The 55,178-nt window shown below is 71.3% G+C and carries 51 protein-coding genes and 1 pseudogene (1 of these 52 running past the window's edge); 22 read left to right on the forward strand and 30 right to left on the reverse strand.

What is annotated here, in order from left to right; all coding sequences use genetic code 11:
* The 4 genes from CGR01S_RS01735 to CGR01S_RS01750 all read right to left on the reverse strand — a co-directional run.
* Positions 1–1,163: methyl-accepting chemotaxis protein (locus CGR01S_RS01735; protein WP_042422297.1), on the reverse strand; the 1,163-nt coding region annotated here is incomplete at its 3' end.
* Positions 1,164–1,240: 77 nt separating this feature from the next.
* Entirely contained in the window at positions 1,241–2,464 is a 1,224-nt protein-coding gene (locus CGR01S_RS01740) for an SAM-dependent methyltransferase (protein WP_042421808.1), read from the reverse strand.
* Positions 2,465–2,504: 40 nt separating this feature from the next.
* A complete protein-coding gene (locus CGR01S_RS01745; RefSeq protein WP_042421809.1) occupies positions 2,505–3,326 on the reverse strand; it encodes a DUF1365 domain-containing protein in 822 nt (273 codons plus the stop codon).
* The gene (locus CGR01S_RS01750) at positions 3,323–4,627 is read right to left on the reverse strand and encodes an NAD(P)/FAD-dependent oxidoreductase (protein WP_042421812.1); all 1,305 of its coding nucleotides are present in this window, start codon (positions 4,625–4,627) and stop codon (positions 3,323–3,325) included. The genes CGR01S_RS01745 and CGR01S_RS01750 overlap by 4 nt, the downstream gene beginning before the upstream one ends.
* Positions 4,628–4,805: 178 nt before the next feature.
* Here CGR01S_RS01750 and CGR01S_RS01755 point away from each other — a divergent pair, with 178 nt between their 5' ends.
* From CGR01S_RS01755 to CGR01S_RS01780, 7 genes and pseudogenes are all read left to right on the forward strand, one after another.
* Positions 4,806–5,804 (forward strand): MerR family transcriptional regulator, encoded by a 999-nt coding sequence (locus tag CGR01S_RS01755; RefSeq protein WP_042421813.1) that lies wholly within the window; start codon positions 4,806–4,808, stop codon positions 5,802–5,804.
* Positions 5,801–6,856, forward strand: a complete 1,056-nt coding sequence (locus CGR01S_RS01760; protein WP_042422299.1) for an NAD(P)/FAD-dependent oxidoreductase — start codon at positions 5,801–5,803, stop codon at positions 6,854–6,856. The genes CGR01S_RS01755 and CGR01S_RS01760 overlap by 4 nt, the downstream gene beginning before the upstream one ends.
* Before the next feature lie 21 nt (positions 6,857–6,877).
* Positions 6,878–8,422: an FAD-binding domain-containing protein gene (locus tag CGR01S_RS01765; protein WP_042421815.1), complete on the forward strand. Its 1,545-nt coding sequence runs from the start codon at positions 6,878–6,880 to the stop codon at positions 8,420–8,422.
* A 3-nt stretch (positions 8,423–8,425) separates the two neighbouring features.
* Positions 8,426–8,587, forward strand: coding sequence for a DUF2256 domain-containing protein (locus CGR01S_RS16275; RefSeq protein WP_084690517.1), 162 nt, complete (start codon positions 8,426–8,428; stop codon positions 8,585–8,587).
* Positions 8,584–10,125, forward strand: a pseudogene (locus CGR01S_RS01770) (cryptochrome/photolyase family protein). The gene CGR01S_RS16275 and the pseudogene CGR01S_RS01770 overlap by 4 nt, the downstream one beginning before the upstream one ends.
* 23 nt (positions 10,126–10,148) lie before the next feature.
* Entirely contained in the window at positions 10,149–10,649 is a 501-nt protein-coding gene (locus CGR01S_RS01775; RefSeq protein WP_042421818.1) for an SDR family NAD(P)-dependent oxidoreductase, read from the forward strand.
* 43 nt (positions 10,650–10,692) lie between these two features.
* Positions 10,693–11,595, forward strand: coding sequence for a TIGR01777 family oxidoreductase (locus tag CGR01S_RS01780; protein WP_042421820.1), 903 nt, complete (start codon positions 10,693–10,695; stop codon positions 11,593–11,595).
* Positions 11,596–11,617: 22 nt separating this feature from the next.
* Here the strand turns inward: CGR01S_RS01780 and CGR01S_RS01785 are convergent, their stop codons facing one another.
* The 4 genes from CGR01S_RS01785 to CGR01S_RS01800 all read right to left on the reverse strand — a co-directional run bounded on the left by CGR01S_RS01785 (position 11,618) and on the right by CGR01S_RS01800 (position 15,187).
* Positions 11,618–12,217: an ABC-type transport auxiliary lipoprotein family protein gene (locus tag CGR01S_RS01785; protein ID WP_245616737.1), complete on the reverse strand. Its 600-nt coding sequence runs from the start codon at positions 12,215–12,217 to the stop codon at positions 11,618–11,620.
* A 62-nt stretch (positions 12,218–12,279) separates the two neighbouring features.
* A complete protein-coding gene (locus CGR01S_RS01790; RefSeq protein ID WP_042421824.1) occupies positions 12,280–13,266 on the reverse strand; it encodes an MlaD family protein in 987 nt (328 codons plus the stop codon).
* Positions 13,266–14,060, reverse strand: a complete 795-nt coding sequence (locus CGR01S_RS01795) for an ABC transporter ATP-binding protein (RefSeq protein WP_042421826.1) — start codon at positions 14,058–14,060, stop codon at positions 13,266–13,268. Before CGR01S_RS01795 ends, CGR01S_RS01790 begins: the two co-directional genes overlap by 1 nt.
* 2 nt (positions 14,061–14,062) lie before the next feature.
* Positions 14,063–15,187: an MlaE family ABC transporter permease gene (locus tag CGR01S_RS01800; protein ID WP_042421828.1), complete on the reverse strand. Its 1,125-nt coding sequence runs from the start codon at positions 15,185–15,187 to the stop codon at positions 14,063–14,065.
* A 191-nt stretch (positions 15,188–15,378) separates the two neighbouring features.
* Here CGR01S_RS01800 and CGR01S_RS01805 point away from each other — a divergent pair, with 191 nt between their 5' ends.
* The 7 genes from CGR01S_RS01805 to CGR01S_RS01835 all read left to right on the forward strand — a co-directional run bounded on the left by CGR01S_RS01805 (position 15,379) and on the right by CGR01S_RS01835 (position 22,834).
* Positions 15,379–17,055: a GMC family oxidoreductase gene (locus CGR01S_RS01805; RefSeq protein WP_042421830.1), complete on the forward strand. Its 1,677-nt coding sequence runs from the start codon at positions 15,379–15,381 to the stop codon at positions 17,053–17,055.
* Positions 17,056–17,282: 227 nt separating this feature from the next.
* Positions 17,283–18,041, forward strand: a complete 759-nt coding sequence (locus CGR01S_RS01810; RefSeq protein ID WP_042421831.1) for a sulfite exporter TauE/SafE family protein — start codon at positions 17,283–17,285, stop codon at positions 18,039–18,041.
* Between the two features lie 174 nt (positions 18,042–18,215).
* Positions 18,216–18,977 (forward strand): ABC transporter substrate-binding protein, encoded by a 762-nt coding sequence (locus CGR01S_RS01815; RefSeq protein ID WP_042421833.1) that lies wholly within the window; start codon positions 18,216–18,218, stop codon positions 18,975–18,977.
* A 39-nt stretch (positions 18,978–19,016) separates the two neighbouring features.
* Positions 19,017–19,799: an amino acid ABC transporter permease gene (locus tag CGR01S_RS01820; RefSeq protein ID WP_042421835.1), complete on the forward strand. Its 783-nt coding sequence runs from the start codon at positions 19,017–19,019 to the stop codon at positions 19,797–19,799.
* Positions 19,796–20,545 carry an amino acid ABC transporter ATP-binding protein gene (locus CGR01S_RS01825; protein ID WP_042421838.1) on the forward strand — a complete coding sequence of 250 codons (750 nt, stop codon included), beginning with the start codon at positions 19,796–19,798 and terminating at the stop codon, positions 20,543–20,545. The genes CGR01S_RS01820 and CGR01S_RS01825 overlap by 4 nt, the downstream gene beginning before the upstream one ends.
* Before the next feature lie 51 nt (positions 20,546–20,596).
* A complete protein-coding gene (locus CGR01S_RS01830) occupies positions 20,597–21,883 on the forward strand; it encodes a DcaP family trimeric outer membrane transporter (protein WP_042421841.1) in 1,287 nt (428 codons plus the stop codon).
* 63 nt (positions 21,884–21,946) lie between these two features.
* Positions 21,947–22,834: a DMT family transporter gene (locus tag CGR01S_RS01835; RefSeq protein ID WP_042421843.1), complete on the forward strand. Its 888-nt coding sequence runs from the start codon at positions 21,947–21,949 to the stop codon at positions 22,832–22,834.
* On the opposite strand, the gene mrdA is transcribed toward CGR01S_RS01835, so the two are convergent.
* The 4 genes from mrdA to CGR01S_RS01855 all read right to left on the reverse strand — a co-directional run bounded on the left by mrdA (position 22,835) and on the right by CGR01S_RS01855 (position 27,371).
* Positions 22,835–24,775, reverse strand: a complete 1,941-nt coding sequence (mrdA, locus tag CGR01S_RS01840; protein ID WP_042421845.1) for a penicillin-binding protein 2 — start codon at positions 24,773–24,775, stop codon at positions 22,835–22,837.
* Positions 24,776–24,803: 28 nt separating this feature from the next.
* Positions 24,804–25,319, reverse strand: coding sequence for a rod shape-determining protein MreD (gene mreD, locus CGR01S_RS01845; RefSeq protein ID WP_042421847.1), 516 nt, complete (start codon positions 25,317–25,319; stop codon positions 24,804–24,806).
* Entirely contained in the window at positions 25,316–26,239 is a 924-nt protein-coding gene (gene mreC / locus CGR01S_RS01850; RefSeq protein WP_042421849.1) for a rod shape-determining protein MreC, read from the reverse strand. Before mreC ends, mreD begins: the two co-directional genes overlap by 4 nt.
* Before the next feature lie 88 nt (positions 26,240–26,327).
* Positions 26,328–27,371: a rod shape-determining protein gene (locus CGR01S_RS01855; protein ID WP_042421851.1), complete on the reverse strand. Its 1,044-nt coding sequence runs from the start codon at positions 27,369–27,371 to the stop codon at positions 26,328–26,330.
* Positions 27,372–27,613: 242 nt separating this feature from the next.
* Between CGR01S_RS01855 and gatC the strand changes: the two genes are divergently transcribed.
* The 3 genes from gatC (at position 27,614) to gatB (ending at position 30,998) form a co-directional block, all read left to right on the forward strand.
* Complete coding sequence (gene gatC / locus CGR01S_RS01860; RefSeq protein ID WP_042421852.1) at positions 27,614–27,913, forward strand: Asp-tRNA(Asn)/Glu-tRNA(Gln) amidotransferase subunit GatC; 300 nt, start codon at positions 27,614–27,616, stop codon at positions 27,911–27,913.
* Between the two features lie 10 nt (positions 27,914–27,923).
* Positions 27,924–29,420: an Asp-tRNA(Asn)/Glu-tRNA(Gln) amidotransferase subunit GatA gene (gatA, locus tag CGR01S_RS01865; protein WP_042421855.1), complete on the forward strand. Its 1,497-nt coding sequence runs from the start codon at positions 27,924–27,926 to the stop codon at positions 29,418–29,420.
* Positions 29,421–29,534: 114 nt separating this feature from the next.
* Positions 29,535–30,998, forward strand: a complete 1,464-nt coding sequence (gene gatB / locus CGR01S_RS01870) for an Asp-tRNA(Asn)/Glu-tRNA(Gln) amidotransferase subunit GatB (protein WP_042421857.1) — start codon at positions 29,535–29,537, stop codon at positions 30,996–30,998.
* A gap of 51 nt (positions 30,999–31,049) precedes the next feature.
* On the opposite strand, the gene CGR01S_RS01875 is transcribed toward gatB, so the two are convergent.
* The 5 genes from CGR01S_RS01875 to CGR01S_RS01895 form a co-directional block, all read right to left on the reverse strand.
* On the reverse strand, positions 31,050–31,751 hold the full coding sequence (locus tag CGR01S_RS01875; RefSeq protein ID WP_439644716.1) for a DUF4124 domain-containing protein: 702 nt from the start codon (positions 31,749–31,751) through the stop codon (positions 31,050–31,052).
* An 8-nt stretch (positions 31,752–31,759) separates the two neighbouring features.
* Positions 31,760–32,449 (reverse strand): orotate phosphoribosyltransferase, encoded by a 690-nt coding sequence (pyrE, locus tag CGR01S_RS01880; RefSeq protein ID WP_042421859.1) that lies wholly within the window; start codon positions 32,447–32,449, stop codon positions 31,760–31,762.
* Positions 32,450–32,530: 81 nt separating this feature from the next.
* The gene (gene rsmA / locus CGR01S_RS01885; RefSeq protein WP_042421860.1) at positions 32,531–33,289 is read right to left on the reverse strand and encodes a 16S rRNA (adenine(1518)-N(6)/adenine(1519)-N(6))-dimethyltransferase RsmA; all 759 of its coding nucleotides are present in this window, start codon (positions 33,287–33,289) and stop codon (positions 32,531–32,533) included.
* Positions 33,286–34,677: a peptidylprolyl isomerase gene (locus CGR01S_RS01890; RefSeq protein WP_042421861.1), complete on the reverse strand. Its 1,392-nt coding sequence runs from the start codon at positions 34,675–34,677 to the stop codon at positions 33,286–33,288. The genes rsmA and CGR01S_RS01890 overlap by 4 nt, the downstream gene beginning before the upstream one ends.
* A 13-nt stretch (positions 34,678–34,690) precedes the next feature.
* A complete protein-coding gene (locus tag CGR01S_RS01895; protein WP_042421862.1) occupies positions 34,691–37,096 on the reverse strand; it encodes an LPS-assembly protein LptD in 2,406 nt (801 codons plus the stop codon).
* 78 nt (positions 37,097–37,174) lie between these two features.
* Between CGR01S_RS01895 and CGR01S_RS01900 the strand changes: the two genes are divergently transcribed.
* Together CGR01S_RS01900 and CGR01S_RS01905 are read left to right on the forward strand one after the other, a co-directional pair.
* On the forward strand, positions 37,175–38,293 hold the full coding sequence (locus CGR01S_RS01900; RefSeq protein WP_042421863.1) for an aminoglycoside phosphotransferase family protein: 1,119 nt from the start codon (positions 37,175–37,177) through the stop codon (positions 38,291–38,293).
* Positions 38,294–38,358: 65 nt separating this feature from the next.
* Positions 38,359–39,084, forward strand: coding sequence for a 16S rRNA (uracil(1498)-N(3))-methyltransferase (locus tag CGR01S_RS01905; RefSeq protein WP_042421866.1), 726 nt, complete (start codon positions 38,359–38,361; stop codon positions 39,082–39,084).
* 3 nt (positions 39,085–39,087) lie between these two features.
* Here the strand turns inward: CGR01S_RS01905 and CGR01S_RS01910 are convergent, their stop codons facing one another.
* The 9 genes from CGR01S_RS01910 to CGR01S_RS01950 form a co-directional block, all read right to left on the reverse strand.
* Positions 39,088–39,405: an antibiotic biosynthesis monooxygenase family protein gene (locus CGR01S_RS01910; RefSeq protein WP_042421868.1), complete on the reverse strand. Its 318-nt coding sequence runs from the start codon at positions 39,403–39,405 to the stop codon at positions 39,088–39,090.
* 1 nt (position 39,406) lies between these two features.
* Entirely contained in the window at positions 39,407–39,973 is a 567-nt protein-coding gene (locus tag CGR01S_RS01915) for a DUF3617 domain-containing protein (protein ID WP_042421869.1), read from the reverse strand.
* A 67-nt stretch (positions 39,974–40,040) separates the two neighbouring features.
* Complete coding sequence (locus CGR01S_RS01920; RefSeq protein WP_042421870.1) at positions 40,041–41,177, reverse strand: NAD(P)/FAD-dependent oxidoreductase; 1,137 nt, start codon at positions 41,175–41,177, stop codon at positions 40,041–40,043.
* Positions 41,174–41,791 carry a class I SAM-dependent methyltransferase gene (locus tag CGR01S_RS01925; protein WP_042421871.1) on the reverse strand — a complete coding sequence of 206 codons (618 nt, stop codon included), beginning with the start codon at positions 41,789–41,791 and terminating at the stop codon, positions 41,174–41,176. The genes CGR01S_RS01920 and CGR01S_RS01925 overlap by 4 nt, the downstream gene beginning before the upstream one ends.
* Before the next feature lie 80 nt (positions 41,792–41,871).
* Positions 41,872–43,149 (reverse strand): NAD(P)/FAD-dependent oxidoreductase, encoded by a 1,278-nt coding sequence (locus tag CGR01S_RS01930; RefSeq protein WP_042421872.1) that lies wholly within the window; start codon positions 43,147–43,149, stop codon positions 41,872–41,874.
* A gap of 52 nt (positions 43,150–43,201) precedes the next feature.
* Positions 43,202–44,581, reverse strand: coding sequence for a TolC family protein (locus CGR01S_RS01935; RefSeq protein ID WP_042421873.1), 1,380 nt, complete (start codon positions 44,579–44,581; stop codon positions 43,202–43,204).
* A gap of 78 nt (positions 44,582–44,659) precedes the next feature.
* Complete coding sequence (locus CGR01S_RS01940) at positions 44,660–45,022, reverse strand: carboxymuconolactone decarboxylase family protein (RefSeq protein ID WP_042421874.1); 363 nt, start codon at positions 45,020–45,022, stop codon at positions 44,660–44,662.
* 60 nt (positions 45,023–45,082) lie between these two features.
* The gene (locus CGR01S_RS01945) at positions 45,083–48,322 is read right to left on the reverse strand and encodes an efflux RND transporter permease subunit (protein ID WP_042421875.1); all 3,240 of its coding nucleotides are present in this window, start codon (positions 48,320–48,322) and stop codon (positions 45,083–45,085) included.
* Positions 48,323–48,332: 10 nt separating this feature from the next.
* On the reverse strand, positions 48,333–49,373 hold the full coding sequence (locus CGR01S_RS01950) for an efflux RND transporter periplasmic adaptor subunit (protein ID WP_042421876.1): 1,041 nt from the start codon (positions 49,371–49,373) through the stop codon (positions 48,333–48,335).
* Positions 49,374–49,530: 157 nt separating this feature from the next.
* Between CGR01S_RS01950 and CGR01S_RS01955 the strand changes: the two genes are divergently transcribed.
* Positions 49,531–49,827 carry an ArsR/SmtB family transcription factor gene (locus tag CGR01S_RS01955; protein ID WP_369345545.1) on the forward strand — a complete coding sequence of 99 codons (297 nt, stop codon included), beginning with the start codon at positions 49,531–49,533 and terminating at the stop codon, positions 49,825–49,827.
* Positions 49,828–49,890: 63 nt separating this feature from the next.
* Complete coding sequence (gene corA, locus CGR01S_RS01960; RefSeq protein WP_042421877.1) at positions 49,891–50,856, forward strand: magnesium/cobalt transporter CorA; 966 nt, start codon at positions 49,891–49,893, stop codon at positions 50,854–50,856.
* 55 nt (positions 50,857–50,911) lie between these two features.
* On the opposite strand, the gene CGR01S_RS01965 is transcribed toward corA, so the two are convergent.
* Positions 50,912–51,337, reverse strand: coding sequence for a hypothetical protein (locus CGR01S_RS01965; RefSeq protein WP_042421878.1), 426 nt, complete (start codon positions 51,335–51,337; stop codon positions 50,912–50,914).
* 159 nt (positions 51,338–51,496) lie between these two features.
* On the opposite strand from CGR01S_RS01965, the gene CGR01S_RS01970 reads away from it, so the two are divergent.
* Positions 51,497–52,651: a GGDEF domain-containing protein gene (locus tag CGR01S_RS01970; protein WP_052382472.1), complete on the forward strand. Its 1,155-nt coding sequence runs from the start codon at positions 51,497–51,499 to the stop codon at positions 52,649–52,651.
* Between the two features lie 30 nt (positions 52,652–52,681).
* Here CGR01S_RS01970 and CGR01S_RS01975 read toward each other — a convergent pair whose 3' ends face one another.
* The 3 genes from CGR01S_RS01975 to CGR01S_RS01985 all read right to left on the reverse strand — a co-directional run.
* Complete coding sequence (locus CGR01S_RS01975; RefSeq protein ID WP_245616738.1) at positions 52,682–53,407, reverse strand: ProQ/FINO family protein; 726 nt, start codon at positions 53,405–53,407, stop codon at positions 52,682–52,684.
* Positions 53,408–53,625: 218 nt separating this feature from the next.
* Complete coding sequence (gene glcF, locus CGR01S_RS01980) at positions 53,626–54,849, reverse strand: glycolate oxidase subunit GlcF (RefSeq protein ID WP_042421880.1); 1,224 nt, start codon at positions 54,847–54,849, stop codon at positions 53,626–53,628.
* A gap of 21 nt (positions 54,850–54,870) precedes the next feature.
* Positions 54,871–55,178, reverse strand: the final stretch of a protein-coding gene (locus CGR01S_RS01985; RefSeq protein WP_042421881.1) for a YoaK family protein. The gene runs 499 nt beyond the window's last position; the window shows 308 of its 807 coding nt (coding positions 500–807); its start codon lies off the right edge, out of view; the stop codon is at positions 54,871–54,873.

Here is a 55,178-nt window from a genome sequence, read left to right on the forward strand (position 1 = left end):
GCTTCCACGGCGGCATTGAGCGCCAGGATATTGGTCTGGAAGGCGATGGTGTCGATCACGCCGATGATGTCGGCCATCTTGCGGCTGCTGGCGGTGATCTCGTCCATGGTGCTGACCACCTGGGCCACCACGGCGCCGCCCTTGTGCGCGGCCTCGCTGGCCGAGGCGGCCAGTTGCGTCGCCTGGCGCGCCGAGTCGGCGTTGTGCCTGACCGAAGCGGTCATCTGCTCCATGGACGCCGACGCCTGCTGCAGGTTGGAGGCCTGCTCCTCCGTGCGCTGCAACAGCCCGGCGTTGCCGCCGGCGATTTCTTCAGAGCCCACGGTGACCGCGTTCGAGGCCTGGCGCACCTGGCCCACCACACGGGCCAGGCTGGCCTGCATGGCCCCCAGCGAGGCCAGCACACTGCCGGGCTGGGCCTGGGCGGCGCCCGCGACGGGTTGCAGGTTGCCCTGCGCCACGAGGCTGGCCACATCGGCCAGCGCTGCGGGCTCGGCACCGAGCTGGCGCACGATGCTGCGCGCCACGCTCCAGGCCACCGCGGCGCTGAGCACCAGGGCCAGCACCAGCGCCGTGAACATCACGCCCAGAAAGCTGTCCGCCTCGGTCATCGCCGCCTGGTTGGTCTTCTGGATGCGCGCTTCCTTGAAGTCGATGAGCTTGTTGATCGCCGCCAGCCACTGCACGTACTGCGGCTTGGCCTGCTGCCACAGGGTGGCCGCGGCGGCGGCATTGCCTGCCTGCACCTGATCGATGATGGACTGCGTGGTGGCCACGGCCCGGCTCTCAATGGCGCGGATGTCGGCATACAACTGGCCCAGGGCGGGGTCGGCATCGGGCCGGGTGATGAGCTTTTCCAGCGGGGCGGCCGACTGCGCATAGAAATCGGCCAGCGCGGCGATGGTGGCGATCTCCTTGTCGCGCTCGGCCGGCGTGGGGCTGAGCACCACGTCGCGCACGGCGATCGAGCGGTCATGCGCCGAACCGCGGAAGTTGATCGCGTAGCGCTGCACCTGCACGTGGATATCGCTGTTGGCGCGCAGCGCGCGGTCGATGCGGTTGACCTTGACCAGGGCGATGCCGGTCAGCGCGACCAGGAGTGCCAGGATCAGTCCAAACCCCGCGTACAAGCGGGCGGCAACAGTCATACGGGAGAAAAACATGGTGGGGTCCTAGGGCGGCGAATGGGATGGGGTGGGGGCCTGACAGGCGGGATACCGGGAGCGCGCTGGCCGGCGCCTCAGTCCTTGACCAGCGTGTACTGCACGACGTCGATGCTCCTGGTGTCGAAGGCCGCTTCGCAATAGGCCAGGTAGAACTCCCAGGTGCGCTGGAAGGCGGGGTCGAAGCCCTGGGCCTGCACCTGGGCGCGCTGCTCGGCAAACTGCCGGTGCCAGCGGCGCAGGGTCTCGGCGTAGTCGGCGCCGAAGGCGAATTCCTCGGCCACGCGCAGGCCCGCCTGCCCGGCCGCGGCGCGAAAGCGCGCCGGGCTGGGCAGGCAGCCGCCCGGGAAGATGTACTGCTGGATGAAGTCCGTGCCGCGCACGTAGCGCTCGAACAGCGTGTCGTGGATCACGATGCTCTGCACGCAGGCGCGGCCGCCGCGCTTGAGCAGGCGTGCCAGCGCGCCGAAGTAGTCCGGCCAGTAGTCCTGGCCCACGGCCTCGACCATCTCGATGGAGCAGATGGCGTCGAAGGGCGCGTCCTGGATGTCGCGGTAGTCCTGCAGGCGCAGGTCCACCCGCGGCGCCAGCCCGGCGGCCTGCATGCGTGCGCGGCCCCAGGCGAGCTGTTCGGTGGACAGGGTCACGCCCGTCACCTGCGCCTGGAACTCACCGGCCGCCATCTCGGCCAGGGCGCCCCAGCCGCAGCCGATTTCCAGCACGCGGTGGCCGCGCTGCACACCCGCGCTGTGCAGCGCACGGCGCAGCTTGGCGTTCTGCGCCTGGGTCAGGTCGCCGGCCAGGTCGCCCTGGAACCAGGCGCTGGAGTAATTCATGCTCGGGTCCAGCCAGAGCGCGTAGAAGGCGTTGCCCAGGTCGTAGTGCGCGTGGATGTTGCGCCGGCTGCCCGCGCGCGTGTTGCGGTGCAGCAGGTGGCGCAGGCGGTAGGCCAGGCGCCCCCACCAGCGGCCATACACCAGCGACTCCAGCGCGTCGCGGTTGCCCATGAGCAGGCGCAGCAGGTCGGCCAGGTGCGGCGTGCTCCAGTCCTGGGCGATGTAACCCTCGGCCAGGCCGATGTCGCCCGAGCGCAGCACGGCGCCGAAGACGCGCCAGTCGTGCACGCGCATGCTGGCGTGGGGCTGGCCGCCCTGGCCCAGTTGCAGGACGCATCCGTCGGGCAGCTCCAGGTGCAGGGTGCCGTAGTGCAGGCGCTGCAGCAGGTGCAGCGCGCTGCGCGCCACGGCGGGCATGCCGGCGCTCGGGCGCAGCGGGGTGGGTGTCGCAGTGGTGGTGTTCATGGTCTGAGGCCTTGGGTGCAGGAGCGGATCAGGACGGGAATCACAGCGGCGGGCGCGCGCGCGAGACGGGCCGCGCCGGCGGCTGCGGCTTGGTGTGGAAGGGCGCGCGCTTGAGCCACAGCAGCAGCGCATGCCAGTGGATGCGGGCGATGACGCCCAGCGTCAGCAGCGGGTAGTGCCACAGGGCGCGGCGGCGGCTGGCGGCGTCCAGCGGCTGCAGGCGGCCGGCCACGCCCGTGAGCACCAACGGGCCCTGGGCGTCGTGGTAGTCGATGCGCACGCGCGTGGACTGCAGGCCCTGCGCGCCGCTGCGCCGGAACTCGAAGCGGTAGCCGCCTTCGACCGGGCAGAAGGGCGAGACGTGGAATACCTTGTGCGCCTGCAGCTCCTGGCCGTAGCGCGGCTGGTCCAGCACATAGGCATGGCGCTCGCCAAAGGTGTTGTTCACCTCGGCGACGATGGCGCGCAGGCTGCCGTCGGGCCGGTGGCAGTACCAGAAGCTCACCGGCTTGAAGCTGTAGCCCAGCACGCGCGGGTAGCAGTGCAGCCAGACCTCGCCCAGCGCGTCGGTGATGCCCTCGGCCAGCAGCAGCTCGTCCAGCCAGGCCAGGGCGCCGCCCTGCTGCGGGCCGCGCCCGTCGCCGTGGTCGGCGTCGCGAAAGGCCAGCGCCCCCGCACGGTTGAGCGCCAGCACGCCCGCGGCCTGGGGCTGCGCGCGCAGCGTGCGCATGGGCAGCAGCAGGAAGAAGGTCGGCACGATGAAGCGGTGGCGGCGCGGGCGCAGGCGCGTGTGCCACACATGGCCGAAGCCGATGTGCGGCACGGGGCCCCGGGGGGCGCTGGCGCCTGCGCCGGGGTTCATGCGGCCTCCCGGCGGCGCAGCTGGGCCAGCAGCAGATCGGCGGCGCGGTAGCCGGACTGCAGGCCGTCCTCGTGGAAGCCGTAGCCCGTCCAGGCGCCGGCAAACCAGGTGCGCTGCACGCCCTGCAACTGCGGCACGCGGCCCTGCGCGGTCAGGGCGCCGAGGTCGAACACCGGGTGCTCGTAGTCGAACTCGGCCAGCACCTGCGCCGGGTCGATGGGGCGCGCGGGGTTGAGCGACACCAGCACAGGCTGGGCGAAAGGCAGGGGCTGCAGGCGGTTGAGCCAGTAGTGCAGGCACACGCGCGCGGCCTCCTGCGCGCCCTGGGCGGCGCGCTCGTAGTTCCACGCGGCCCAGGCGCTGCGGCGGCGCGGCAGCACGCGGGCATCGGTGTGCAGCACGGCGCGATTGGGTTGGTAGCGGATGGCGCCCAGCACCTGCTGCTCGGCCGCCGTGGGCCGGGCCAGCAGGCGCAGGGCCTGGTCGCTGTGCACGGCCAGCACCACGGCGTCGAAGCGCTCGCTCTGGTTGGCCGTCTGCACGCGCACGCCCGCGGCGTCGCGCTCGATGCGCTGCACCGGCACGGCCAGGCGCGCGTCCAGCCCGCGCAGCAGCTTGTCGACGTACTGGCGCGCGCCCCCGGCCACGGTATGCCACTGCGGCCGGTCCTGCACCTGGATCAGGCCATGGTTGTGGCAGAAGCGCACCATGGTGGCGACCGGAAAGCGCAGCATCTGGTCCGTGGGACAGCTCCAGATGCAGCCCAGCATGGGCAGGAAATACCAGTCGCGGAACGCGGCGCCAAAGCCGTGCGCGTCCAGGAACTCGCCCAGCGGCTGCTGCAGCGCAGCCTCGGCGCCGCTCTCGGCCAGCGCGGTGCACAGGCGGTTGAAGCGCAGCAGCTCGCGCAGCATGCCCCAGAAGCGCGGGCGCAGCAGGTTGCGGCGCTGGGCAAACACGGTCGCCAGGCTGGCGCCGCTCCACTCCAGCGCCCCGGCGCCCCAGGCCCCGGCGCCGGGCACCTGCACGGAAAACGACATGTCCGAAGGCGCCGTGGGGACGCCCAGCTCGGCGAACAGCGCGATCAGGCCCGGGTAGGTGCGCTCGTTGAACACCAGGAAGCCGGTATCCACCCCGTGGGTCACGGCCTGGCCCTGCGCGTCGGGCAGGCACACGTTCACGGTATGGGTATGGCCGCCGAAGTAGTCCCCCGCCTCGAACACGGTGACGCGCGCCTCGCCGCGCAGGCGGTGCGCGGCGGCCAAGCCGGAAATCCCGGAACCGATGACAGCAATTTTCATGAGCACTCCCGATCTGCGGTGCGATGCCTGGGCCCTGGAGCTGGGCTGGTACGATCGATACTGTACTAGACAAATTTAATTTTGTCCTAGACAATTTACACCAATTCCGAGATTTGTCCATGACAACCTGCGTTCTGGCCCCCGTCCCACCCCCTGCCTGCTGCCCGGAGGCTGCCGCATGAGCGCCCTGCCGTCCGGCACCGAGCCTGCGGGCCTGCCCATAGCCGCCGTCGAGCGCGAGACCGGCCTGGCCAAAGACACGCTGCGCGTGTGGGAAAAGCGCTACGGCTTCCCCCAACCGCTGCGCGACACGGCAGGCGACCGGCTCTACCCGGCCGAGCAGGTGCAGCAGTTGCAGCTCATCCGCCGCCTGCTCGACGCCGGGCTGCGCCCGGGCAAGGTGGTGGGCCTGGACCCCAGCGCCCTGCAGGCCCTGCTGGGCGCCCAGGCCGCCAGCGCACGCGCACCCTTGTCCAGGACAAAGCCCACCTCCAGCCCCCCCTCGGCGTCCCTGGCGCCGCTGCTCGACGCCATCGGCGCGCACGACCCCCAGGCCCTGCGCCATGCGCTCAGCCACGCCCAATTGCGCATGGGGCTGGCGCCCTTCGTCACCGAGCTGGTGGCGCCCCTGGCCACGGCCGTGGGCGAGGCCTGGGCACAGGGGCGCTTCGAGGTATTTGAGGAGCACCTGTTCACCGAGGTCATCACCGGCGTGCTGCGCCAGGCGATTGCCGCGCTGGCGCCCCTGCCCGCCGCCCCCGCGTCCGCCGGCCCCAAGGTGCTGCTGACCACCCTGCCGCAGGAGCTGCACGGCCTGGGCCTGCTGATGGTGGAGGCCCTGCTGGCGCTGGAGGGCTGCACCTGCGTGTCGCTGGGCACGCAGACCCCGCTGGCCGACGTGGTGCAGGCCGCCCAGGCCCACCAGGCCGACGTGGTGGCGCTGAGCTTCACGGCCGTGCACAGCGGCCCCCTGGTGCTGGCCAGCCTGCGCGAGCTGCGCGCCCAGTTGCCTGCGGACACCGCCCTGTGGGTGGGCGGCTCGTGCGCGGCGCTGTACCAGAAGCCGCTGGAGGGCATCAGCGCCGTGCAGCCGCTGTCGGCCCTGGCGCCGCTGGTGGCGCAATGGCGCAGCCGCCGGGCGCCCCCGGCCCTGGGCCCGAAGGAGCCTGCCGCATGAGCGCCGCACCCCGCCCCGACCCCGTGCCGCGCTGCGCCGTGGTGGGCGCAGGCATGGCCGGCCTGGCCTGCGCCCAGGCCCTGGCCGCGGCGGGATGGGCCGTGGACGTGTTCGACAAGAGCCGTGGCCCCGCGGGCCGCATGAGCACGCGCCGCGGCGACGGCGCCCCGCAGCCGTGGCAATGCGACCACGGGGCGCAGTATTTCACGGCGCGCGACCCTGCCTTTCGCGCCCAGGTGCAGCACTGGCAGCACGCCGGCGTCGCTGCCCTGTGGCCTGCGCGTTTCGCGCGCCACGACGGCCAGGGCTTCGAGCCGCTGCACACCCCGCTGGAGCGCTTCGTGGGCGTGCCGCGCATGACCGCCCCGGTGGCGCACGGCTGGCAGCAGCTGGGCGCGGCGCAGGCGCCGCACGGCCGCGTGCAGCTGCACCTGCAGGCCACCGTGCAGGCCCTGGAGCCGGGCGCCGCGGGCTGGTCCATCGTCTGCGCCGAGCCGGGGCTGCAGAGCGCGCCGTACCACGCCGTGCTGCTGGCGCTGCCCGCCCCCCAGGCCGTGCCCCTGCTGCGCCCGGTGGCGCCCGCGGGCGCCGTCCTGGCGGCCAGCGCCCGCATGCGCGGCTGCTGGGCCGTGATGGTCCGCTGCCCGGCCCCCGTGCCCCTGCCCTGCGACGGCGCCTTCATCCACACCGGGCCCTTGCGCTGGGTGGCCCGGGACCGCAGCAAGCCCGGCCGCAGCGGCCCCGAGACCTGGCTGCTGCACGCCACGGCGCACTGGAGCGAGGCGCACCTGGAAGACGCGGCCGAGGACGTCACGGCGGCCCTGCTGCAGGCCTTTGCCGCACTGGGCGGACCCGACCCCGCCGGCGTCCAGGCGACGGCGCACCGCTGGCGCTACGCCGACACCGAGGCCCCCCTGACCGCCGGGTGCTGGTGGGACGCCCACGCCGGCCTGGGCCTGTGCGGCGACTGGCTGCACGGCGGCAAGGTCGAAGGGGCCTGGCTCAGCGGCCGTGCGCTCGCACGCCACGTGCTCGGCAAGCAACCCGCCTAGCCAGGCTCCCGGACCAGCGCCATGGGCACCACCGTCGTCTGGTTCAAGCGCGATCTGCGCGTGCACGACCACGCGCCGCTGGTGCACGCGGCACGCCAGGGGCCGGTGCTGTGCCTGTACGTGGTCGAGCCCAGCCTGTGGGCGCAGCCGGACTGCGCGCTGCAGCACTACCTGTTCCTGCGCGAGAGCCTGCGCGACCTGGCGCAGCAGCTGCGCGCCTGCGGCGCCGCGCTGCAGCTCGCCGTGGGCGAGGTGACCGAGGTGCTCGCCCGCCTGCACCGCCTGCAGCCCTTCGAGCGCCTGGTGGCGCACGAGGAAACCGGCAACGGCCACACCTACGCCCGCGACCGGGCCGTGGCCCGCTGGTGCCGCGCACACGGCGTGCTCTGGCAGGAATGGCCGCAGCACGGCGTGGTGCGGCGCCTGCCCACGCGCGACCGCTGGCACGCCTTGTGGCAGGCGCATATGCAAGCCCCCATCCTGCCCGCGCCGCCGCCCGGCAGCCTGCAGGGCGTCACGCTGCCCTGGCAGGACCGCTGGCCCGATCCGGTCACGCTGGGCCTGCCAGCGCACGACCCGCCCCTGCGCCAGCACGGCGGCCGCACACTGGGCCAGCAGGTGCTGCAGGCCTTCCTGCAGGAGCGCAGCGCCCTCTACCGGGGCGGCATCTCCTCGCCGCTGACGGCGCCCGACGCCTGCTCGCGCCTCTCGCCCTACCTGGCCCTGGGCTGCCTGGGCATGCGCGAGGTAGTGCAGGCCACGCAGCAGCGCCTGCACGCGCTCCAGGGCAGCGGCCATCCCTGGGCCGGGCGCCAGCGCCAGGGGCTGGCGGCCTTCCTGAGCCGCCTGCACTGGCATGGCCATTTCATCCAGAAGCTGGAATCCGAGCCCGCGCTGGAGTTTCACAACCTGCACCGCGGCTACGACGGCCTGCGCGAACACGACGGGCAGCAGGCGCACTTCGCCGCCCTGCAGGCCGGGCGCACGGGCTGGCCGCTGGTCGATGCCTGCGTGGCCATGCTGCGCGAGAGCGGCTGGCTCAACTTCCGCATGCGCGCCATGCTGGTCTCGGTCGCCGCCTATCCGCTGTGGCTGCATTGGCGCCCGGTGGGGCTGTGGCTGGCGCAGCAGTTCCTGGATTACGAGCCCGGCATCCATTGGAGCCAGATGCAGATGCAGGCCGGCACCACGGGCATCAATGCCACGCGCGTGTACAACCCCGTCAAGCAGGCGCAGGACCACGACCCGCAGGGTATTTTCGTGCGCCGCTGGCTGCCGGCGCTGCGCCGGGTGCCCGACTCCTGGCTGTTCGAGCCCTGGCGCATGCCGCCCGACGTGCAGGCGCGCTGCGGCGTGCAGGTGGGCCGCGACATCCCGGCGCCCCTGGTCGATCTGGCCGGTGCCACACGCGCCGCCAAGGCGCGCGTGCACGCCCTGCGCGCCCAGGCCCCGGTGCGCGCGGCCAAGGCGGCGATAGTGGAAAAGCACGGCTCGCGCCGGGTGCACCGCAGCACCGGCCGCCGCCCGGCTCCGCCCGCCCCGCAGCAGCAGCGCCTGGACTTCTGAGCCATGCACCGCAAACCCTACCTGCCGCAAAAACCCTGCCTGTGCTGCGGACGCCCCTTTGCCTGGCGCAAAAAATGGGCCCGGGTGTGGGACGAGGTCAAGTACTGCTCCGAGCGCTGCCGCCGCCACCGCAGCCCAGCGCCACCGACCGGAGGGCCGCCATGAGCGCGCGCGCCCACACCCTGCGCCTGGTACTGGGCGACCAGTTGAACCCTGGTCACCGCTGATTCCGCCAGCCGGACCCACAGGTGGTCTACGTGCTGATGGAGGTGCGCCAGGAAACCGACTACGTGCTGCACCACGCGCAGAAGATCCTGGCGATTTTTGCCGCCATGCGCGACTTCGCGCGCCACTTGCGCGCCGCCGGCCACCGCGTGCGCTATGTGGCGCTGGACGACGCCAGCAACCGCCAGTCCATTCCCGACAACCTGGCGGCCCTGGCCGCGCACTACGGCGCGCAGGCCGTGCAGTGGCAGCAACCCGACGAGTGGCGGCTCGATGCGCAACTGCAGGCCTGGGCGGCCACCGAGGCGCTGGCCTGCACGGCGGTGGACAGCGAACACTTTCTGACGGCACGCGACGACCTGGCCACCCAGATGCACGGGCGCCGTCAGTGGCTGATGGAGCATTTCTACCGCCCCATGCGCCGCCGCCACCGGGTGCTGCTGGATGCCGCCGGCCAGCCCGAAGGCGGGCAGTGGAACTTCGACCATGACAACCGCAAGCCCTGGCCCGGCACCCCGCCCGCGCCCGCGGACTGGCGCCCGTCGCACGACCACCGTGCGCTGTGGGCCCTGCTGCAGCGCTGCGGCGTGCAAACCCTGGGCGAGCCGCAGGCCGACGCCCTGCGCTGGCCGCTGAACCGCTGCGAGGCCCTGGCCTGCCTGGAGGCCTTCGTCACCCACGCGCTGCCGCATTTTGGCGACTATGAAGACGCCCTGGCCAGCCGCGCGCCGCGCCTGTTCCACTCGCTGCTGTCGTTTGCGCTGAACGTGAAGATGCTGCACCCGCTGGAGGTGGTGCAGCGCGCCGAGGCCGCATGGCGCGCCGGCCAGGCCCCGCTGGCCGCCGTGGAAGGCTTTGTGCGCCAGATCCTGGGCTGGCGCGAATACATGCGCGGCATCTACTGGGCCCACATGCCGGGCTACGACCGGCACAACGCCCTGGGCCACCACCTGCCGCTGCCGCACTGGTTCTGGACGGGCGCAACGCGCATGCGCTGCCTGCACCTGGCCATCCGCCAGTCGCTGGACACCGCCCACGCCCACCACATCCAGCGCCTGATGGTGATCGGCAACTTTGCCCTGCTGGCCGGGCTGGATCCGGCGCCCTTGCACCGCTGGTACCTGGGCATCTACATCGACGCCTTCGAGTGGGTGGAGCTGCCCAACACCCTGGGCATGAGCCAGCGCGCCGACGGCGGCCGGATCGCCACCAAGCCCTATGTCAGCAGCGCGGCCTATCTGCAACGCATGGGCGACTACTGCCAGGGCTGCGCCTACGACCCCCAAGCCAAGACCGGCGAACGCGCCTGCCCCTTCAACGCCCTGTACTGGGACTTTTTTGCGCGCCACGCCGAGGCCCTGGGCACCAACCCCCGCCTGGCTCTGGTCTACCGCCAGTGGCACAAGATGCCCGCCGCCCAGCAGGCCGCCCTGCGCGCCCAGGCCCTGCAGTTGCGCCAGCGCCTGGATGCCCTGTAACCCCATTCCGTGAAGGCCCCGCCATGCAATCCCTGCCCACCGGCTACCGCGCCCTGGTCCTCGGAGCTTCGGGGGCCATCGGCGGCGCCCTGGCCGAGCTGCGCGCCGAGCACCTGGCCGCCAGCTTTGCCGTCAACGCCATCGGCCCCGCCCTGGCGCTGGCGCATTTCGCGCCCGCGCTGGCACGCGGCGAGCGCAGCCTGTGCGCCGTGCTCTCGGCCAAGGTGGGCAGCATCGGTGACAACCGCCTGGGCGGCTGGTACAGCTACCGCGCCTCCAAGGCGGCGCTGAACATGCTGCTGAAAACCGCGGCCATCGAGATGGCCCGCACCCACCCGCAGGCCGTGCTGGCCGCGCTGCACCCGGGCACGGTGGACTCGGCCCTGTCGGCGCCGTTTCGCGGTGCGCAGATCGGCCGCCCCGCCGCCGATGCGGCGCGCGACCTGCTGGCCGTGCTCGATGGCCTGCGGCCCGAGGACAGCGGCGGCTTCTGGGCCTACGATGGCCAGCGCCTGCCCTGGTGACGCCCACGCCAGCCTGCCCCCTTCGCCCCTAAGGAGAAACCACATGCGCATTCTGCTCACCGGCGGCACCGGCCTGATTGGCCGCGCCCTGTGCCAGCACTGGCACCAGCAAGGCCACCAGCTCTGGGTCTGGAGCCGCGACCCGCACCTGGTGCCCGCCCTGTGCAGCGGCGCGCAGGGCATTGCCCACCCACAGGAGCTCGATGGCGCCGCGCCGCTGGACGCCGTGGTAAACCTCGCGGGCGCGCCCATCGCCGACCGCCCCTGGAGCGCGGCGCGCCGCGAGCTGCTGTGGCGCAGCCGCGTGGACCTCACGCGCACGCTGGTGGACTGGATGGGCCGGCAGCCCATGCCGCCGCGCACGCTTCTTTCCGCATCCGCCGTGGGCTGGTACGGCGACCGCGGGGATGAGCCGCTGGACGAGAGCAGCCCGCCCGGGGGCCAGGACTTCGGCAGCCGCCTGTGCATGGCCTGGGAGCAGGAGGCCGCGCGCGCCGGGCAGGCTGGCACGCGCGTGGCCGTGCTGCGCATCGCCCCGGTGCTGGCGCCGCAGGGCGGCATGCTGGCACGGCTGCGGCTGCCGTTTCGCCTCGGGCTGGGGGGGCGGCTGGGCAGCGGCCAGCAGTGGATGCCGTGGATCCACCTCGACGACCTCGTCGCCCTGTTCGACCACCTGCTGCGCCACGCCGAGTGCCGCGGCGCCTTCAACGCCTGCGCGCCCGAGGCGCTGCGCAACGCCGACTTCACCCGCGCCCTGGCGCGCGCCCTGCACCGCCCGGCCGTGCTGCCGGCCCCGGCCTGGGCGCTGCGCCTGGCCCTGGGCGAGATGGCCGTACTGCTGCTGGGCGGCCAGCGCCTGGTGCCGCAGCGCACGCAGCGCAGCGGCTTTGTCTGGACCTACCCGCGGCTGGAGCAGGCGCTGGCGCAGGTGCTGGCCGCGCCCTGACTCCAGCGGTGCCGCTGCCGGCTCAGAACCCGCTGGTCTCCAGCCATTGCGCCAGCTCCTGCGCCACCTGCTCGGCGGCCTGGGCGATGGCCCGGGTGCCGCCCGCGGCGTCCGGGCTGGCCGCGCTGTGCTGCGCGACGAACAGGCGCTGGGCGAGCAGGTCCTCGCCATAGGCCGCGGGCCGGGTCAGGGTGGCGCGCAGGCGCACCAGCCCCGCGCTCTGCTCCGGGCTGGTGAAGACCTGGCTGAACTCTTCCAGCTCCACGCGCAGCACGGCCGGCGCCTGCCCGGCGACCCGCACCGCGGCCAGCGCGCCGCCGGTGCCGACCACGGCGCGGCGCTGGCCCAGGCGCGCCTGCAGGCTCTCGCGCATGAGCTGCTGGGGCGGCTGGCTCCAGCGCGCGCCCTGGTAGGGGTGCAGTTGCCGGGCGTCGGCATAGGCCAGGCGGTAGTACACGGCGCTGCCGTTGTCGGGCAGGCTGGCGTAGTCCACCGTCTCCAGCGCCAGCGGTGCCAGCGCCGGGCCGCCCGCCGGGGCCGCTGCCTGCTGCCCCGGACCGAAGTCGTACAGCACGGGGCGCACGGGCGGCTCGGGCAGGGCTGCGCAGCCCGCCAATGTCATCAAGCCAAAAAGGGCTGCAGCGCTTGCATGGCAAGCGCCAGAAGCTCTCATTTTCATAGCATTCATGGTTGCGCTCCGGTGGCTTGCGGGGCCAGAAAGCCCGGCTCCCCGGGGCCAGGCAGGCCCCGGCCCGGGCCGTAGATCAGGCCCTGCGGGTTCTCGCTCAGGCCCGCGGCGGCGCGGCCGGTCAGGCGCGCGGCGCGGGCGGTTTCGTCGGCCGCGCGCTCCATGCGCGGCAGGGTTACGGTGCCAAAGCGCTCCACCGCCTGAGACAGGGCGCGGGCGCTGCGCTCGCTCTGCTCCAGGGCGCCGCCGGGGGCGTTGATGCGCTGGGCGGTCTGGCCGATCTCGGCGGCCATGCCGCCCACCTGCGCGCCCGCCTGGCGCAGCGCCTGCAGCGTGCCTGCCGTCTCCTGCGCCAGCGGCGCCAGCGCGTCCAGCGCCGGGTCCAGGCGCAGGCGCACCGTGGCGTCGAGCCGCTGGCTCAGGGCCTGCACGCTGCCCGCGGCCTGGCCAAAGTTCTGCAGCGCCTCGCGCAGCAGGCGCTGGTTGTCGTCGGAGAGCGCCTGGTTGATGCGCTCGGTGGCCTCCTGCACGCGGCCCAGGATCACGGGCCCCTGGTCGAAGAGCTGCGAGAACGGCGAGGTGCGCAGCGGCAGGCGCGGCAGGCCGCTCTCGCCGGGCTCCAGCGCGGGGTGGGGCTCGTTGTCGTCGTCGAGCTGCACGTAGGCCAGCCCGGTCACGCCCTGGTAGCCGAGCACGGCAAAGGTGGTGGGGGTGATGGGCGTGTCCACGTTCACGGCGATGCGGATGAGCACGTTGCCGCTGGCCTGGCTGTCGAAGCCGATGTGCGTGACGCGGCCCACGGCCACGCCCTTGTAGCGCACGGCCGCCTGCGGCTGCAGGCCGCTGACGCCGTCGCGGCTGGAGAGCTCGTAGCTCTGGTACTGGCCCCGGTCGCGCGTGAGCCAGACGGCCAGGGCGATCACCAGCGCGGTGACCGCCAGCACGAACAGGCCCGCGGCAAAGGCATGGGATTTGTTTTCCATCAGCGTTCCTTGACGGCATGGGCCGGGGCCATGGCGCGCAGGCCGCGCTCGCCCCGGAAGAATTGGCGGATGAAGGGGTGCTCGTACTGCACCACCTGCGCGGGCGTGTCGGCGACGATGACGCGCTTGTCGGCCAGCACGGCGACGCGCGTGGCCAGGGCAAACAGCGTGTCCAGGTCGTGCGTGACCATCACCATGGTCAGGCCCAGCGCAGCGTGCAGCTCGCGCACCAGGGCGCAGAACTCGTCGGCGCCGTTCGGGTCCAGGCCGGCGGTGGGCTCGTCGAGCAGCAGCAGCGGCGGGTCCATGATGAGCGCGCGCGCCAGCGCCACGCGCTTGATCATGCCGCCCGAGAGGTCGGCGGGCATGCGCGTGGCGTGCTCGGGCTTGAGGCCCACCATCCGCAGCTTGACCATGGCGGCGTCGCGCACCACGTCGCGCGGCAGCGTGCCCAGCTCGTTGAGGGCGAAGGCTACGTTCTCCAGCACGTTGAAGGCCGAATACAGGGCGCCATGCTGGAACAGCATGCCCACGCGGCCGGCCGCGCCCTCGCCGCCCATGTCCTCGGCCGGGCGGCCCAGCACGGTGACGCTGCCGCGCGCCGGGTGCAGCAGGCCCAGCATCTGGCGCAGCAGCACCGTCTTGCCCGTGCCCGAGCCGCCCACCAGCGCGACGATCTCGCCCGGGAGCACGCTGAGGTTGAGCCCCTGGTGCACCGCAAAGGCCTCGCTGCCCTTGCCGAACACGGTGGAGAGGTCGCGGATGTCAACGACGGGGGCGGCGGCGCTGGGCATGGCTAAAAACCGACGTTCTTGAAGACCACCGCAAACAGCGCGTCCACGATGATGACCACGGTGATCGAGGTGACCACCGAGGCCGTCGTGCCCTCGCCCAGGCTTTGCGTGTTGGGCTTGACGCGCAGCCCCCAGTGGCAGCCGACGAGCGCAATCAGCGTGCCGAAGACGACCGACTTGGACAGCGCGAGCGTGAGGTTGCCGATGCCCACGGCGGCGGGCATGGCGTGGAAGAAGTAGGCAGGCGAGATGCCCAGCGACAGGTCGGCCGCGAGCATGCCGCCGGCGAGCGCGCACAGCGTGGTCCACACGCACACCAGCGGCATGGCCAGCGCCAGCGCCAGCGCGCGCGGCAGCACCAGGCGAAAGCCGTGCGGGATGCCCATGACGCGCATGGCGTCGAGCTCCTCGGTCACGCGCATCACGCCGATCTGCGCGGTGATGGCCGAGCCCGAGCGGCCCGCCACGAGGATGGCCGCCAGCAGCGGCCCGAGCTCGCGGATCAGCGCGATGCCCAGGATGTTGACGATGAAGGTCTCGGCCCCGAACTGGCGCAACTGCAGCGCGGTGAGGTAGGCCAGCACCACGCCGATGAGAAAGCCCACCAGCGCCGTGATGGGCAGCGCCGTCGCCCCCATGCGGTACAGATGGCCCGAGACGTCGCGCCAGGGCCCGCGGCGCGGCGCGCGCGCCAGGCGCAGGCTGTCGAGCAGCATCTGGCCCACCATCTGCAGCAGGTGGCGGGCGTGGTCCAGGCCGTGCAGCACCAGCACGCCCAGGTGGTCCACCTGCTCCCCCAGGCGCCAGCGCTGGGCCGGCGGCGCCGGGGCGGTAAAGCGCGCCACGCGCTCGAGCATGTCGCGCTGGGCGGCGCTGAGCCACAGGCGCGCCGGCCAGGCCTGGCCCCAGTGGTTCCACAGCACCTGGGCGCCCACGTGGTCCAGCCACTGCAGGCCGCGCAGGTCCCAGCCCAGGCGTGCCTGCGCGGGCAGGGCGCGGAGCTGGCCCGCCAGCGCCTGCCACTGGGCCCGCTGGCCCAGGTCGGCCGCGCCCCAGCGCCCGCGCGGCAGCGCGCACGGCCCATCGGGCGTGTCGGTGTGGTCGATGCGGGGCGAGGAATCGGTCATCACGTCGGCGCTCGGCGCAGGGCCGGCGAGGCACGCAGTATCATGAAAAACACGGTGCAGGGCAATACTGGTTTGCGCAAGGCGCTATTTTTTCCATAGCGACTGCGCACCGGCACGACAGTGCCAGGCCCCCACCCATCGCACAATACGGCACGGACCGCGCCCGCGGCGCGCCCACCACGAGAGGCACCATGAGCGACACGACCTTCGACTTCATCATCATCGGCGGCGGCACGGCCGGCGCGCTGCTGTGCAACCGCCTGAGCGCCGACAAGACGCGCCGCGTGCTGCTCATCGAGGCCGGCCGCAAGGACGACTACCACTGGATCCACATCCCCGTGGGCTACCTCTACTGCATCGGCAACCCGCGCACCGACTGGCTCTACCAGACCGAGCCCGACGCCGGCCTCAATGGCCGGCGCCTGCGCTACCCGCGCGGCAAGACGCTGGGCGGCTGCAGCAGCATCAACGGCATGATCTACATGCGCGGCCAGGCGCGCGACTACGACCAGTGGGCCCAGCTCACCGGCGACGACGCCTGGCGCTGGGACAACGTGCTGCCCGACTTCCGCCGCCACGAGGACCACTGGCGCCTGGACCAGCCCGACGGCGTGGACGCCGACTTCCAGCGCCTGCACGGCAACAAGGCCACGGGCAGCACGGGCGAGTGGCGCGTGGAGAAGCAGCGCCTGCGCTGGGACGTGCTCGACGCCTTTGCGCACGCCGCGCAGCAGGCGGGCATTCCCGCCACGCAGGACTTCAACAGCGGCGACAACGAGGGCGTGGGCTACTTCGAGGTCAACCAGAAGGCCGGCTGGCGCTGGAACACGGCCAAGGCCTTTCTGCGCCCCACCTGCTACGGGCGCTCCAACTTCGAGATGTGGACCAGCGCGCACGCCACGCGGCTGCTCATCGAGACCGATGGCAGCGGCCAGCGCCGCTGCACCGGCGTGCAGGTGTGGGACGGGCACGAGATGGTCAGCGCGCACGCCACCTGCGAGGTGCTGCTGTGCGCGGGCGCGGTGAACTCGCCGCAGTTGCTGCAGCTCTCGGGCATCGGCCCGGGCGAGCTGCTGCGCCAGCATGGCATCGCGCCGGTGCTCGATCTGCCCGGCGTGGGCGCCAACCTGCAGGACCACCTGCAGATCCGCTCGGTCTACAAGGTGCAGAGCGTCAAGACGCTCAACACCCAGGCCGCCAGCCTGTGGGGCAAGGCGCGCATCGGCCTGCAGTACGCCTGGAGCCGCAGCGGCCCCATGAGCATGGCGCCCTCGCAGCTCGGCGCCTTCACGCGCTCCAGCCCGGACCAGCCCTGGCCGAACATCGAATACCACGTGCAGCCGCTCTCGCTCGACGCCTTCGGCGATCCGCTGCACGACTTCCCGGCCTTCACGGCCAGCGTGTGCAACCTCAACCCCACGAGCCGCGGCACGGTGCAGATCAAGAGCGCGGACTTCCGCGACGCACCGGCCATCGCTCCGCGCTACCTCTCCACGCCCGAGGACCGCCAGGTCGCCGCCGACAGCCTGCGCATCACGCGCCGCATCGTGGCCCAGCCGGCGCTCGCGCGCTACAAGCCCGAGGAGTTCAAGCCCGGCGTGCAGTACCAGACCGACGAGGAGCTCACGCGCCTGGCGGGCGACATCGCCACCACCATCTTCCACCCCGTGGGCACGACCAAGATGGGGCGCGACGGCGACCCCCTGGCCGTGCTCGATGCGCGCCTGCGCGTGCGCGGCATCGCGGGGCTGCGCGTGGTGGACGCGGGCGCCATGCCCCTGATCACCAGCGGCAACACCAACTCCCCCACGCTGATGATGGCCGAGAAGGCCGCGGCCTGGATCCGCGAAGACCACCGCAGCGCCTAGGGCGGGAAATCCCCTATGGGACACAGGCGCTGGCGCCGTTACAGTAACGCCACTCGAAAGCGCAGCCCGTTGCGCTGAACGGGGGGCCGGGGAGACAAACCGCCACCACAACCACAAGCATTTCACAAGCACCCGACGAGGTGCGTGCCTTTTATCCGACGCCAGCACTGCTGGCGTTTTTTTTGCCCGGCGCCCGCGTGCCGGGGCGGATGCGACAATCCGCCCCCATGGAATGGATACTGGTCTCGCTGGCCTCCCTGCTTGCCGGCTTCGTGGACGCGATCGTGGGGGGCGGCGGCCTGATCCTGCTGCCCGCGCTGTTCGCCACCTTCCCCAGCGCCCCGCCGGCCACGCTGCTGGGCACGAACAAGAGCGCCTCCGTCTGGGGCACCGCCATGGCCACCTGGCAGTACAGCCGCCGCGTGCAGATGCGCTGGCAGGCCATGCTGCCGGCGGCGCTGGCGGGCTTTTCCGGCTCCTTCGCCGGCGCCTGGGCGGTCACCGTGGTCGCGCCCGACTTCCTGCGCAAGCTCCTGCCGCTGGTGCTGCTGGCCGTGCTCGCCTACACCCTGGCGAAAAAGGACCTGGGGCGCCACCACGCGCCGCGCCTGGCCGCCCGCGCCGAACTGCTCGCTGCCAGCCTCATTGGCCTGGCGGTGGGCTTTTACGACGGCTTCTTCGGCCCGGGCACGGGCAGCTTCTTCGTCTTCCTGTTCGTGCGCCTGCTGGGCTACGACTTCCTCAACGCCTCGGCCGCGGCCAAGCTGCTCAACGTGGCCACCAACATCGCCGCGCTCATCCTGTTCACGGCCAAGGGGCATGTGTGGTGGCATTTCACCCTGCCCCTGGCGCTGGCCAATGTGCTGGGCAGCGTGCTGGGCACGCACATGGCGCTCAAGCACGGCGCAGGTTTCGTGCGCGGCATCTTCATCGTCGTGGTCGGCGCGCTCATCCTCAAAACGGGCTACGACGGATTCCTGCGTTGAGGCCTCAGGGTTCTCCATGATGGCCGAGCGCGGGGGGGCGACTTCTATAATGATGACAGTTTGATGGCACGCCTGCACGGCATCCCCGCAGCAGGCTTCGTTTTTACCGGCTCCGGCCCCGCGCTATCCGCAGGCCGGATTTTTTTGTACCTGAACACCCCTACAGGACATTCCATGAAGTTCCTCAAGTTTGTCGCTTCCGCCGTGGCGCTGTGCGCCGTGTTTTCCGCCCAGGCGCGCACGTTCGACGAGGTCAAGAAGGACGGCAAGATTCTCATCGCCACCGAGGGCCAGTTCGCCCCGTTCAACTTCTTCAACGGCACCACGCTCACCGGCTTCGAAGTCGAACTCGCCGAGCTCGTGGCCAAGAAGATGGGCGTGCACATCGAGTGGAAGACGCTGGGCTTCGACGCCCTGCTGACCGGCCTGCGCCAGGACCGCTGGGACCTGGTGATCGCCTCGCACGGCATCACCGAGGAGCGCGCCAAGGCCGTGACCTTCACCGAGCCACACTACTGCTCGGGCGGCATGATCATCGCCATGGACCCGGCGATCAAGAACGCCAAGGACCTGGCCGGCAAGGTGGTCGCCGTGCAGACCGGCACCAGCTACCTCGAGAACGTCAAGAAGGTCGCCTCCATCAAGGAGATGAAGAACTTCCCCACCGACGTGGATGCGCGCAGCGCCCTCGCATCGCGCCGCGTGGACGCCTGGGTGACGGACCGCTTCGTCGCCAAGGCCGTGGCCGAGAAGAACCCGGGCGCCGGCTTCAAGCTCGGCGACATGCTGTTCATCGAGCGCATCGCCGCCGCCGTGGCCAAGGGCAACCAGTCGCTCGCCCAGGCCTGGTCCAAGGCCCTGGCCGAGACCATGGCCGACGGCAGCTACACCCAGCTCTCCAAGAAGTACTTCAACGAAGACGTGCGCTGCCAGTAAGCCGGGCCCCTCGCCCTCCTTCCCGCCGGTCCGTTCTTCATGCTCACCGCCCTTTGGCCCAGCCACTGGAGCCGCCAGCAGCGCAGCAATGCGACGCTGGTGAGCGCCGTGGTCCTCATGGTCCTGGCCCTCATGCTGCTGGGCCAGATGCTTTCCTTCCTGCCCGAGCCCATCGGCCCGAACGCGCAGGCCTTCTCTGACGGTGCGCGCACCACGCTGTGGCTCACGCTGATCAGCGGCAGCGTCGGCCTCGTGCTCGGCACAGCCGCCGCGCTGGCGCGCACGGCGCGCTGGGCGGCGCTGCGCTACCTGGCCAGCTTCTACATCTGGGTGATCCGCGGCACGCCGCTGCTGGTGCAGATCCTGTTCGTCTACTTCGCCCTGCCGGCGCTGGTCCCGGGCCTGAACCTGCCTGATTTCGCTGCCGCGGTGCTGGCGCTCTCGCTCAACGTGGGCGCCTACAACGCCGAGGCCATCCGCGCCGGCCTGCTCGCCGTGCCGCGCGGCCAGACCGAAGCGGCGCGCGCCCTGGGCCTGGGCCGGGCGCATGTGTTCTTCGACGTGGTGTTCCCGCAGGCCTTCAAGATTGCCCTGCCCCCGCTGGTGAGCAACTTCGTCGCCCTGCTCAAGGACTCCTCGCTGGCCTACGCCATCGGCGTGGTGGAGCTGACCAACGTGGGCAACCGCATCCAGTCGGCCACCTTCCAGCCCATCGCCACGCTGACCACCGTGGCCGTCACCTACCTGCTGCTCACCACGCTGGTCACGCAGATCTCCAACGCCATCGAATACCGCTTCGACGTGGAAGGGCGCGCGCGATGAGCACAGCCCAGCCCACCCCCTACATCGTCGCCGAGCATGTGTGCAAGTCCTTCGGCACGCACCAGGTGCTGCGCGACGTGTCCACGCATTTCAATACCGGCGAGGTCACCGTCATCATCGGCGCCTCGGGCTCGGGCAAGAGCACGCTGCTGCGCGCCATCAACCGGCTGGAGCCGCACGACAGCGGCACCATCACCATCGGCGGCGTGCCCGTCACCGACGACCCGCACACCCTGCAGCAGCAGCGCTGCGAGGTCGGCATGGTGTTCCAGCAGTTCAACCTGTTCGGCCACCTGAGCGTGCTCGACAACATCACGCTGGCGCCGCGGCGCATCCGCCGCACGCCGCGCAGCGCAGCCAACGAGCAGGCCATGGCCCTGCTGCGCCGCGTGGGCCTGCACGAGCATGCGCACAAGTACCCCTGGCAGCTCTCGGGCGGGCAGCAGCAGCGCGTGGCCATTGCACGCGCGCTGGCCATGCAGCCCAAGGTCATGCTGTTCGACGAGCCGACCTCGGCGCTCGACCCCGAGATGGTGCAGGAAGTGCTGGACGTGATGCGCGAGCTCGCGCGCGGCGGCATGACCATGATCGTGGTGACGCACGAAATGGGCTTTGCGCGCGAAGTCTCCGACCGCGTGCTCTTCTTTGACCAGGGGCGCATCGCGCACGACGCACCGCCTGCCTCCTTCTTCGACAACCCGGGCAATGACCGCATCCGGGCCTTCATCGGCCGCATGGGCGCCTGAGACCCAGCACCCAGCACCCTGCAACACCCCACCCAACCCAACGGAGTGACCATGAAACTGACCCCCACCTTCGTGACCCTGCTGGCCGCCGGCCTGTGCAGCCTGCCCCCTGGCGCCCTGGCCCAGTCCGCCAAGGACCTGGAAGAGCTGCGCAACGAGATCAAGGCCCTGCGCGCCGAGCTCAACCAGCTCAAGGCTCAGCAGGCCCAGGCGCCCGCCGCTTCGGCCTCCGGCTGGAGCGACCGCATCGATGCCGTGGAGCTCAAGCAGAAGGACGCCGTGGTGCTGGGCGACATTCCCGGGAGCTTCCGCCTGCCGGGCAGCGAGACCTCCATCCGCGTGTACGGCTACGCCGAGGCCAACCTGATCAAGGACTTCAAGGGCACGGCTCCGGGCGACAACTTCTCCAACCTCGCCGAGCAGCCGCTGGGCAAGAGCGAGCACGGCAAGACGGCGCTCACGGGCCAGACCTCGCGCTTCGGTTTCGAGACCTCCACCCCCCTGGGCAATGGCGCGTTCAACACCAAGATCGAGGCCGACTTCTACGGCTACTGCGGCTCCGAATGCAACCGCAACCGCCTGCGCCTGCGCCACGCCTATGGCGAATACGCGGGCTGGCTGATCGGGCAGACCTGGTCCACCTTCATGGACCTGGACAACCTGCCCGAGACGGTGGACTTCAACGGCCCGCCCGGCGCCACCTCGCGCCGCCCGACCATGGTGCGCTACACCTGGAACAACCCGCAGCTTGCCAAGTTCCAGTTTGCGCTGGAGGAGCCTTCCGACGGCGCCCGCTCGCCCAACCTGATCGCGCGCGTGGACAAGTCCTACGACTGGGGCGGCGTGAGCGCACGCATCCTGTCGCATGAGCAGCGCATCGGCGGCATCTCCAAGCGCGGCATGGGCCTGGGCCTGTCGGGGGCGTACAAGCTCACGGGCACCACCACGCTGATGGCGCAGTACACCCTGATGGACGGCGACAACGACGGCGCCTACCTCGTGGGGGCGAACTACCCCGTGCTCGACGGCACGCGCCTGCGCCTGGACCGCGCCCAGGGCGTGGTCCTGGGCCTGTCCAATGTGTTCAGCGAGAAGCTGCGCGGCACGCTGGCCATGGGCTGGGTGCGCTCGCGCCAGGCGCTGGGTGACGACTACGTGAACGCCTACGGCGACGAAGGCAACCTGCGCCTGTTCCAATGGCACGCCGGGCTGTACTACTCGCCGATCAAGAACGTCGAGTTCGGCACCGAGCTGCTGGGCGGCCGGCGCACCACCTACGGCGGCGCCACGGGCAATATGACGCGCCTGAACCTGCAGGCACGCTACCTGTTCAACTGATCCGGCTTCTTCCTCCCACCACGGGCTGGCCGGGCAACCGGTCAGCCCTTTGCTTTTCCTGTCATGCGCACCGAGCGTCTTGGGCTGCTGGCCCTGTTGGTCGTGACCCTGGTCTGGGGCACCACATTCCCTGCCATGAAGCTGCTGTCCAGCGTGCTGGACGCGCTGCAGATCATCTGGCTGCGCTTTGCCATCGCGCTGGTGGTGCTCGCCCCGCTGTGGCGCGGCATGCGGCGCAGCGAGCTGCGCTGGGGCCTGCTGCTGGGCGGCCTGCTGTTCCTCGCCTTCTGGCTGCAGGTCGAGGGGCTGGCGCGCACCACGAGCAACCGCAATGCCTTCGTCACCGGGCTCAACGTGCTCGTCGTCCCGCTGCTGGCCATGCTGGCGCTGGGGCGCCGCTACGGCTGGCGCCTGTGGGCCGCCTGCGCCATGGCCTGCGCCGGCATGGTGCTCATGTTCCACGAGGACGAGCCCTGGAACCTGGGCGATTCGCTTACCCTGGCGAGCACGGTGTTCTACGCGGTCTACATCCTGGCGCTGGAGGAGAGCACGCGGCGCAACCTGCTGCTGCCGCTGCGCCCCACACGCATGGCCGCCGTGCAGGCCAGCGTGATGCTCGCAGCCGCCAGCGCCCTGCTGCTCGTGCGCGGCGGCGCCTGGCCCTGGCAGCGCTTGCCGCAGCTCGATACCGCCGCCTGGATCGCGCTGGTCTACCTGGGCCTGCTGGCCAGCGTGGTCGTGGTCACGCTGCAGGCCTGGGGCCAGCAGCGCGTGGACGCCATGCGCAGCGCCATCGTCTTCGGTCTGGAGCCGGTGTTCGCCGCCCTCACGGCCTGGGTGCTGCTGGGCGAGCGCCTGGGCCTGGCCGGCCTGGCCGGGGCCACGCTGATCGTCGGCGCCCTGGTGTTCAGCCAGCTCCAGCCGCCACCGCGCGTGCAGATGTCGGCCTGATCACGGCGTGGGCAGGGGCACGTCGGCGGCAGCGCGCGGCTTGCCGATGGGCGCGGCCGCCTGGCCCTTGCGCACGGCCGCCATGTCTTCCTCGCTCGGGTACTGGCCCAGTAGCCAGTAGTCGAACACCCGCCGGGCAATGGGCGCGGCGGCCGCCGCCCCGAAACCGGCGTTCTCCACGATCAGGGCCACGGCGATGCGCGGCTCCTCGGCCGGGGCAAAGGCGGCAAACAGCGAATGGTCGCGCTGGTGCTCTTCGAGCAGGCGGGCGTTGTACCTCACGTTCTGGCCCAGGCTCACGGCCTGGGCCGTACCCGTCTTGCCCGCCGAGGTGTAGGGCGCGCCGGCGAACACACGCGTGCCGGTGCCGCCCTTGTTCACGGCCACCAGGGCATTGCGCACGATGTCCACGTTCTGCGGCGCAAACCCCAGGTTTTCGCCCTGCGGCTGCTCGATCTCGGTCACCACACCAGTCACGGAGTCCTTGATCGCCTTGGCCAGGTGCGGCCGGTAGCGCGTGCCGCCATTGGCCAGGGTGGCTTCGGCCAGCGCCAGCTGCAGCATGGTGAAGTTGTTGTAGCCCTGGCCTATGCCCAGCGACACCGTCTCGCCCGGGAACCAGCGCTTGGCCTCGGCGCGCTTGTTGACCTGGCGCTTCCACGCCGTGCTGGGCAGCACACCGCGCAGCTCGCCGCCCAGGTCGATGCCGGTGATCTGGCCAAAACCGAGCGGCGCCATGAAGTCGTGGATGGCGTCCACGCCCAGCTCCACGCCCAGCGAGTAGAAATAGGTATTGCTGGAGAACTGGATGGCACGGTGCATGTCCACACCGCCCAGCCCGCCCTCGTGGCTGCGGAAGGTGCGCCCGCCGAAGGTGTAGTAGCCGGGGTCGTTGACCACCATGCTGGGCGAGCGCTTGCCCAGTTGCAGCGCGGCCAGGGCCATGAAGGGCTTGTAGGTCGAGCCCGGCGGGTAGGTACCGCGCAGCGCACGGTTGAGCAGCGGCTTGTTGATGGACTCGTTGAGCGCCTGCCAGTTCTCCTGGTCTATGCCCTCGACGAACAGGTTGGGGTCGAAGGTGGGCTTGGAGACCAGGGCGAGGATTTCGCCGTTGCGCGGATCGAGCGCCACCAGCGCCCCGCGCCGTTCGCCGTAGAGGTCCTCGATCATCTTCTGCAGCTTGATGTCGAGCGAGAGCATCACCGTCTGGCCGGGCGTGGCGGGAAAGCTGTCGAGCTTGCGCACGGCGCGCCCGCCGGCGGAGGTCTCCATCTGGTCCACGCCGGTGATGCCATGGAGCTGCGCCTCGAAGCTCTGCTCGATGCCGAGCTTGCCGATGTATTCGGTGCCGCGGTAGTTGGCCTCGTCCTCGGACTCCTCGATGCGCGCCTTCTCCGCCTGGTTGATGCGCCCGATGTAGCCGATGGCGTGGCTGCCGGCCTCGCCCAGCGGGTAGCTGCGGAACAGCCGCGCCTTCACGTCCACGCCGGGGAAGCGGTAGCGCTGCGCGGCAAAGCGCGCGACCTCGGCGTCGGACAGGCGCGTGCGGATGGGCAGGGACTCGAAGCTCTTGGATTCCTCCAGGAGGCGCTTGAAACGGCGCCGGTCGCGGTGCTGGATGTCCACGATCTCGGCCAGGCCGTCGATGGTCTGCTCCAGGCTCTCGACCTTGGAGGGGGTGATCTCCAGGGTGTAGGCCGAATAATTGGTCGCCAGCACCACGCCGTTGCGGTCCAGGATGAGCCCGCGGTTGGGCACGATGGGCACGACGGCCGTGCGGTTGCTCTCGGCCTGCTCGGCCAGGTCGTCGTGGCGCACGACCTGCAGATACAGCAGGCGCGCGACGAGCAGGCCAAAGGCGAGCAGCACGACCACACCGAGCACCAGCACGCGCGCGCGAAAGCGCCGCGCTTCGGCTTCGGCATTGCGCACCTCGGTCATGGTCCGGCCGCTCCCCGGGCTGCGGCCTTCACGGCCGCTGGTCCTTGCTGTCGGGCGTGCGGCGCTGGGGCCACAGCAGCGCCGCGCTCACCAGGGGCCACAGCAGGGCCTCGAACAAGGGCGCCAGCAGGGCGCTCCAGCCCGCCCAGCCGCGCCCGGCCAGCAGGCCGGCGAGCACATAGGCACCGTGCGCCGCGGCAAACACGCCGACCATCTGCAGGGGCTGCTGCAGGGGCCGGAGCCAGAGCACGCGGCGGTGGAACAGGCGCGTGCCGAACATCAGCACCGTGTAGGCCAGCGCATGCTGCCCCAGCATGGCTGACTGCTGCACATCCATGCACAGGCCGAACACGAAGCCCAGGCCCAGGCCCACGCGCAGCGGCTGGTGCACACCCCAGAAGGCGAGCACCAGCACCAGGGCATCGGGCGCCCAGGGCCGCGCCCCCAGAGGCAGCAGATTGATGGCCAGGGCCACGCACAGGCTGGCGGCGATGAAGGCGGGATTGACGGGCAGCAGCAGAGGCTGCCCACGCGGCATGATCATGGACGCCCCCTCTTGCGCGCGGGCGGCTCCGCCGCCTCGGGCGCCGGGCGCGGGGGCAGGCGCTGCGCCTCGGGCTGCAGCAGCAGCACCTGGCGCACCGACTGGATGGGGGCCACAGGCTCGCAGTAGATGCGCGCAAACGCCGAGTCGGCGCGCCGCTCCACGCGCACCACGCGGGCCACGGGCAGGCCTGCAGGGTAGACGCCGTCCAGGCCGCTGGTCTGCAGCAAATCCCCTTCCTGCACGTCGGCGTTGGCCGAGACGAAGCGCAGCTCCATGCCCCCGCCATGGCGCGCTGCCGGATCGCCGTAGGCGACGCCGCGCGCGGCCGTGCGCGCGTTGAGCACGGGAATGGCCTGCTCACGGTCGGTCAGCAGGGTGGCTTCGCTGACGAAGGGGTGCACGCGCGTGACCTGCCCGAGCACGCCGGCCCCCACCAGCACCGGCGAGCCAGGTTGCACGCCGGCGTCCTGCCCGCGGTCGAGCACCACGCGGCGGGTGTAGGGGTCGGCGGTCTCGTAGAGGATCTGCGCCGCGAGCACCGGCACGGCCAGTTGCTCGCGCAGCCCCAGCAGTTCGCGCAGGGCGGCGTTTTCCTGCGCCAGCATGCTGCTCTGGTGCACCTGCAGCGCCCACTGCGCCAGTTGCTGGCGCGCCTGGGCGGCCTCGTCCCGGGCATCCTGGAGGGAATGGAAATACCCGGCCCCGCCGCGCGCCCACTCCACGGGCTGGAGCATGAGCATTTGCACCGGGTAGAGCAGCAGGCCTACGGCCTGGCGCACGGGGTCGGTGATGCGCAGGCGCACGTCGGCCACCATGAGGAACAGCGCCAGCGCGCTGTAGAGCACGAGCTGCGACAGCGCCGAGGGCCTGCGCTTGAACAGCGAGGGAGCGCTGCGTTCGAGGGTTCCGAGCGGCATGGGCGTCCGGGCGGTGCGGCGTTGCGTGCGGGTGGAGACTCGTGCCTGCGCCGGAGCCCCTGCAGCCGCAAGGCCCCGGCCCGTCGCGTCACTCGCTCGTGAAGATGCTGCCGGCCTGGTCCATGCGCTCCAGGGCGATGCCGCAGCCGCGCACCACGCAGGTCAGCGGGTCTTCGGCGACCAGCACCGGCAGGCCGGTTTCCTCGGCCAGCAGGCGGTCGAGGTCGCGCAAGAGCGCGCCGCCGCCGGTGAGCATCATGCCGCGCTCGGCGATGTCGGCGCCGAGCTCGGGCGGCGTCTGCTCCAGCGCGTTCTTGACGGCCGAGACGATCTGGTTGAGCGGCTCGGTCAGGGCTTCGAGCACTTCGTTGGAAGAAATGGTGAAGCTGCGCGGCACGCCTTCGCTGAGGTTGCGTCCGCGCACTTCCATTTCGCGCACCTCGGAGCCCGGGAAGGCGCTGCCGATCTGCTTCTTGATGGACTCGGCCGTGGGTTCGCCGATCAGCATGCCGTAGTTGCGGCGGATGTAGCTGATGATGGCCTCGTCGAACTTGTCGCCGCCCACGCGCACGCTGCCCTTGTAGACCATGCCGCCGAGCGAGATCACGCCCACCTCGGTGGTGCCGCCGCCGATGTCCACCACCATGGAGCCGCTGGCCTCGCTGACCGGCAGGCCCGCGCCGATGCCGGCGGCCATGGGCTCCTCGATCAGGTAGACGGCCGTGGCGCCCGCGGCCTCGGCCGCGTCCTTGATGGCGCGGCGCTCGACCTGGGTGGAGCCGCAGGGCACGCAGATGATGATGCGCGGGCTGGGCGTGAGCAGCGAGCGCGGGTGCACCATCTTGATGAACTGCTTGATCATCTGCTCGGTGATCACGAAGTCGGCGATCACGCCGTCCTTCATGGGGCGGATGGCTTCGATGTTGCCGGGCACCTTGCCCAGCATGGCCTTGGCCTCGCGGCCCACGGCCTGGATGACCTTCTTGCCGTGCGGACCGGTTTCGTGGCGGATGGCGACCACGGAAGGTTCGTCAAGAACCAGCCCCTTGCCGCGGGCGAAAATCAGGGTGTTGGCGGTGCCAAGGTCGATGGCGAGATCGGTGGAGAGATACCGACGGAAAGCTCCGAACATGCAATAAATCCTCTCGGGCAGGGCCCGCGCTGGGGCTGGCCCTCGCCGGTTCGTACAGTGTGTGGTCTTGCGCGCAACGCACGCCGTGGACGGCGTGCAGGGCCTTGCCCGGCGGGATCGCACGGGGCCCTGCGGCGATATCCTGCGGCAAAGGCGGGATAATACCGCATCCCCTGTGAATAACTTGCCCCGGAAATGCCATTTGGGCAGCTTTACATCCGGTTTCTTAGGCAGAACTCTCTATGGCACTGACACCCCAGGACATCACCCGCATCGCCCATCTGGCGCGGCTGGAACTCACCCCCGAGGAAAGTGGGCGCATGCTCACGCAGCTCAACGATTTCTTCGCCATCGTCGAGCAGATGCGCGCCGTGGACACCAGCGGCGTGAGTCCGCTGGCGCACCCGGTGGCCGCCGTCCAGGACGTGGCCCTGCGCCTGCACGCCGACGTGGTGAGCGAGCCCAACCAGCGCGAGGCCAACCAGCAGAGCGCGCCCGCGGTCGAGCGCGGCCTGTTCCTGGTGCCGCGGGTGATCGAGTAAGGAGCGCGCCATGAACCACCGCACCACCGCCTTGCACGACCTGGGCGTCGCCGAACTGGCCCAGGCCCTGCGCACGCGCCAGGTCTCGGCCGTCGAGACCGCCCAGCATTTTCTGCAGCGCGCCCGCACGCAGCAGTCCCTGGGCGCATTTCTGAGCCTGAACGAAGACGCCACGCTGGCCCAGGCGCGCGCGGCCGACGCGCTGCTTGCCAGCGGCAACGCCCCCGCCCTGGCGGGCGTGCCCATCGCGCACAAGGACGTGCTCGTCACGCGCGACTTCCCCACCACCGCCGCCAGCCGCATGCTGCAGGGCTACCAGTCGCCCTTCGATGCCACCGTGGTGGCGCGCCTGGCGCAAGCGGGCTGCGTGACGCTGGGCAAGCTCAGCTGCGATGAGTTCGCCATGGGCGGCTCGAACGAGAGCGCGCACGTGCCCCCCGTGGGCGGCACGGCGCCCCAGCCCGTGCGCAACCCCTGGGACCCGGCGCGCATCCCGGGCGGCTCCTCGGGCGGCTCGGCCTGCGCCGTGGCCGCGCGCCTCACCCCGGCAGCCACGGGCACGGACACGGGCGGCTCCATCCGCCAGCCGGCGGCGTTCTGCGGCATCACCGGCATCAAGCCCACCTACGGGCGCGCCAGCCGCTACGGCCTGATCGCCTACGCCTCCAGCCTGGACCAGGCGGGCGTCATGGCGCATTCGGCCGAGGACTGCGCGCTGCTGCTGTCGCACCTGTGCGGGCCCGACCCCGAGCGCGACTCCACCAGCCTGGACGTGCCGGCCGAAGACTTCAGCCGCGCGCTGGACGCCTCCATCGAAGGCCTGCGCATCGGCATCCCCGCCGAGTTCTTCGGCGAAGGCCTGGCCGACGATGTGCGCGCCGCCGTGGACGCAGCGCTGCGGCAGTACGAGCAACTGGGCGCCCGCCTGGTGCCCATTGCGCTGCCGCGCACGCAACTGGCCGTGCCCGTGTACTACATCCTGAGCCCGGCCGAGGCCTCGTCCAACCTGTCGCGCTTCGACGGCGTGCGCTACGGCTACCGCGCCCCCGCGTTCACCGACCTGCTGGACATGTACAAGAAGACCCGCGCCCAGGGTTTTGGCGACGAGGTCAAGCGCCGCATCATGATAGGCACCTACGTGCTCTCCGAGGGCTACTACGACGCCTACTACCTGCAGGCGCAGAAAATCCGCCGCATGATCGCCGACGACTTCCAGGCCGCCTTCGAGCACTGCGACCTGATCGCCGGCCCCGTGGCGCCCACGGTGGCCTGGGAGATCGGCGGCAAGACCGACCCCGTGGCCAACTACCTGGCCGACATCTACACCCTGCCCGCCTCGCTCGCCGGCCTGCCCGGCATGAGCGTGCCCGCAGGCCAGGGTGCGGGCGGCATGCCCGTGGGCCTGCAGCTCATCGCCAACTACTTCCAGGAAGGGCGCCTGCTGGGCGCGGCGCACCGCCTGCAGCAGGTCACGGACTTCCACCTGCAGCGGCCGGCAGGCATCTGAAACCATAGCTGCCCGCGCTTTATCCATGAGGGTTTGAACTAGTTTTGATACGCAAAACCTTACCCACCAAGCGCGAGCAGCTCACTTTTTTAGCAAGACCAGGGCAGGGCACATATGTCTGCGAAACTCATCCAGGGCTACGAAGTCGTCATCGGCTTTGAGACCCACGCACAACTGGCGACCGCCACCAAGATCTTCAGCCGCACCAGCACCGCCTTCGGCGCCGAGCCCAACACCCAGGCCAGCGCCGTGTGCCTGGCCCTGCCGGGCACCCTGCCGGTGATGAACCGCAAGGCCGTGGAATGCGCCATCCGGCTGGGCCTGGCGCTGGGCTCGCACATCGCGCCGCGCAGCATTTTTGCGCGCAAGAACTACTTCTACCCCGACCTGCCCAAGGGCTACCAGATCAGCCAGTTCGAGATTCCCGTGGTGCAGGGCGGCGCGGTGAGCTTCTACCTCGGCGACGAGCAGAAGACCGTGCGCCTGGTGCGCGCGCACCTGGAGGAGGACGCGGGCAAGTCGCTGCACGAGGAATTCCACGGCATGAGCGGCATCGACCTCAACCGCGCGGGCACGCCGCTGCTGGAGATCGTGACCGAGCCCGACATGCGCTCCACCGACGAAGCCGTGGCCTACGCCAAGGCGCTGCACCAGATCGTCACCTGGATCGGCATCTGCGACGGCAACATGCAGGAGGGGAGCTTCCGCTGCGACGCCAACGTCTCCGTGCGCAAGCCCGGCGCGCCCCTGGGCACGCGCCGCGAGATCAAGAACCTGAACTCGTTCAAGAACATGCAGCAGGCGATCGACTACGAGATCCGCTGGCAGATCGAGCAACTGGAGGACGGCCACGCCATCCAGCAGGCCACCGTGCTGTTCGACCCCGACACGGGCGAGACGCGCGCCATGCGCAGCAAGGAAGACGCGGCCGACTACCGCTACTTCCCCGACCCCGACCTGCCGCCGCTGGTGATCGCGCCGGGCTGGATCGACGAAGTGCGCGCCCAGATGCCCGAGCTGCCGCGCGCCATGGCCGCGCGCTTCGTGCAGCAGTACGGCCTGCCCGAGTACGACGCCACCACGCTCACGCAAAGCCAGGCCATGGCGGCCTACTTTGAAGACGCCGCCCAGGCCTGCGGCGCGCCCAAGCTGGCGAGCAACTGGGTGATGGGGGAGATCTCGCGCCGCCTCAACCAGGAGGAGATCGCCATGGAGGCGGTCAAGGTGTCGAGCCGCCAGCTCGCCCAGCTCATCGGCCGCATCCAGGACGGCACCATCAGCAACAACGCCGCCAAGCAGGTGTTCGACGCGCTGTGGAGCGGCGCAGGCGCCGAGGTGGACGCCGTGATCGAGGCCAAGGGCCTCAAGCAGATGCAGGATACCGGCGCGCTGGAGCAGATCATCGACGCGGTGATTGCCGCCAACCCGGACAATGTGGTGCAGTTCCAGGCCGGCAAGGACAAGGCCTTCAACGCCCTGGTGGGCCAGGTGATGAAGGCGAGCAAGGGCAAGGCCAACCCGCAGCAGGTCAACGATCTGCTGCGCGCGCGCATCGCCGGGCCGGCCACGCCCTCCTGAGCCCAGCGCGCGGCGCCGCGCGCCCGCAGGCCTGGCGCGGCGCGGCGGGCGTCAGCGCGCAGCGGGTGCCGGGGCCGCGGTGGCTGCGCCTGCCTGGGCCGGGGGCGCCAGGCGGCCAGCCCACAGTTGCTTGAGCAGCGCGAGCTCGGCGTCGAAACGCTGGTGCACGCGCGCCTTTTCCTGCTCCTGCGCCGCCAGGAAGCGCTGCTGCTCGGCGATCTCGTCGGTGTTCTCCAGCGCCCGGCGCTGCAGGGACATGGGCGCCTTGGTCGGGTCCTTGCGGTAGAACTCCATCTCCTCGTCGATCTTGGTGCGCCGCTCCTGCAGCTCGGCGATGCGCTTTTGCGCCGTGGCCTTGACCTCGTCGATGTGCGCCAGCGCGGCCGCGCGTTCCGCGTCGTGCGCCGGCTTGTCGGGGTAGCGCGCCAGCAGCACGCGCTCGCGGCGGCGCTCCTCGGCGATGCGGTTGCGCTCTTCCTGCTCCTTGCGCCGCTGCGCCTCCTGCGCGGCGCGCTCGTTCTCCGACAGCGTGGGGCCGATGACGCGGCGCACCGTGCCCGTGGGGCTGAGCTCGCGCTGCTCGCGGTCCATGCATTCGGGGATGGGGCGGTCGGCCGTCAGGCGCCGGCCATTCTTGTCGATGCAGGTGTAGATGTCGGACTTGGGCCCCGGCTGGGCCAGCGCAGCCAGCCCCAGGCCTGCCAGCAGCAGCCCCGCAGCCCAGCGCACACGCTTCTTGGCAAGTCCGGTCAACAATGCATTCACTCCTGCTCGACACCATAGCGCTGGCGGTAGGCCAGCACGCGTTCGTGGTGGGCGGCCATGTCGGCCGAGCCACGCTCCGATAGGTAAAGCAATAAGTCTGCCAGCGTAGCGATAGCGCAAACCTGCAGGCCGAGCTGGCTACGCACATACTGTACGGCACTGTAGGGCACGTCCTGCCCGTTTTCCGTGGCCATTTCCTGGCGGTCCAGGGCGATGGCCATGGCGTAGGGCGTGGCGCCGGCGGCGCGGATCAGGGCGATGGACTCGCGCGCCGCCGTGCCCGCGGACATCACGTCGTCGATGATGAGCACGCGCCCCCGCAGCGGCGCGCCGACCAGCGTGCCGCCCTCGCCGTGGTCCTTGGCCTCCTTGCGGTTGTAGGCAAAGGGCACATTGCGGCCCTGGCGCGCCAGCTCCACGGCCACGGTGGCGGCCAGGGGAATGCCCTTGTACGCCGGGCCGAACACCATGTCGAATTCCACGCCGCTGGCCAGCAGCGCCTGGGCGTAGAACTGCGCCAGGCGCCCGAGCTTGGCGCCATCGTCGAACAGCCCGGCATTGAAGAAATAGGGGCTCATGCGGCCCGCCTTGGTCTTGAACTCGCCAAAGCGCAGCACGCCCGCCTCCACGGCGAAACGCACGAAGTCCTGCGCCAGCGCGCCCGGGGGGTTGCCTTGTCCGGCCATGGGTGTGTCCTTATGCAGTGATGCCCCGGCATTGTAGGGACGGCCGCGCCGCCCGGCTGACAAGTTTGTTCGCCAGGACGGTCACATTCCCGCGGCCAGGGCGGTGTACTCGTGCGCCGGCACCTCCTCGGCGCGGCGCTGCACGTCGAAGCCGCCCGCGTAGCCGCGCGCCTCCAGCCAGCGCCCCAGGGTGTGGCGCAGCAGCTTGCGCCGCTGGCTGAAGGCGACCTGCACCAACTCCTCCAGCAGGGCGGCATCGAGCGCCACGGGCGCCGCGTGCGGCCGCATGCGCACGACGGCGCTGTCCACGCGCGGCGGCGGCTCGAAGCTCTCGGGCGGCACGAAGAGCACGTTCTCCATGGCGTAGCGCCACTGCAGCATGACCGACAGGCGGCCGTAGTCGGCCGTCGCGGGGGCGGCGACCATGCGGTCTATCACCTCCTTTTGCAGCATGAAATGCTGGTCGGCGATGACGTCCACATAGCGCAGCAGGTGGAACAGGATGGGCGTGGAGATGTTGTACGGCAGGTTGCCGACCACTCGGAGGTGCGCCGCCCCCAGCGCTTGCGCCACCTGCGCAAAATCGACTTTCAGCACATCGGATTCGATGACCTGCAATTGCGGGTGCTGGCGCAGCCGCTGGGCGAGGTCGCGGTCGAGCTCGACGACGGTGAGCCGCCCCAGGCGCTCGACCAGCGGCTGGGTGAGCGCAGCCAGGCCCGGCCCGATCTCGACCATGGGCTGGCCGGGCTGCGGCGCGATGGCGCGCACGATGGCGTCGATGATGGCCGGGTCCGACAGGAAATGCTGTCCGAAGCGCTTTCTGGGAATGTGCTTCATTGCGGCGGATCGCGGTATTCGACGTAGGCGCGCGCGCGCTGCTCCTGGGCCCAGGTGGCGTAGGCGTCCTCGGTCTTCTTCTGGCGCACGGCCTGGCGCGCGAGTTCGCGCTGCTCGCGCGACGTCAGGCGCTGCTCGCGCCGCTCCAGCAGCTGGATCAGGTGCACGCCAAAGCGCGAGACCAGCGGCTGGCCGATCTCACCGGGCTTGAGGGCGTCCATGGCCTCCTCGAACTCGGGCACGAAGCTGCCGGGGTTGACCCAGCCCAGGTCGCCGCCCTGCTTGGCGCTGCCGTCCTGCGAGTGCTCGCGCGCGAGCTGGGCGAAGTCGGCCTGGCCCGCGAGGATGCGCTGGCGGTAGTCGGCAAGCTGCGCGGCCGCAGCAGCCTCGCTCAGTTGCGCCCCGGTGCGCAGCAGGATGTGGCGCGCATGGCTTTGCACCACGGTGGCGGGCATGCCGCCGCGGCTCTTGTCGAGCAGCTTGAGCACGTGAAAGCCGGCGCCCGAGCGCACGGGCCCGGCCACGCCGCCCACGGCCAGCGGGGCCGTGGCCTGCACGAACAGCTCCGGGTAGCGGTCGGCGCTGCGCAGACCCATCGCGCCGCCCGTGCCGGCGGCGCCGGGGGCATCGGAGAACTCGCGCGCCAGGGCGGCAAAGTCGCCCCCGCTGCGCGCCTTGTCGGCCACGCCCTGGGCGCGCGCCTGGGCGGCGGCGATCTGCGCCGCGCTGGCGCCCTCGGGCACGGCGATGAGGATGTGCGCCAGGTTGATCTCGGCGCGCGCGGCGGCGCCCGCCAGGGAGGTCTGCTCGCGCAGGAACTGGTCGATCTCGGGCTCGCTCACGCGCACGCGCGCATCGACCTCGCGCTCGCGCAGGCGCTGCAGCAGGAGCTGGCGGCGCAGCTCCTGGCGGAACTGCTCGCGCGAGACGCCGTCGGCCGCCAGGCGCCGGTACATCTCGGCTTCGCTGACCTCGTTGCGCCGCGCAATGTTCTGCGCCGCCTGGTCGATGGCCAGGTCGTCCGCCGTGATGCCGCCCTCGCGCGCGAGCTGCATCAGGGCCTTCTCGACGATGATCTGCTCCATCATCTCGTGCGCCAGCACGTCCAGCGGCGGCTGCGCCTCGCCGGCGCGCGCGAGCTGGCGCTGCAAGCGCTGCGCGCGCGCGCGCACCTCGTTGTTGGTGACGGGCTCGGAGTTGACCACGGCGACGATGTAGTCGGCCTGGCGCTGGGCCGGCGCGGCGGGCGCGGCCGCGGGCGCCGCGACAGGCGGCACCAGCGCAGGGCGCGCTGCCCCCGGCAGGCGTACGCCCGGCTGGGCCAGGGCACCCGGCGGCACGAGGATGGCCAGGGCCACAAGGCCGGCGGCGATGGCACGTGTTGTCATGGTGGGCAGTGCGTTAGTCGTAGTTGCTGAAACGGCTGGGGGGACGCTCCTGATCGCGCAGGTAGCGGTAGCCGGGGATATTCTGCTGCAGGCTGGCCAGCGGGTTGGCGCCCAGGCTCAGGCGCGAGAAGCCGACGAACTCGATCTGGAACAGCAGCCGGGTGTTGGAGGTCTGCAGGCTGTTCTGCAGGCGCTCGAGCACGACGCGGCCGATCCAGCAGCAGCTGTCGTACTCGAAGCCGATCACGGTGTCCACGAGCTTGCGCTCCTGCAGGCTGTAGTTCAGGCGGCCCACGCTGTACCAGCGCGCGCGCCCGGAGCCCGTGCCGGCCGGCGCGCCAAAGAGGCCGTCGAGCGGCCACTGCCAGCCCACGTCCACCTGCTCGCTGGTGCCGCGCTGCAGGCGGTAGGCGGCGCTTACCACGCGGTAGGCACCGGGCTGGTAGCGGGCGGCGATGGTCGAGCGCACCGAGCGCCGCGTCTTGGGGTTGAACTGCACGGTGGAATCGAAGCCCCACTCGCTCGTCCAGTTCACGGCGGCGCCCAGCATCACGTCGGACAGGCGCTCGCTCACCGGCGCCTGCCCGGGCAGCTGGACCTTCTGGTCGGCAAAGCGCAGGCGCTGGGCGATGCCCAGGCGCGCCGCCTCGGCCCCGGTGCCGGAGTCGAGCAGGCGCGTGGTCACGCCCAGGGTGAGCAGATTGTTGTCGGCAATGCGGTCCTGGCCGCCGAAGGCGTTCTCGGTGTAGATGGTGGCGAAGTTGAAGTCGTTGGCCGCCGTGTCGTACAGCGGCAGCATGCTCTGGTCGCGGTACGGCGTGTAGGTGTAGAAGGCGCGCGGCTCCAGCGTCTGCAGAAAGCCGCGGCCGAAGAACTGCGCCTCGCGCTCGAAGTACAGCCCGCTGTCCAGGCTGAAGGTGGGCAGCGCGCGGCTGGCCGAGCGCAGGCCGCCGGGCAGCAGGCTGTCGAACTGGTAGTGGCTGGCATGCCACTGCAGGCGCGGGGTGAGAAAGCCCGCGCTCGTCAGGAAGGGGCGGCTGAGCTGCCCCAGCAGGTAGCTGCGCCGCGCGTTGGGCTGGCCCGTGAGGCGCGGCTCGGCCTGAAAGCGCGTGGTGTCGAGCTCCAGGCTGGCGTCGAAGCCGCCCGCCAGGTGCTGGGGCGCATAGCGCCACTGCCACTGCGGCAGACGGTCGAAGGGCGGCACGATGGGGGCGCTGGCGTCCTGCAGCGTCTGCCACTTGAGGGTGCGCAGGCGCATGCTGACATCGCCCGCCGACCAGGTGAACAGCGCATCGCCCGGCAGCAGGCGTTCGCGCACCTTCTGCGTGCCGTAGGACATGTCGCGCCAGTGGGAGAAGTCGCGCCAGTAGTCGTCATCGCTCACGCGGCGCAGGTTGAGCTGCAGGCCCGCCGTGCCCAGGGGCACGGCCACGGCGCCGTTGTGCTCCAGTGCGTAGCTCCAGCGCGTGCTGCCGCGCAGACGGTCGCTGGGCAGCACGTCGGCGCGCACGCGCCCCTGGTAGCCGGGCTCCAGGTAGCGGAACTCGCCGCCGAGCTGCACGCCGCGCTTGGCCAGCAAGGCGCCCTGCAGGGTGGCATCGCGGTTGGGGGCGATGTTCCAGTAATACGGCTGGGCATATTCGAAGCCGTTGGTGCTGTCCAGGCCCAGGGTGGGCGGCAGCAGGCCGGATTTGCGCTTGTCCGACAGGGGAAAGCTGATGCCGGGCATGGGCAGGATGGGCACGCCCTGGAATTCGAGCACGGCGTTCTCGGCCGAGCCCACTTCCTCCTGCTGGTCCAGGTGGATGCGCTCGGCGCGCAGCACCCAGTCGGGGCGCCAATCGGCGGCGTCCTCGCGCGTGCAGGTGGTGTAGGTGCCCTGGTGCACGTCGGCACGGTCGCGGTCCAGGAAGTCCACGCGCGTGGACTCGCCGTGGGCGCCGTTGGCGAGCAGGCGGTAGCGCGCATCGGTGAAGAAGCCCTCGAAGGCATCGACGTGCAATTGCAGCACCGAGCCCTCGTAGACATTGCCCGCGCGGTGGATGCGCACCTGCCCCGTGGCGCGCGCCAGGTCGTCGGGCGCGGTGTACTCCATGCGCTGGGCGCGGATCACGGTGTCGCCGCGGCGCAGCTCGGCATTGCCCTCGATCTCGGCGCGGATGTCGGGCTGGCCCGTGATGCGGTCGCCAAAGACGAACACCGGCAACTGCGCCCGCGCGGCCTCGGGAATGGTCTCGGCCAGCGCGGGGCTGGCGCGCAGGTGGGGCGGCTCGTCCCAGGCGCTGGCCTGCGCCCAGGCGCCCAGCGGCAGCACCCCCGCCAGCACCGCCGCCAGGCGCGCCACGGGCCGCAGCCCACCGGGCAGGTGCTGCGGGCGGCGCCGGGGGCGGGAGGGGTGCTGAGGATGCAAAAAGGTCATGGGTGGGCTGGCCAGGGCGCGGCGGCTGCGCTGCAGCGGCCGGGCCGGACATACCGGGTTTGTAGAATTCGATTATCCATGAGCCACCCTGCCCCACCTGCATCCCCGGCCAGCGCCCACGCGGCCGTGACCTGGGCCGACCCCGCGCGCCAGGCGGCCTTCGACGCCTGGCTCGCCCCCCTGGCCGCCGCCCACGGCCTGCAGCCCGCCAGCCTGCGGCCGGCATCGAGCGACGCGAGCTTTCGCCGCTACCTGCGCGTGGACACCGCCACGCCGGGCCGCAGCTGCATCGTGATGGACGCCCCGCCCGACAAGGAGGACTGCCGCCCCTTCGTGCAGGTGCAGGCGCTGATGCAGCAGGCCGGGCTGAACGTGCCGCAGATCCTGGCCTGGGACGCCGCGCACGGCTTCATGCTGCTGTCCGACCTGGGGCCGCACACGCTGATGCAGGCCCTGGACCCCGCCGACCCGCAGAAAGCCCACCCCTGGTACCTGCAGGCCATCGACCTGCTGGTGGACTGGCAAAAGGCCTCGCGCCCCGGCGTGCTGCCGCCCTATGACGAAGCCCTGCTGCAGCGCGAGCTGGCCCTGTTCCCCGACTGGTACCTGGCGCGCCACCGCCAGGTCACGCTGACGGAGGCGCAGCAGCAGATGCTCACGCGCACCTTCGCCGCCATCGTGGCGAACAATCTGCAGGCGCCACAGGTCTTCGTGCACCGCGACTTCATGCCGCGCAACCTCATGCAGCCCGTGCACGCCGGCGCGCCGCCGGGCGTGCTGGACTTCCAGGACGCGGTGTATGGCCCCATCACCTACGACATCGCCAGCCTGCTGCGCGACGCCTTCCTGAGCTGGGAGGAGGATTTCGTCATCGACATCACCGTGCGCTACTGGGAGAAGGCGCGCAAGGCCGGCCTGCTGGGCGCGGCCAGCGCGAGTGGCTGGGGCCAGGACTTCGGCGAGTTCTACCGCGCCGTGGAATGGATGGGCCTGCAGCGCCACCTGAAGGTGGCCGGCATCTTCGCGCGCCTGACGCTGCGCGACGGCAAGCCGCAGTACCTGCAGGATGCGCCGCGCTTCATCGGCTACATCCGCTCCACCGCCAGCCGCTACCGCGAGCTGGCGCCGCTCTTGCGCTTCATCAACGAAGTGGAGCAGGTGCAGGAAACCATCGGCTACGCCTACGGTCGCATGTGAATAAAAGCAAAAACAGCCTGAAGCGCTTATGTATCAAGCGCCACCAGCTACCAATTGAATAGCACATGCCTCGCTTCCACTGCCCCGTGCCGCTGACTCCGGGCGCGGACATCGCCCTGCCCCCAGGCGCCGCGCGCCATGTGCAGGTGCTGCGCCTGCAGCCGGGCGAGGCCATCACGCTGTTCCACGGCGGCCCGGGCGGCCCGGGCGGCGAGTTCGAGGCCACGATCACGCGCATGGGCCGCAGCGAGGTGCGCGCGCTAGTGGGCACGCACCACGCCGTGGAGCGCGAGGCGCCGCGCGCCGTGCACCTGCTGGCCGGCATCACCGCCAACGAGCGCATGGACTGGCTGGTGGAAAAGGCCACCGAACTCGGCGTGGCCAGCATCACGCCGTTGCTGGCCGAGCGCAGCGTGCTCAAGCTCAAGGGCGAGCGCGCCGAGAAAAAACTCGCCCACTGGCAGGCCGTGGCCGTGGCCGCCTGCGAGCAGTGCGGGCGCAACCGCGTGCCGCCCATCCACCCGGCCGTGGACCTCGCCGACTGGCTGCGCGCGCCGCCGGCCGAGGGCGCGCGCCTGCTGCTGTCGCTGCGCCCCGGCACGCAGCCCTTGCGCGCGGCAGCGCCGGGCCACGGCGCGCTGACCTTTCTGTCGGGCCCCGAGGGCGGACTCACCAGCGCCGAGGAAGACCTGGCGCTGGCCCACGGCTTCGCGCCCGTGACGCTGGGCACGCGCGTGCTGCGCGCCGAGACCGCGCCGCTGGCCGCGCTGGCGGCGCTCACCCTCGGTTGATTACTACATGCCGTAGTCGCGCTCCACGCGCGCGATGCGCAGGCGAAAGCCGGCGTACCACTGCTCCCGCCCCAGGCGCTGGGCCTCCAGGTGCTCGGCGTTCTGCTTCCAGGCGGCGATGGACTGCAGATCGGCCCAGTACGAGACCGTGATGCCCAGGCCCTCGCGCGCCGACTCCGCGCCCAGAAAGCCCGGCTGCTGCGCGGCCAGTTCCACCATGCGCGCGGCCATGGCGCCGTAGCCGTTGTCGCCGTCCGTGCGCAGGCTGGTGAAGATCACCGCGTAGTACGGCGGCGCAGGCGTGTGGGCAAAGCCGTCCATGTCAGCGCCCCATGGGCATGGGCTTGATGGCGCCGCAGTGGTCGGACAGCCATTTGCCCGACTGCGCCATGTCGATCTGCTCGGGCTTGCCCTGGCTCTGGGTCTTGAAGCGGAACTGGCCCGTGTAGGCCGTGGGCCCCTGCATGCTGATCGTGCCCTCGCCGCTGGACGGCGGCTGGTCCTGACCGCCCTTGCAACTGAAGGCCACCTTCATGGTGCTGGCATCGACGCGCTGCACCTTCTGCGTACAGCCTTGCTGCTGCGGGATGTGGTCGAGGTCGGCCTGCTCCTTGGTGATGCAGACTTTCACCGTCTGGCCCTTGGGCCCCATGCTGACGCCCTGCTGCGCCATCATCTGCTCCATCTGCTTGCGCTGCTCGGGCGGCATGCTGGCCAGGGCTTTCTGCATCTCGGCCATGGCGGCCTCCATCTGGCCGCTCTGGCTCTTCATGGCAACGCTGTGCTCCCACAGGCCGGGGCGCATTTTCTGCTGCGCGCTGGCGGCGCCGGACGCGCCGGCGAGCACGGTCAGCGCAGCAGCGCAAACAATGGAACGCGGAATCTGCATGGTGTGCCTTTCCCAAGAAACAGGTTGGAGTCGGCGCACAGTATCCCGCAAGGCGGGGGCAGATGGCTCAGCGGTACTGGCGCAGGTAGCGCCGCTCGAAGGCGCGCTTGGCCCAGTGGAACAGGCGCGAGGGCGGCAGCACGACGTTGCGCCGCGGCGTGCGCCAGACCAGCGTGCCCTGGTCCAGCGCGTCGATGATGCAGGCAAGCTCGGGTTCGAAGCCGGCGGTCTGTGGCCGGCCCGCGAGGCCGTCGAGCAGGTTCTGCGCGGCCGCGCGGGCCTGCAGGTCGGCCATGTGGGCCTGCTTGGGCATCCAGTCGGGACCGGGAAAGCTGCCCGAGTCACCCACCACGTAGACATGCTCCCAGCCTTCCACGCGGCACTGCGCGTCGGCGCGCAGCAGGCCGCCGGGCGAGCGCGGCAGCTCGGTCTGGTCGAACCAGGCGTTGCCCGTCATGCCCGGCATGAACAGGATCAGGTCGGCGGCGAATGCGCCGCCCTCGGTGACTACCTTGCCGGCCTCGAAGCGCTGCATCTTGTGGCCCAGGTGGGTGCGGATGCCGCGCCGCGCCATCTCGGCCAGCAGGTGTTGCACGGCCTGGGCGCCCAGGCGGTTGCCCGGCTCCTGGCTGGGGTTGAAGAAGACCAGTTCAAAGCGTTCGCGCCGACCCTCGCGGCGCAGTTGCGTGTCGATGCCGAACAGGAACTCGAACATCGGTCCGCCGCGCACCGCCATGGGCTCGTTCGGATTGCCGGCAAAGCCTACGGCAATGGTGCCGCCCTGCAGGGCGCGCAGCCGGTCGCGGATCTGCTCGGCAGCGGCGATGCCCTCGCAGGGCGTGATGGCGTGCTCGATGCCCGGCAGCTTCTTGAGGAAGCGCCCGCCGGTGGCGATGACGAGCGCGTCGTTGGCAATGTCTCCGCCGGTGGTGAGCACGGTGCGCCCGCCGTCCTGCAGGCCGGTGACCTCGGCGGCGACATGGCGCACGCGCAGGCGCTCGAAGAACGGCGCCAGCGGCACGATGAGCTGCTCGCGCGTGCGCAGGCCGCTCGGAATCCAGATGATGCCGGGCAGGTAGTGCAGCTCGGCGCGCGGCGCGACCAGTGTGATCTCGGCGCTGGCGTCGCGCTGGCGCAGTGCGCGCACGGTGGAGAGCGCGCCGAAGCCGGCGCCCAGGATGGTGATGCGGGCGGGATGGTTCATGCGTTGCCTCCTTCGTCGGCCGGGGCCTGTGCGACCCAGCGCACCACATGCGCCGTGCCCTGGTGGCCCGGCCCCTCGTCGAGCTGCACCTCGCCCTCGAACGCCAGCACCTCGCGCAGCCCGGCGAAGTCCGCGCGCAGCAGGTCGAGCGTGTAGAGCAGGGCTGCGTCCTGGGGGCCGCCGCTGGTGTGCCGCAGTTGCAGCGGGTGGAAGGCTTCCAGGATCAGCCAGCCGCCCGGGCGCAGCGCGCCCGCGAGCCTGCGGTGCGCCCCGGCGCGCAGGGCCGGGGGCAGGTGCACGTAGGTGAGCACCACGGCATCGGCACTGGCTGGTGGCGGCGCCCAGTCGGCCAGATCGACCTGCGCGGTGCGCAGCAGCACGCCCTGCTGCGCCGCCAGCGCGCGGGCCTTGCCCAGCCCCACGGCCGAGCCATCCACCGAGAACACCGTATGGCCCTGCCGGGCCAGCCAGACGCCGTTGCGCCCTTCGCCATCGCCCGGCACCAGCACCGCGCAGGCGGGGGGCAGGCGATGGGCCTGCGCGCGCAGGAAGGCGTTGGGCTCGGTGCCGTACTTGTAGCCGGGGGTGTCGAAAGCCTGGTCCCAGAAATGCATGTTTTCAGTCAAAAAAGCCGATAACGCCCGCTGGGCGGGCACCATAAGCTATAAAATCAATAGCGCCACAGAGGCTATGCCTATTTCTCCAGCCGCTCGATGCCCAGTGCCTTGAGCACATGCTTCTCGTACAGCGGCTCGGCCGTGCCGTTCTTCATCTTGTACATGAAGTATTTCTCGAACGCCACCTTGGCCAGGTGCACCCACTTGCCCTTCTTGAACCAGTTGACGTTGCGCGGCGGAATCTGCGGCAGCGCCACGAAGGCGGCGCCGGTGTCGCCCATGTCGGCCAGGCAGATGGCGTTCCAGGTGGCCTTGGCGGTGGCGTCCTCAGGCCGGCCCGCCAGCTCGGCGGCGATGTTGTGCACGATGGCCGAGACCATGGTCTCGATCATGTAGCCCGTCTTGGGCGCGCCCGTGGGCACGGGCGTGACCTCCACCGGCGGGATGGCCACGCACACGCCGGCCGAGAAGATGTTGCGGTACTTCTTGCTGCGCTGGTGCTCGTCGATGAGCACGAAACCGCGCGGATTGCACAGCCCCTCCACGGCGGCCACGGCGTCCACGCCCTTGAAGGCGGGCAGCATCATGCTGTACTTGAAGGGCAGCTCGTGCTCCTTCTTGGGCTGGCCGTTCTCGTCCATCTCGGTGACGAACATCTTGCCCTCCTCGACCTTGGTCACCTTGGCGTTGGTGATCCACTTGATGTCGAAGCTGCGCAGCTCGCTCTCCAGCATGGACTTGGAGTCGCCCACGCCGCCCAGGCCCATGTGACCGATGTAGGGCTCGCTGGTGACGAAGGTGAGCGGCACCTTGTGGCGCAGCTTGCGCTTCTGCAGGTCCTTGTTGAAGATGAAGGCGAACTCGTAGGCCGGCCCGAAGCACGAGGCCCCCGGCATGGCGCCGATGATGGCCGGGCCGGGCGCTTCGATGAACTGCTGGTAGGCCGCCCAGGCCTTCTCGGCGTGGTCTATGGTGCAGATGGACTGGGTGTGCCCCGCAGGGCCGGCGCCGGGCACTTCGTCGAACGAGAGCTTGGGCCCGGTGGTGATGATGAGGTAGTCGTAATCGAGGCGGCTGCCGTCGGCAAACTCCAGGGCGTTGCCCTCGGCGTCGATGCGCTCGACACGCTGCGCCACGAAATCGATGCCCTTTTTGCTCAGGCTGGGGGCGATGGGCAGGGTGGTGTCCTTGCGCTCGCGCCAGCCCACGGCCACCCAGGGGTTGGAGGGCACGAACTGGAAGTAGTCCACCGCGTTCACCACGGTGATGCGGTGCTCCTTGTCCACCTTGGCGCGCAATTCATACGCCGCCGGCATGCCGCCGGTGCCTGCGCCGAGTATCACGATATGGGACATGCTGCTCTCCTTGGGTGCGTGCCGGGCCTGCCGGCGGGGGGTTGATATGGGTTCAGTGCTCGAGTGCCTGGTCGGCCGTGCGCAGCAGGTCTTCGTCCAACTGCCCGGCCAGGGCGGCCAGGCGCAGGCGCTCGAGCAGCAGGCTGCTGCGCGCCTGCGCCAGGGCCAGGCGCGTGGCGGCAGTGTCGTTCTCGGCGTTCAGCAGGTCGAGCAGGGTGCGGTGGCCGACCTCCAGGCCGGTGCGCGTGGCGTCCAGGCGCGCCTCGCTGGCCTGCAGCGCCTCGGCCAGGGCCTGCACGCGCTCGGCGCCCTGGTGCAGGCCCAGCCAGGCGGCATGCACCTGGCGCGCCACCTGGGCGCGCGTGGCCTCCACCTGGGCCTGGGCCTGCTCCCACAGGCGCAGGCTTTCGTCTTCCTTGGCAGCGCGCCAGCCGCCGGTGTACAGCGGCACGGTGAGCTGCACGCCGACCAGGGCGTTGACGCTCTTGTTGCGTGCGCTGCCGTAGGCGCCGCTGCCGTGCAGGCGCTCGTCGCCGGCCTGCGCCACGAGGTCCACCGTGGGCGCGGCGCCCAGGCGGTGCTTGTCGGCCTCGGCGCGCGCGATGTCCGCCGCCAGTTGCTGCTGGCGTATGCCGGGGTTGCCGCTGGCCGCCTGCTCCTGCCACCAGTCCAGCGCGTGCTGGCTGCGCGCCACGCCGGCCTGCGCGGCGCCCGGCAGGTACGCCTGCAGGCCGTCGGCGGGCAGGCCCGTGCTGTCGGCCAGTTGGCGGCGCTGCACGTCCCGCTCCACCTGCGCGGCGACGACCTGCGCGCGCAGGGCCGCCAGGCGCGCGCGCGCCTCGTGCGTGTCGGTGATGGGCGCGGCGCCCAGCTCGAAGCGCTCCTGCGCCTCGGCGGCAGCCTGCTGCACGGCGTCGCGCTGGCGCTCGAGCACGCGCAGCGATTCCTGCGCCACGGCCAGGCCCAGGTAGCGCTCGGCGGTGCGCAGCATGAGCGCCTGGCCGGCGGCCTGCCACTGCAATTCGGCCATGTCGGCCTGCAGGCCGAGCTGCTGCTGCTGGGCGCGGCGCTCGGGGTTGTACAGCGGCTGGCGCGCCTGCAGCGCCCAGCGCGTGGCCGTGCCCCCCGTGACCGAGGTGCCGAAGTTCACGCCCGTGGCCTGGCCGAAGCCGGGCGCGGAGAACTGCGCGCCGCGCATCTCGCTCTCGCCGGTGGCCAGGCCGGCCGAGGCGGTGAAGGCCACGCCCGGGCGCCACAGGGCGCTGGCCTGGTCGCGCCGGGGCTGGGCCGTGGCGTGGGCGGCGCGTGCCACGGCGTGGTCGCGGTCATTCTCGGCGGCGGCCTGCCAGGCCGGCAGCAGGCCGGTGGCCTGGACAGCGCCGGCCGCGGCCAGCAGGGGCAGGAGGGTCAGGAGGGCGAGGGACTTGCGCATGGGGTCAACTCCGGCGGCTGAGCAGGGTCTGGATCCATCGGACCAGGGCGGCGCCATGGCGCGCCCAGCAGGGGCAGCTCATGCCGGGCTCCCCTGCACCAGTGCGGCGAATTCGTCGAACGCGGCCGAGGCCTTGGCGGCGTACATCAGCGAGGGGCCGCCGCCCATGTAGACGGCCATGCCCAGCGCCTCGGCGACCTGCGCACGCGTCGCGCCGAGCTCCACCAGCGCCTTGGCGTGGTAGCCCACGCAGGGGTCGCAGCGTGCGGCCACCGACAGGGCGATGGCGATGAGCTCCTTGGTGGTCTTGTCGAGCGCGCCGTCCTCGGTGGCGGCCTGCGCCATGGCGGAGAAGCCGCGCAGCGTGGCCGGGATGTCGGTGCGCAGGCGCGCGAGCTGGGCCGAGGTGGTGCGGGTGATGTCCTGGTACGTGGTATTCATGGTGTTTTCGGGCTCTAAGGCTTATGGATCAAGCGTGAGCAGCTAGATATTCGATAGCATTCAAGCGCCGTGCGGCGCCGCCAGGCGCTCCAGCCGGTGGCGGTAGGCGACGTAGTACAGCAGCGGGATGACCACCAGCGTGAGCACGGTGGAGACGGCGATGCCGAAGATCAGCGAGATCGCCAGGCCGTTGAAGATGGGGTCGTCGAGGATGAAGAAGGCCCCCAGCATGGCGGCCACGCCGGTCAGCAGGATGGGCTGGGCGCGCGTGATGGCCGACTGCACGATGGCGCGCTCGAAGGGCACGCCCGCGCGCACCTGCAGGTTGATGAAGTCCACCAGCAGGATGGAGTTGCGCACGATGATGCCGGCCAGCGCGATCATGCCGATCATGCTGGTGGCCGTGTACTGCGCGCCCAGGATGGCGTGGCCCGGCATCACGCCGATGATGGTCAGCGGGATGGGCGCCATGATGATCAGCGGCGTGAGGTAGCTGCCGAACTGCGCCACCACCAGCAGGTAGATCAGGATCAGGCCCACGGCGTAGGCGGCGCCCATGTCGCGAAAGGTCTCGTAGGTGATCTGCCACTCGCCGTCCCACTTGAGCGCGTAGCCGCGCCAGGCGTCGCTGGGCTGGCGAATGAAGAACTCCTCCACGCGGGCGCCGTCGGGCGCGGTGATCTGCGCAATGGCGCTGCGCGCCTGGAACATGCCGTACAGCGGGCTGTCCACGCGGCCCGCCATGTCGGCCACGACGTAGTTCACGGGCAGCAGGTCCTTGTGGTGGATGGGCTGCTCGCGCAGGCTGTCGCTCACGTTGACCAGTTCGCGCAGCGCCACCTGCGCGCCCGCGGCCGTGCGCACGGTGAGCTGCAGCAGCGCGTCGAGGTCGCCGTGCAGCGTGGCCGGCAACTGCAGCGTGGCGGCGGCGGGGTACTTGCTCTGGTCGTGCAGGTAGGCCACCGGCTCGCCCGCCAGGCCCGCGCGCAGCGTGCTCACGATGGCCTGCTGCGGCACGCCCAGCAGCGCGGCCTTGCGCCGGTCCACGAGCAGCAGGCGGCGCGGCGCGTCGGCGATGCTGCTGTCGTCCACGTCCACCAGGCCCTCGGTCTGCGCCAGCGCCTGGCGCACGGCCTGGGCCACCTGCCGGCGGCCCTGCGCGTCCGGCCCATACACCTCGGCGACGATGGGCGAGAGCACGGGCGGCCCCGGCGGCACTTCGACCACCTTGACGTTGGCGCCCAGGCGCTGGCCGATCGCCTGCAGCGCCGCGCGCTCGCGCATGGCGATGGCGTGACTCTGGTCCTTGCGCGCGTGCTTGTCCACCAGGTTGACCTGGATGTCGCCCACGCTGCCGCCACTCCTCAGGTAGTACTGGCGCACCAGGCCGTTGAAGTTGATGGGCGCGGCCGTGCCCGCGTAGGCCTGGTAGTGCGTGACCTCGGGCACCGTGGCCAGGTGCGCGCCCAGCGCGTGCAGCACGGCGGCGGTCTGCTCCACGGGCGTGCCCGCGGGCATGTCCACCACGACCTGGAATTCGGACTTGTTGTCGAAGGGCAGCATCTTGAGCTGTACCCAGCCGATGGCGGGCAGCGCCACGGACAGCGCGATCAGGCCCGCCACCGCCAGGCCCAGCAGGCCGCGGTTGCGCCCGCCCGCGCGCTCGTCGAGCAGCGGCGTGAAGATGCGCGTGAACAACGGCGTGATGCGCGCGGCCATGCCGGCGGGCGCAGCGTGCGCGGCGCCCGCGCCGTGCTCCTTCATCCACAGGCGCGCGAGCCAGGGCGTGACGACGAAGGCAATGGCCAGCGACAGCAGCATGCCCATGCTGGCGTTGATGGGGATGGGGCTCATGTACGGCCCCATGAGCCCGCTCACGAAGGCCATGGGCAGCAGGGCGGCGATCACGGTGAGCGTGGCCAGGATGGTGGGGCCGCCGACCTCGTCGACCGCGCCGGGGATGAGCTGCAGCAGCGTCTTGTCCGGGTGCAGCGCCTGGTGGCGGTGGATGTTCTCGACCACCACGATGGCGTCGTCCACCAGGATGCCGATGGAGAAGATGAGCGCGAACAGCGACACGCGGTTGAGCGTGAAGCCCCAGGCCCAGGAGGCGAACAGCGTGGCCGTGAGCGTGAGCACCACGGCCGCGCCCACGATGGCGGCCTCGCGCCGGCCCAGGGCAAGGAACACCAGCGCCACCACCGAGGCCGTGGCGAACAGCAGCTTCTGGATGAGCTTGCTGGCCTTGTCGTCGGCCGTGGCGCCGTAGTTGCGCGTCTCGGCCACCTGCACGTCGGCCGGGATCACGGTGCCCTGCAGCTGCTGCACGCGCTGCATCACGGCGTTGGCCACGTCGATGGCGTTCTCGCCCGGCTTCTTGGTGATGGACAGGGTCACCGCCGGGTACTCGGCCGCACCCTGCCCGGCCGTGCCGTGCCAGACATACTGCGCGCTCGGCAGGGGGCCGTCGCGCACCTGCGCGACCTCGCGCAGGAACACGGGCTTGCCCGCGCGCACGCCCACGACCAGCTCGCCCACCTCCTGCGCGTCGCGCAGAAAGGGTCCGGCCTCCAGTTGCACGGCCCGGTTGCCGGCGAGCAGCTCGCCGAGCTGCAGGCCCTGGTTGGCCGACTGCAGGGCGCGCCGCAGATCGTCCACGGTCACGCCCATGCCGGCCATGCGCGTGGGGTCCATCTCCACCAGCACGGCGCGCCCCGGCCCGCCGTGCGTGCGCACCTCGCGCGTGCCGGGCACGCGCTTGATGTCCGCCTCCAGGCTGTGCGCCACGCGCTCCAGGTCGTAGGGGCCGGCCTCGGGGCGTTCGCTGTACAGGGTGAGGGTGACGATGGGCACGTCGTCGATGCCCTTGGGCTTGATGATGGGCTCCTGCACGCCCAGGTTGCGTGGCAGCCAGTCGGCGTTGGCCTGCACCGTGTCGTGCAGGCGCACCAGCGCCTCGGTGCGCGGCACGCCGACCTTGAACTGCACGGTGATCACGGCCATGCCGGGCTGCGAGACCGACATCACGTGCTCGGTGCCGCTGATCTGCGACAGCACCTGCTCGGCCGGGATGGCGACCATCTGTTCCACGTCGCGCACGCCCGCCCCAGGGAAGGGGATGAGCACGTTGGCCATGGTCACGTTGATCTGCGGCTCCTCCTCGCGCGGAGTGACCAGCACGGCGAACACGCCCAGCAGCAGCGCCACCAGCGCCAGCAGCGGCGTGATCTGCGCCGCCTGGAAGAACGCCGCGATGCGGCCCGAAATGCCCAGGGCAGAGGAAGGGGAGGTCTTGGCCATGGCCCGTCCTTCAGCGCTGGCGCGCCGCCTGCTGCGGCGCAGTCACCACGGCCTCGCCCGCGGCCACGCCGCTGAGCACTTCCACGCGCTCGCCCTCGGTGCGGCCCAGGCGCACCTGGCGCAGCTGCGGCTTGCCATCGGGCGCCAGCACGTACAGGCCGGTCAGCTCGGCGCGGCGCACGATGGCCTGGCGCGGCACGGTGATGCGCGCGGGCGCGTCGGCCCCTGCACCGCCCGGCAGCCACAGGCGCGCGAACATGCCCGGGCGCACCGCCGCCAGCCCGGCGGGCAGCTCGGCGCGCACCTGCAGCGTGTGCGTGGCCGGGTCCACCGTGGGCAGCACCTGCACGCGCACGGGCGCGGGCCATTGCTGGTCGGCGGGCAGGCCCGGCAGCTCGGCGCGCACGCCCTCGGCCGCGTCTGCGGCGCCCAGGGCCGATTGCGGCACGGCGGCGGTCACGCGCAGGGCCGCCGGGTCGTACAGCGTGAGCAGCGGCCGGCCCGGCAGGGCCATGTCGCCCAGGGCCACGGGCACCTCGGCGACGATGCCGGCATACGGCGCGCGCACCACGTGCAGCCCGGTCTGCGTGCGCGCCGCGCCGGCCTGGGCCGACTGGGCGTGCACCTGGGCGCTGGCGGCGCGGTATTCGGCCTCGGCGCGCTCGAGCGCGGCCTGGCTGATGTACTTCTTGGCGAAGAGCTGCTTCTGGCGCTCGTACTCGCGCGTGGCCACGTCCAGCCCGGCGCGCGCGGCCTGCACCTGGGCGTCCACGGCGGCGGCGCTCTGGTCGGCGGTGCGCGCGTCGATGCGCAGCAGCAACTGGCCGGCCTGCACGCGGTCGCCCGCCTTCACGGCCAGCTCGACCACGGCGCCGCTCACCTGCGCGGCCACGGCGGTCTGGCGCTGGGCCTCGACCACGCCATCGTAGCTCTGGCGCCCGGCGCCGCGCACGGCCTGGGCGGGCTCGCTGGGCAGCGCCGCGGCCGCGGCGCCAAGGGGCAGTGCCAGCGCAAGCGCCAGCAAGGCCTGGGGAGAAACGGTCTTGAACATGGTGGATTTCCTGCGTTCTTGTTGGTGTGCCCTGACGGCGCGGGCGGGCTTGTTTCCGGGGCGGTGTTGAACTATTATTTGCGCAAATAGTTAAATAGTCAACAAGTTGAATAACCACCCTCCCGCTGGTTCTTCCCGCCCCCGCGGCGGACCGCTGGTGCCAGACGCGCTGCTGGAGCCGGTGGCAGCGCATTTCCATGCGCTGGGCGAGCCCACGCGCCTGGCCCTGCTGCAGTGGATCGGCCAGGGCGAGCGCACGGTGGGCGAGCTGGCCGGGCTGTGCGGCTGCAGCGCGGCCAACGTCTCGCGCCACCTGGCGCTGCTCATGCGCCACGGCCTGGTGCAGCGCGAGATGCGCGGGCAGCACGCCTGGTACCGCTGCGCGGACGCCTCGGTCCACGCCCTGTGCGACAGCGTGTGCGCGCAGGTGGCGCGCATGGCCGGGCGCGGTTGAGTCCACAATCGGGCCAGCGCGCAGCGCCCGCCCGCATTCCCTGACCCGACCCCACTGCCCACCATGCTCCTCAACTGTGTTGCCTACGAGAACGGCCGCAAGCTCGCCGACATCGACGTGCACGCCATCAGCGAATGGCTGGCGCGGCCCGAGACCTTCGTCTGGGTGGCGCTGCGCGACCCCACGCCCGAGGAGCTGCACTGGATGCAGGAGGAATTCGGCCTGCACGACCTGGCGGTGGAGGACGCCATCAAGGGCCTGCAGCGCCCCAAGCTGGAGGCCTACGGCGACACGCTGTTCGCCGTGATGCACCTGGTGGAGCCGGGCGAGGACGCCCTGAACGTGGGCGAACTGGCGGTGTTCGTGGGCCACAACTTCGTGCTCTCGGTGCGCACGCGCAGCACGCAGGACTTCCTGGGCGTGCGCGCGCGCTGCGAGCGCGAGCCCCTGCTGCTGCGCCTGGGCGCTGGCTTTGTGTTCTACGCGCTCATGGACGCAGTGGTGGACCGCTACTTCCCGCTCATCGATGACTTCGAAGCGGAGCTCGAGCAGATCGAGCAGGCCATCTTCGAGCGCGGCGCGGCGCGCGGCTCCATCGAGCGGCTCTACGCGCTCAAGCGCCGCACCACGGACCTGCGCCACGCGGTGGCGCCGCTCATGGAGGTGGCGAGCAAGCTGCACGGCGGGCGCGTGCCCGAGGTGTGCACCGGCACGCAGGATTACTTCCGCGACGTGCACGACCACCTGGCGCGCATCCAGAGCAGCATAGACACCATCCGCGACACCATCGGCACGGCCATCCAGGTGAATCTGTCCATGGTGACCATCGAGGAGTCCGAGACCACCAAGCGCCTGGCGGCCTGGGCCGCGATCTTCGCCGTGTCCACGGCCATGGCGGGCATCTGGGGCATGAATTTCGAGCACATGCCCGAGCTGAAGTGGGCCTACGGCTACCCCATGGCGCTGGCAGCCATCGTCAGCGCCGGGGTGCTGCTGTACCGGCGCTTTCGCCGGTCCGGCTGGTTGTAGCAAAAAACCGCCATAACGCCCGTATGACAAGCGCGAGCAGCTATTATTTCGATAGCTACTGCAAGCCCTGCGGGCGCACCAGGCGCCTGAAGGCCAGCCAGGCCAGCAGGGCCCAGACGGCCGTGCGCAGCGCCATGGCGGCCACGGTGCGCATCTCGTACGCGCCGCCCCGTGCGATGTGCACCCCCAGGGCGGCGAAGGCCAGCGCCGTGGCCACGGCGATCAGGGCGGCCAGCGGCGCCGCCCAGCGCCGGCGCAGCGCCAAGCCCACACCCGCCAGCACATAGGCAAAGCCCGCGCAGAAGTTGAACCACAGCACAAAGGGCACATAGGCCCCGGCCGCGGCACGCGCCGCGGCGCCGCCGAAGAGCACGCTGCCGCCCTGCTGCAGCGTGAGCAGCCCGAAGGCCAGCGCCAGCACCGCCATGGCGGGCAGCGCCAGGCGCCCGGGGGCGCGGGGGGTGTCGTTGTCAGAGGACATGGGCTTCTCCTGTCGCCAAAAGGCCTGCCTGCGCCCGGATATGTTGTGTTGGCACCACCTTCGCAGCCCCAGGTGCTACCCGGTGGGGGCAGTGCACGCCATGATAGGACCGCTGCCCCGGTCCAGGAACCGGGGGGCGCCCCTGGAGCAAAGGAACCGATGGACCTGCAAGCGCCCTTGCGACGCCTGGCCGACTGGCTGCTGGGCACCGAGCCGGACATGCGCATCCGCATGGTGATGGCCGCGTTCGCCGTGCTCTTGATGGCGCTGTGCATCGTGGTGGTGCTGCTGCTGGTGCACGCCGGTTTCGGGCGCAAGGACTGGGCCTGGTGGTGGGCGCTGTGCGCCTGGGGCGGGCTGGCCGCGGTGCTGGTGCTGATCCGCAGCGGCTGGTCGCGCCGCCTGCGGGACCCGTCGATGACGCAGTGGCAGATCCGCTACGCGCTGGCCTGCAACGCCGCCGCCTACGTGCTGCTGGGGCCGGCGCGCGGCGTCACCCCGGCGATTCTGTCGCTGGTGCTGATGTTCGGCATCTTCGGCATGACGGCGCGGCAACTGGCCGCGAACATGGTCTACGCCCTGCTGGTGTTTGCCGCCGCCCTCGCCGCCGTGGCGGTGCTCGACGAGCCCGGTCACTCCCCCGCGCTGGAGGCCGGGCATGGCGCCATGATCGTGCTGGTGCTGATGGGCAGCACCTTCATCGCCATCCGGCTGCAGCACATCCGGCGGCGGCTGACGCAGCAAAAGCGCCAGCTCTCGGACGCGCTGGAGCGCATCAGCCACCTGGCCACGCACGACGAGCTCACCGGGCTGGTCAACCGCCGGCACATGGCCGAGCTCATCGGCATGGAGCACCAGCGCTGCGAACGCGCCGGGCGGCCGCTGGTGCTGGCTCTGCTGGACCTGGACCACTTCAAGGCCATCAACGACACCGAGGGCCATGCCGCAGGCGACCAGGTGCTGCAGGCGTTTGCGCGCACCGTGCAGGCCACGGTGCGCAAGACGGACGTGCTGGCGCGCTGGGGCGGGGAGGAGTTCGTGCTCATGCTCTACGACAGCGACGCCGCCAACACGCTGGGCCTGCTCGAGCGCGTGCGCGCCAACGTGCAGGCCATGGCGCTGGCGTGCGGCGGACGCAGCGTGCAGGTGACGGTGTCCATCGGCGTGGCGCTGTCCAGGCCAGGTGAGCCCTTGGACCGCATTCTGGAGCGTGCCGACATCGCGCTGTACGCGGCCAAGTCGGGCGGGCGCAACCGCGTGGTGCTGCAGGGCGAGGGCACGCCCGCGGCTGCAGCGCCGGCTGCGCCAGGCTGACCGCGCGGCGCGGCCCGGGGTGTTTTCCGCTCAGGCGGCGTGGCGCTGGCGCGCGCGCTGCAGGCTGCGCTCGGCCACGCGCGGGTCCATGCCGTACATGCCGGCAAAGGCCTCCACGCTCTGGCCGCTGGCCTCGAAGGCGCGCAGCAGCGCCTCCTCGCGCGCATGCAGGGCGCTGAGCTCGGCCAGGGCCTCGTCGAGCAGGGCCTGGGCCGCGGCGTCGCGGATGTGCACGCGCGCGCAGTAGTCCTCGCGCGCCAGGCCGCTGGCCTCGATGGCGCGCGCCATGCGCGTGCGGATCTTGCTGCGCCACTCCTCGCCGCCGCGCTCCTGGCGGCGGCGGTACAGCTCCCACAGCGCGTGGTGCACATGCTCGGGCGCCATGGGCTCGACGCTCTGGCCCTGCAGGTCGTGCCGCGGCTGGCCTGCGGCCACGGCCTGCAGGTAGCGCGTGGAGCGCGTGTGCACGCCCAGCGCCTGCTTGAGCGCCTCGCGCTCGAACTGCTCCGGGTGGGCGGCGAGCAGGTCGTCGAAGATGCCGCGCTTGAGCGGCAGCGGCGCCTCGCCGAACAGGCGCGGGTACAGGCCGGCGAGGGCCTGCAGCGCGGGCGGCACGGGGCGGGCGGCGGCGCGCGCAGGCGCGGCCGCGGCAGGCGCGCCGGGGGCGCGGCGGCGCGCACGCGCCGGGCGCGGTGCGCTGTGGGCCCCCGCGGGCTGGGGAGCACGGGTGTCGGCGGGCGGCACGGTATCGGTCATGGCAGGTTCGGACTGGGGCAACAAACCCTCCATCATGCCAGCCCCGCGCCCACCGCTCAGAAGGTGTGAATGAATCCGGCGTGCCCGAGCAGGCCGTCACAACGCGGCCGATCAAGGCGCAAAGCGCAGCCATAGCCCGTGCTATGGCGAGCATTTGCAACGCCGAGCGGGTGTGTTGTGGCGGGATGAGCGGGCATGGTGGGTTCGTTCACACCTTCTCAGCACAGGGCCTCGTCCAGCACCTGCACCCAGTGGCGCACGGGCGTGTCGGTGCCGGCCTGCAGGTGCGTGATGCAGCCGATGTTGGCCGAGACGATGACCGCGGGCGCAAGCGCCCCCAGGTGGCCGAGCTTGCGCGTGCGCAGTTGCTCCGACAGCGCTGCCTGCAGCACCGAATAGGTGCCCGCGGAGCCGCAGCACAGGTGCGACTCGGCCGGCAGGCGCAGGTCGAAGCCCAGCGCGCGCAGGTGCTGCTCCACGCCGCCGCGCAGCTTCTGGCCGTGCTGCAGCGTGCAGGGCGGATGGAACGCCACCACGCCCTGGGGAATGTTGCGCAGCCGGCCTTGCAGGGCCGGGGCGATGTCGGGCAGCAGCTCGGAGAGGTCGCGCGTGAGCTGGCTCACGCGCGCCGCCTTCTCGGCGTACTGCGGGTCGTGGCGCAGCAGGTGGCCGTATTCCTTGACGGTGACGCCGCAGCCCGAGGCGTTCATGACGATGGCCTCGACGGCGCCGCGCTCCACAAAGGGCCACCATGCGTCGATGTTGGCGCGCATCTGCGCCAGGCCGCCGGCCTGGTCGTTGAGGTGGAACTTGACCGCGCCGCAGCAGCCGGCCTCGCGCGCCACGAGGGCCTGGATGCCCGCCGCGTCGAGCACGCGCACGGTGGCGCCGTGGATGCCCGGCATCATGGCGGGCTGCACGCAGCCCTCCAGCAGCAGCACCTTGCGCGCGTGCTCGCGCGTGGGCAGGGCGCCGGGCGCCTCGGGTGCGGGCACCTTGGCGCGCAGGCCCGCGGGCAGCAGGCCGCGCACGGCCTGGCCCATCTTCATGGCCGGGCCGAACAGGGGCGAGGGCAACCCCTCCTTGAGCGCCCAGCGCAGCGCGCGCTCGCCCGCCGGGCGCGGCACTTTTTCGTCCACGATCCTGCGGCCGATGTCCACCAGGTGGCCGTACTCCACGCCGCTGGGGCAGGTGCTCTCGCAGTTGCGGCAGGTCAGGCACCGGTCCAGGTGCAACTGCGTGCTGCGCGTGGGCGCGGCGCCTTCGAGCACCTGCTTGATGAGGTAGATGCGCCCGCGCGGGCCGTCGAGCTCGTCGCCGAGGAGCTGGTAGGTGGGACAGGTGGCGGTGCAGAAGCCGCAGTGCACGCATTTGCGCAGGATGGCTTCGGCCTCGCTGCCTTCGGGCGTGCCTTGGAATTCGGGGGCCAGTTGGGTTTGCATGGGGCGTCCGGGAGCGGAAGGTCAGGGTGCCGGCGGCGCGTGCCGGGAGGGGTGGGCCGGCGCGCCCTGCGCCGCGCGGCGGCCCGGCGCGCGCAGGCGGGCCCGGTCGATCCACAGCGGGGGCAGCGCCAGCGCGCACAGGATCAGCGCCAGCGGCACCACGAAGACGAAGCCCACGTGCTTGAACCCGGCCGCGCCGGCGATGCCGCCGACCAGGAACATGCCCAGCAGCCCGGCGAACAGGCCCACGCGCTGGCGGTTGGCGCGCACCTGCTGCTCGGGCGGGCTGCCGCTGCGGTTCCAGTACAGCATCTTGCCCAGCTCGATGC

This window comes from Comamonas granuli NBRC 101663, assembly GCF_000739995.1.
Lineage (GTDB): Bacteria > Pseudomonadota > Gammaproteobacteria > Burkholderiales > Burkholderiaceae_C > Simplicispira > Simplicispira granuli.

Excerpts from the sequence above, each read along its gene's own strand:
- CGR01S_RS01925 (WP_042421871.1), bottom strand. The coding sequence starts at position 41,791 with ATGCATTTCTGGGACCAGGCTTTCGACACCCCCGGCTACAAGTACGGC.
- CGR01S_RS01905 (WP_042421866.1), top strand. The coding sequence starts at position 38,359 with ATGCCTCGCTTCCACTGCCCCGTGCCGCTGACTCCGGGCGCGGACATC.
- CGR01S_RS01765 (WP_042421815.1), top strand. The coding sequence starts at position 6,878 with ATGGGCACCACCGTCGTCTGGTTCAAGCGCGATCTGCGCGTGCACGAC.
- CGR01S_RS01750 (WP_042421812.1), bottom strand. The coding sequence starts at position 4,627 with ATGAAAATTGCTGTCATCGGTTCCGGGATTTCCGGCTTGGCCGCCGCG.
- CGR01S_RS01975 (WP_245616738.1), bottom strand. The coding sequence starts at position 53,407 with ATGACCGATACCGTGCCGCCCGCCGACACCCGTGCTCCCCAGCCCGCG.
- CGR01S_RS01915 (WP_042421869.1), bottom strand. The coding sequence starts at position 39,973 with ATGCAGATTCCGCGTTCCATTGTTTGCGCTGCTGCGCTGACCGTGCTC.
- CGR01S_RS01970 (WP_052382472.1), top strand. The coding sequence starts at position 51,497 with ATGGACCTGCAAGCGCCCTTGCGACGCCTGGCCGACTGGCTGCTGGGC.
- CGR01S_RS01825 (WP_042421838.1), top strand. The coding sequence starts at position 19,796 with ATGAGCACAGCCCAGCCCACCCCCTACATCGTCGCCGAGCATGTGTGC.
- mreC (WP_042421849.1), bottom strand. The coding sequence starts at position 26,239 with ATGCCGCTCGGAACCCTCGAACGCAGCGCTCCCTCGCTGTTCAAGCGC.
- CGR01S_RS01945 (WP_042421875.1), bottom strand. The coding sequence starts at position 48,322 with ATGGCCAAGACCTCCCCTTCCTCTGCCCTGGGCATTTCGGGCCGCATC.
- CGR01S_RS01790 (WP_042421824.1), bottom strand. The coding sequence starts at position 13,266 with ATGGAAAACAAATCCCATGCCTTTGCCGCGGGCCTGTTCGTGCTGGCG.
- CGR01S_RS01910 (WP_042421868.1), bottom strand. The coding sequence starts at position 39,405 with ATGGACGGCTTTGCCCACACGCCTGCGCCGCCGTACTACGCGGTGATC.
- CGR01S_RS01745 (WP_042421809.1), bottom strand. The coding sequence starts at position 3,326 with ATGAACCCCGGCGCAGGCGCCAGCGCCCCCCGGGGCCCCGTGCCGCAC.
- rsmA (WP_042421860.1), bottom strand. The coding sequence starts at position 33,289 with ATGAAGCACATTCCCAGAAAGCGCTTCGGACAGCATTTCCTGTCGGAC.
- CGR01S_RS01855 (WP_042421851.1), bottom strand. The coding sequence starts at position 27,371 with ATGTTCGGAGCTTTCCGTCGGTATCTCTCCACCGATCTCGCCATCGAC.
- CGR01S_RS01760 (WP_042422299.1), top strand. The coding sequence starts at position 5,801 with ATGAGCGCCGCACCCCGCCCCGACCCCGTGCCGCGCTGCGCCGTGGTG.
- CGR01S_RS01900 (WP_042421863.1), top strand. The coding sequence starts at position 37,175 with ATGAGCCACCCTGCCCCACCTGCATCCCCGGCCAGCGCCCACGCGGCC.
- gatC (WP_042421852.1), top strand. The coding sequence starts at position 27,614 with ATGGCACTGACACCCCAGGACATCACCCGCATCGCCCATCTGGCGCGG.
- CGR01S_RS01800 (WP_042421828.1), bottom strand. The coding sequence starts at position 15,187 with ATGACCGATTCCTCGCCCCGCATCGACCACACCGACACGCCCGATGGG.
- CGR01S_RS01775 (WP_042421818.1), top strand. The coding sequence starts at position 10,149 with ATGCAATCCCTGCCCACCGGCTACCGCGCCCTGGTCCTCGGAGCTTCG.
- CGR01S_RS01795 (WP_042421826.1), bottom strand. The coding sequence starts at position 14,060 with ATGCCCAGCGCCGCCGCCCCCGTCGTTGACATCCGCGACCTCTCCACC.
- mrdA (WP_042421845.1), bottom strand. The coding sequence starts at position 24,775 with ATGACCGAGGTGCGCAATGCCGAAGCCGAAGCGCGGCGCTTTCGCGCG.
- CGR01S_RS01805 (WP_042421830.1), top strand. The coding sequence starts at position 15,379 with ATGAGCGACACGACCTTCGACTTCATCATCATCGGCGGCGGCACGGCC.
- CGR01S_RS01940 (WP_042421874.1), bottom strand. The coding sequence starts at position 45,022 with ATGAATACCACGTACCAGGACATCACCCGCACCACCTCGGCCCAGCTC.
- pyrE (WP_042421859.1), bottom strand. The coding sequence starts at position 32,449 with ATGGCCGGACAAGGCAACCCCCCGGGCGCGCTGGCGCAGGACTTCGTG.
- CGR01S_RS01930 (WP_042421872.1), bottom strand. The coding sequence starts at position 43,149 with ATGTCCCATATCGTGATACTCGGCGCAGGCACCGGCGGCATGCCGGCG.
- CGR01S_RS01895 (WP_042421862.1), bottom strand. The coding sequence starts at position 37,096 with ATGACCTTTTTGCATCCTCAGCACCCCTCCCGCCCCCGGCGCCGCCCG.
- CGR01S_RS01835 (WP_042421843.1), top strand. The coding sequence starts at position 21,947 with ATGCGCACCGAGCGTCTTGGGCTGCTGGCCCTGTTGGTCGTGACCCTG.
- gatA (WP_042421855.1), top strand. The coding sequence starts at position 27,924 with ATGAACCACCGCACCACCGCCTTGCACGACCTGGGCGTCGCCGAACTG.
- CGR01S_RS01740 (WP_042421808.1), bottom strand. The coding sequence starts at position 2,464 with ATGAACACCACCACTGCGACACCCACCCCGCTGCGCCCGAGCGCCGGC.
- CGR01S_RS01755 (WP_042421813.1), top strand. The coding sequence starts at position 4,806 with ATGAGCGCCCTGCCGTCCGGCACCGAGCCTGCGGGCCTGCCCATAGCC.
- CGR01S_RS01950 (WP_042421876.1), bottom strand. The coding sequence starts at position 49,373 with ATGTTCAAGACCGTTTCTCCCCAGGCCTTGCTGGCGCTTGCGCTGGCA.
- CGR01S_RS01890 (WP_042421861.1), bottom strand. The coding sequence starts at position 34,677 with ATGACAACACGTGCCATCGCCGCCGGCCTTGTGGCCCTGGCCATCCTC.
- CGR01S_RS01815 (WP_042421833.1), top strand. The coding sequence starts at position 18,216 with ATGAAGTTCCTCAAGTTTGTCGCTTCCGCCGTGGCGCTGTGCGCCGTG.
- CGR01S_RS01830 (WP_042421841.1), top strand. The coding sequence starts at position 20,597 with ATGAAACTGACCCCCACCTTCGTGACCCTGCTGGCCGCCGGCCTGTGC.
- mreD (WP_042421847.1), bottom strand. The coding sequence starts at position 25,319 with ATGATCATGCCGCGTGGGCAGCCTCTGCTGCTGCCCGTCAATCCCGCC.
- CGR01S_RS01785 (WP_245616737.1), bottom strand. The coding sequence starts at position 12,217 with ATGACATTGGCGGGCTGCGCAGCCCTGCCCGAGCCGCCCGTGCGCCCC.
- CGR01S_RS16275 (WP_084690517.1), top strand. The coding sequence starts at position 8,426 with ATGCACCGCAAACCCTACCTGCCGCAAAAACCCTGCCTGTGCTGCGGA.
- CGR01S_RS01920 (WP_042421870.1), bottom strand. The coding sequence starts at position 41,177 with ATGAACCATCCCGCCCGCATCACCATCCTGGGCGCCGGCTTCGGCGCG.
- CGR01S_RS01965 (WP_042421878.1), bottom strand. The coding sequence starts at position 51,337 with ATGTCCTCTGACAACGACACCCCCCGCGCCCCCGGGCGCCTGGCGCTG.
- gatB (WP_042421857.1), top strand. The coding sequence starts at position 29,535 with ATGTCTGCGAAACTCATCCAGGGCTACGAAGTCGTCATCGGCTTTGAG.
- glcF (WP_042421880.1), bottom strand. The coding sequence starts at position 54,849 with ATGCAAACCCAACTGGCCCCCGAATTCCAAGGCACGCCCGAAGGCAGC.
- CGR01S_RS01935 (WP_042421873.1), bottom strand. The coding sequence starts at position 44,581 with ATGCGCAAGTCCCTCGCCCTCCTGACCCTCCTGCCCCTGCTGGCCGCG.
- CGR01S_RS01820 (WP_042421835.1), top strand. The coding sequence starts at position 19,017 with ATGCTCACCGCCCTTTGGCCCAGCCACTGGAGCCGCCAGCAGCGCAGC.
- CGR01S_RS01780 (WP_042421820.1), top strand. The coding sequence starts at position 10,693 with ATGCGCATTCTGCTCACCGGCGGCACCGGCCTGATTGGCCGCGCCCTG.
- CGR01S_RS01810 (WP_042421831.1), top strand. The coding sequence starts at position 17,283 with ATGGAATGGATACTGGTCTCGCTGGCCTCCCTGCTTGCCGGCTTCGTG.
- corA (WP_042421877.1), top strand. The coding sequence starts at position 49,891 with ATGCTCCTCAACTGTGTTGCCTACGAGAACGGCCGCAAGCTCGCCGAC.